The sequence below is a fragment of the Methylobacterium hispanicum genome, assembly GCF_022179285.1.
Taxonomy (GTDB): domain Bacteria; phylum Pseudomonadota; class Alphaproteobacteria; order Rhizobiales; family Beijerinckiaceae; genus Methylobacterium; species Methylobacterium hispanicum.
Window position 1 is genome coordinate 1 of the sequence record NZ_BPQO01000034.1, and the last position, 56,277, is coordinate 56,277.

The window sequence follows — 56,277 nt, forward strand, 5'->3', positions numbered from 1 at the left end:
GCCGGCCGCCTTGATGTCGCGACCGGCCGTCTTGCCTGCGTCGCCTGCCTCATGGCCGCCAACGCCCTCAACAATCCAGCCTGAGGTTTCGTCCTCAAACAGGCTCTGAGGCCGGCCCGAGGTCGGCCCAAGGCCGGCCCGAGGTCGGCCAAAGGCCGGCGCACTCACGCCGGTGGGCGTTCCCGCGCCCGCAGACGCCGCACGCGACCGAGCAGGGCGAAGATGCGGGGATCGCGCTTGATCCGGCGCTTCAGCCGGGTGAGCCCGGCCGCGGCGAGCGCGAAGGCCCGGCCCCGCGGGGTGACCGGCAGGACCGGCTGAGCGATCGCGATGGTCTCGTCGCAGGTGTTCTGCTTGTAGCGCGCCTCGCCGAGCCCGAGATCGAGGCTGCGCCGGCCCCGAGCCGCCTGGTCGCGCACGAGATGCTGCAGCAGCAGGTCGCCGGGGCTGGAGCGGGCGACCTCCGCCTCGGCGTCGAAGGCGGTGAGCATGCCGCTGAACCGGTGCGCGTCCACCGCGCCCGCGAAGGTCGCGAGCACGCGGCCGCGGCCAGTCGCCACGAGCGCGTGGATCTCGATCGCCGGGTCGGGCCCCGCGGCGGCGCGCTCGAGGAAGGCGCGGGTGGCGGGGTCGGCGTAGGGGTTGCGCAGCCCGAGTGCGGCGAGCCGCGCCGCCTTCTGCTCGTGGAAGGCCGCCAGGAACGCGACGCGCTCCCCCGGCGTCTCGGCCCGGACGTAGGCGAGGGGGCCGAGGCTCTCGGTCAGGCGCCTCTCCTTCGCGCGCAGCTTCTTGCGGGCCTCCGCGCTGAAGGCGCGCCGCAGGCTGGCCTCCGGATCGGGCCCGAGCCGCATGCCGTAGGCATCGCTCGGGGCCGGTGGCGCCCCGGCCGCCAGGGGGTTCGGCGTCCCATCCCAGAGACGGGGCTGGGGCCCGAGCAGGAACACGTCGATCCCCGCCTTCCGGCCCGCCCGCGCGAGCGCGCGCCGCAGCGCCGCGGGCGCGAGCGCCGCGGCCTCGGGATCGGCGAAGAGCGGCAGGTGGAAGTTCGCCTGCCCGCCGCCGACGACCCGCGCGACCCGCACGCCGAAGGACCGGCCCACGCTCAAGGGCAGGAGCAGGCGCGGGCGCCCGGCCGCATCCCGCAGGACGAGCACCCGGATACCGGTGGGATCGGGCAGGGCGGCGACGTAGGCCGAGACCCAGGCGAAGCGCTGATAGGGCGTGGCGAGGATGCCGCCGCGCGCCTCAAGGCCGCGCCACAGATCCTCGGCGGCCGCGAGCCCGGGCAGGATCTCGGCCCGCAAGCCTTGACCGGCCGCGTCGGCGAGGCGTCCGTCGTGGTTCGGGACCGGAACCGTCATGCGCTCCCCGCGTGCCCGGACCGCCGCGTCCGGGACGGCCTGCACGGGTCCGCGGCCCATGGCGAGTGAGCCGGGCCAGGACGTCGAACAAGAACACCGAGCAAGTGCAAGCAAGACCCCGTAGCACGCGGCTTGATGAAAGTGGACGATGCAGCGCGAGCGATCTCAATCACGCCGCCACTTTCCCCTTCCTTTACCGGCGCGCTGCTAGAAGCCGGCCTCGCGCCCGCTCCCGGGCTCCGGGCTCGGCCGCCATGCTCTCCTCCCGCAGCCGCCACCGCCTGTTCGAGGCCGGGTTCCGGGCGGTCGCCGTGAGCGGCGCGGATCGCTGGCTCGCCCCGCTCGCCCGCGGGCGCGGCCTGATCCTCACCTTCCACCACGTCCGGCCCGAGCCGCCCGGAGCCTTCGCGCCGAACCGGCTGCTGGCGATCACGCCGGACTTCCTCGACCTGACGCTCGGGACGCTGCGGGCGCGCGGCTTCGAGCTCTGCCCGCTCGACGCGGTGCCCGAGCGCCTCGCGCGCGAGACCGGGCCGCCCTTCTGCGCCCTGACCTTCGACGACGGCTACCGCGACAACGCGGTCCACGCCGCGCCGGTGCTGGCCCGGCACGGCGCGCCCTGGACGCTGTTCGTGGCGAGCGACTTCGCCGCGGGCGAGGGCCGGCTCTGGTGGGTCGAGCTGGAGCGCGCGGTGGCGCGCCTCGACCGGGTGCGGCTGGAGGCGGGCGGCCGCCTGATCGACCTGCCGGCGCGCGATCCCGCCGAGAAGAGCCGCGCCTTCGAGGCGGTCTACGGCGCGCTGCGGGCCGGGCCGGAGGGGGAGCTGCTCGACCGGATCGGAGACCTCTGCGGCGCGGCCGGGTTCGTGCCCGGCACGGTCGCGGCCGAGCTGTGCCTGGACTGGGACGCGCTGCGGGCGCTCGGCCGCGACCCGGCGGTGAGCTTCGGCGCGCACACGCGCAGCCACCCGATGCTCGCCAAGCACCCGCGCGAGACGGCGCTGCGCGAGATCGCCGAGAGCCGGGCGCGGATCGAGGCGGAGCTCGGCCGGCCGGTGCGGCACCTGTCCTACCCGGTGGGGGACCCGCGCTCGGCGGGCCCCAGGGAGTTCGCGCTGGCGCGGGAACTCGGCTTCGCGACCGCCGTGACGACCCGGCCGGGGCACCTCTTCGCGGAGCACACCGGGCACCTGCACGCCCTGCCGCGGGTCTCGGTCAACGGCTGCCACCAGTCGGCGGCGGCGCTCGGCGGCCTGCTCTCGGGCGTGCCGCTGCTGGCCTGGAACCGGGGGCGGCGGCTGAACGTCGGCTGATCCTCCGGATCAGCGGCGCCGGCCCGAGGTGAAGACCGCGCGCTGGCGCCCGTGCCGGCCCCGGTAGCGCCGGCCGCGCGCCGGCTCGGCCTGGGGCTCCTCCGCCTGCGGGATGGCGGCCTGCGGGGCGGTGGAATCGGCCGCCGCGAAGCCGCCCGCCACGTTGCGGGCGGCGGGGCCGAACATCGCGAGGCACTGGTTGTAGGCGAGATCGTTCTTCAGCCGCTCGCACTCGCCGACGGAGCGCGGGGTCCCCTGAGCGAGGGCAGGGCCGGCGGCGAGGACGACGAGGCCGGCGAGGACGGGCCGGCACGGGAACGATCGGGGCATCGGATATCGCGGCTGGAGGAGGGCAAGCGCGGCGCTTGCCCCGCCTTCTCATCCCCGAGTGCGGCGAAATCTGGGGCCCCGGAGCCTCGGGCGGCCGCTCAGGCGTCGGGCCGTTCCATCCAGCGGATCAGCGGCATCAGGGGAAAGATCCAGGCGATGCCGAGGATGCAGTAGACCACCGTCTGCAGCGCCGGGTGCAACTGGGAGATGCGGCTGTCGGCGAGCGCCATGGCGAGCGGGGCGTAGAGCATCACGAAGGCGATGAGCCCCACCGTCCCGATCAGGGTGCGGGTCCGACGGCGCAGGGCGCTCCTCATGGCGATCCTCCTGGTACTAAAGACACGCGGCCCGGCATGCCGCCACAGCGATGCCGCAGCGGCACCGACGCGCGTTGCCCCGGGCGCCGGCATTGCCTAACCGGGGGCGGACGTAACCGAAAAGCAGACCTGACGCGATGCGGCTCTCCACCCTCGGCCGGCCCGAAGCCCCGTCCGGCCCGACGCGCGGCTCGAACGCGGTGCGCACCTGGCTCTACATCGTGGCGGCCCTCGTGGTCGCGATGGTGGCGGTGGGCGGCGCGACCCGGCTCACCGGCTCCGGCCTCTCGATCACCGAGTGGCGCCCCGTGACCGGCGCGGTGCCGCCGCTGTCGGCCGCGGACTGGGCCAACGAGTTCGACAAGTACCGCGACACGCCCCAGTACCGGATCCTCAACCAGGGCATGGGGCTCGCCGACTTCAAGGTGCTCTACTTCTGGGAATGGGGGCACCGGCTGCTCGGGCGCTTCCTCGGCCTCGCCTTCTTCCTGCCGCTCCTCTGGTTCTGGTGGCGGGGCCTCGTCGGGCGCCGGCTCGGGCTCGGCCTGCTGGCTCTCGGCCTCCTCGGCGGGCTCCAGGGCACGGTCGGCTGGATCATGGTGGCCTCGGGCCTCAAGCCCGGCATGACCGCGGTGGCGCCGCTCAAGCTCGCCATCCACCTCACCCTCGCGAGCCTGATCCTGGCCGGCCTCGTCTGGCTGGCGGCGGGCGAGCGGCGGGACGCACGCCCCGCGGCGCCCGGGCGGCTGCGCGCCGCCGCGCTCGCCCTGCCGGCCCTGGTGCTGGCGCAGATCTTCCTCGGCGGCCTCGTGGCGGGATCGCACGCGGGCCTGCTCTACAACACCTGGCCGACCATGGACGGCGCGCTGGTCCCGCCGCACGCGGAGCTGTTCGCGGTGACACCCTGGATCGAGAACTTCGTCGACAACGCCACCCTGGTCCAGCTCAACCACCGCCTCGTGGCCTACCTGATCGTGCTGGCCGCGCTCGCCCACGCGGTCGATGCTTGGCTTTCGAGAGCCGCGGGCGGGGTGCGGGAACGCGCCGCGGGCGTCGCCGCCCTCGCGGTGGCGCAGATGGGTCTCGGCATCGTCACCCTGCTGCTCGCCGTGCCGCTCTGGGCGGGCCTCGCCCATCAGGTCCTGGCCATGGGCGTGCTGGTGATGGCGACCGTGCACGCCCGCCTGAGCCTGGGTTCGGAGGCCGCCGCCCCCGCGCGCGGCGAGACCGCCTTCGGCTTCGAGGGGCTGGCGGGCGGCGGCATCTGAGCCGGGACCGCGTCACGAAACGGTCTCGGAACTCGCCTAGAGCCGTTCCCGAACACCTTGCGATCGGGAACGGCTCCAACCTCTCGTCTTGACGCGCTCTCCTGCGCCGAACCGGCGTCCAGTTCGGCGCAAGAGCGCTCCAAGCGTTCCGGGGAGCGCGGAGCCGCCGCGGAGGCCACCAAGCAACCGCAAGGCTCCATGCGACCTTTTGCTGCGCAGCGAACCTGCTGCACAGCACAATCCTTCACCACGTCCGCAGATCGGCGTGGATATCCAGTGTTTACGCAGTCCGCGCACGGAACGACTTCGCCTCGAAAATCTTACACTGCACGCGTTGCAGGAGGGACAGATGTTCCTGGCCGAGGATGGGAGACCGCTTTCACTCACGTGGCACTACACCAAGCGGGAGATGCTCGCCGACGGGGTGGTGCACGGGCTCGGGGTCGTGCTCGGGCTCACCGGCGCGGTCGCGATCGTGGCGACCTCGCTCACCGCCCATCTCGGGTGGGGCGAGCGCGTGGCGGTGGTGGTCTACGCCACCGCCCTGGTGGGGATGCTCGGCGTCTCGGCGACCTACAACCTCTATCCGGTCAGCCCGCGCAAGTGGCTGCTGCGCCGCGCCGACCACGCGCTGATCTACCTGATGATCGCGGGCACCTACACGCCGCTGGTCACCCTCGTCGGCACAGGTCCGACCGCCTGGGCGCTGCTCGCGGTGATCTGGGTGGTGGCCTCGATCGGCATCGCGGTGAAGCTCTTCTTCCCCGGCCGCTACGACAGGCTCTCGATCGGGCTCTACCTCGTGCTCGGCTGGAGCGGCCTGCTGGCCTACGAGTCGGTGATCGCCGTGCTTCAACCGACGGCGCTCTGGCTGCTCGCCATCGGGGGCGCGCTCTACACGGTCGGCGTCGTCTTCCACGTCTGGCGCAGCCTGCCCTTCCAGAACGCGATCTGGCACGCCTTCGTGCTCGCCGCGACGGCGTGCCACTACGGCACCGTCTGGGCCAGCATGTCGGGCGTGGCGGCGCTGAGCTGAGGGCGGGCAGGGCCCGCTCCGTCCTGCGATAGGATCCTCGTGGGAGCGCGCCCGCGAGGCGCCTCCCCGTCCGCGGGGAGGCGCCTCGCGTGGGCCGTCCGCGCGCGGACGACCCCGCGGATACGGGGCCGGAGCCGTCGGCGCCGCGTCCTACCGGGCGGGTGTCCAGGCGTTGATCACCCGCATGCCGCTGACCTGCGCGGTGGCCTGCTCCGGCACCGCGGCCGGGCTGCGGGGGGTGCGCTTCATCCGGGCGAGCACCCGGCGGGCCTCGTCGGCCGGGAGGGCGCCCACCGGCGTGACCATCGCGGCGAGCTGACGGCGGGTCTGCTTGCCGACGAGGGGCGAGCTCTGGGCCGGCTCGAAATCGCGCATCGTGTGGCGCTTCTCGACCGAACCGGTGAAGACCTGAGGCCCGCTCTTCAGGATGACGATGTCGCCCGGCCGCAGGGTCTCGTCCCGCATCAGGGCGGCGGCGGGGCCGGCCGACATGTCGAGCGGCATCTGCCGGTCGGTGATCTTCACCTTCAGCGGCTCGGGCTTGTGCAGCGCCGTGTAGCGGGTGCGCGGGCGCGGGCGTTCCACCCGGCGGGCGCGGCGGCGGTAGCCGTCGTCGTAGCCGTGCCCGTAGGCGGGAACCTGAACCTGCGGTTGTGGGGCCTGCTGCTGCGGCGCCGCCTGCGGCCGCCCGAACAGGGCCTCGAACAGGCCGCCGTCCTGCGCGTGGGCGGCGGTGCCCGCCATCAATCCAAACGCGGTCAGCGCCAGGACGGCGCGGCGGGGGCTTGTCGCGGGCATCGGTTTCTCCGGAGCGCGGTGACGCGAGCGTCGTCCGTGCGCTCAACGAAAAGTTGACCGCGGCAGTTCCGGACGTTCAGCCTTCCTTAAGGGGTAGGCTCAGGCCGGGGCGGCCTGCTCGCCCTCGCCGATGCAGTCGAGGGCGCGCTCGACCGCGCCGACCGCGTCGAGCAGGTGCTGCACGGTGCGCTCGACCTCGAGCGGCGGGCGGCCCGTGCCGGCGGCGCGGGCGCAGACGTCCTCGAGCTGCTCCAGCAGGGTGAGGAGGTCGCCCGCGACCGCGACGACCTCGCAGCGGGCGAGTTTCGCGACGGGCTGGCGCTGGCGGAAGGGCAGGACGTTGCTCATCGGGATCGCTTGTCGCCGAGGCCCCGCGGATTCGCCAGGGGAGGGCGGCCATCCTCCACACGATTGCGGCCGGGCATGGCCGGGAAGCCGCGCGGGTGGTGAGTTTTTCGTGGCCGGATCGCCTCGCATCGTGTCGACCCGCACGCCGGGGCCGGGTCGGAGGCCGGCCCGAGGCTTGACGGCGGCTCCGGGCCGGCCCACGCCGACCGGGAGGGCCGCCCCCGGCCGTCCCCCGAAGCGAGACGACCCGATGCGCATCAGCCTGTCCCCGACCCGCCTGTCCCTCCTGCTCGCGGCCTGCCTCGCCCTCGGCGCCTGCACCAGCAGCGGCGACAGCGGCTTCTCACAGCAGTTCAGCGCCGACGCGTTCAGCCGCTCCAACGACACCAACGGCACCCAGACCCGCCGCGACGTGAACCGCAGCTACACCCAGCCCTCGCTGCCGACGATCGGCAACCGCGGGTACTGAGACCGGACCGGGGGCCCCGCTACGGCGGCGGCCCCCCGCGAGGATCGACCGGGACGCCGCCCTCAGCGCTTCCCCAGCGCGTCCGCGAAGGCCGCGATGCGGTTGCGGGCGTAGGTGGGCAGGCCCGCGCTGATCGAGTTGCCGGTGTTGAAGCTCGAATTGCCCATCAGCACCTGGGCCGGCAGCAGGTTCTTCAGCACCGGCACGCGGGCGTACTCCGCCTTGCGGTCGAGCACGTCGGCCTTGATCGCCAGCGCCATGTAGGTGGTGACCACGGTCCGCTGCGGGTCTCCCGGCACCGGCTGCAGCACCGCCAGGAACTTGCCGAAGCGCAGGATCTGGTTGACCCAGAAGATCGTCTGCTCGATCCCCCCGGTCACCGGCGTGTCGACCTTCGTCAGCGCCCCCAGCGTCGCGGCCTTCTCGGGCGGCAGCACCCGCAGCTCGCTCTGGAAGGAGACGAACTCGGCGATCTTCTTGGACGAGCCCTCCTCCAGCTTGTTGGCGAGCTTCACCCCGAGCGGCAGCTTGCCCTCCAGGTCGTAGCGCGACTCGATGCAGGTGGTGCCGGCCTCGCACCAGGGCCGGTCGGGCCGGCGCGCGAAGGCGGCGGCGGGGTCCTTGGTGGGCGTCACGTCGGCGGGATTGAGCGCCTTGTGGCGGATCGCCGGGTCCATGGCCTGGACAAAGGCGAGGTTGGCGAAGGCCTGCAGGTCGATCGCCTCGGGCGGCCGGGCCACCACGAAGCGCCCCTCCGCCACGTAGACCTTCAGGGTCTCGTGGCGCTGCTTCGTCACGCCGTTCACCGTCTGGGCGTAGTCCGGCTCCTTGTAGCCGGGGAAGGGCGCGAGCGCGGCGGCCTCGGCGGGCCTCTGCCGCTGCCAGTCGAGATAGGGGGTGAGCCCGCTCTCCGGGTTCTGCGGCTGGTCGCGCCGGTCGCTGAACAGGATCGTGCCGGGCTTGAGCATCGCCGGATCCTGCGCGGTGACGGCGGGGACCTCCCGGATCCGCTCGGAGGCGGGCGCGCCCGTGCCGGGGCCGGCCGCCGGCGTCTTCACCTGGGCCTGGGCTGGCGAGGGGGCGGGGAGGGCGGCGATCAGGGCGAGAGCCAGGGCTGCCGGAAGCTGTGTCCGCACGGGGCGTTGTCCTCGGAGGATGTCGGGGAGGATGTCGGGAAGGGGCGCGTCAGTAGCGCGGGTCGTCGCCGAACAGGTAGTCCGGGTCGCGGCGGCGCGGTCGCGCGTCGTAGTCGTCGTCGCCGAAGGGCGAGCGGCCGGTGCCCGGCCAGGGCCGGTAGCCGTCGAGGTCGCCCTGCGCGCGGCGGCTGCGGGCGGGACGGCGCTCGCCGAACGGGTCGAGCAGGTCGGGCTCGGGCCTCGGGCCGCGCTCGCCCGTCATGTTGCCGAAGAGGTCGCCGGCGACGTCCGCCCCGTCCTCGGCCCCGCCCGCGAGGTCGCCGTCCTCGGCGTCGGGGCGCCCGGCGTAGACGGTCTCGCGCGGCACGAGGCGGAACTGGGTGTCGGCGACCCGGCCGTCGCCGCTCCGGCGGAAGTGCTCGCCGCCGATGTCGGCGATCAGCGGCCGCGCCTCCGGCGAGGGGCCGGCGAGCGGGGTCTTGGGCACACCGTTCGTCCAGGCCGCCTCGAAGATCCGGCCCGCGATCGGCACCGCGAGATGGCCGCCGGTCTGGCCGCGCCCGAGCGTCCGGCGGGTGCCGTCGGCGTTGTCGTAGCCCACCCAGACCACCACCGAGATCTCGTTGGAGAGCCCCGCGAACCAGGCGTCGTTCTCGTTCTCCGAGGTGCCGGTCTTGCCCGCGATGGTGGCGCCGTTGCGGGCGAGCGCCGCGGCGGTGCCGTGCTGGACCACGCCCTGCAGCATGGTCTTGAGCTGGTAGAACGCCACCCGGTCGGCCGAGCCGATCCGCACCGGCTCGCGGGCCTGGTGGGTGTAGAGCGGCCGGCCGTCGCGCTCGACCGATTCGAGCGCGTAGGGGGCGGGCCGCGCGCCTTCGTTGGCCACCGCCGCGTAGAAGCCCGCCAGATCGAGCATCCGCACCGGCTGCGCGCCCAGCACGAAGGGGTAGTAGGGCTCGCACGCGGCGTAGATCTGCGCCTCCAGGGCGATGTCGCAGACCCGCTTGAGGCTGGCCGGCGCCTTCTCGGCGATCCCGCCCTGAAGGAGGCGCGCGGTCACGAGGTTCTTCGAGAATTCGAGCCCGCGCCGGAGCGTCGTCGGGCCGGAGCCGCCGCCGTCGTAGTTCTTCGGCGACCAGGAATCGCCGACGCCCCCGATCGGCGGCAGGGTCACGGCGCTGTCCATCACCAGGGTGTTGGGCTGCAGGCCGGCGTTCAGCGCCGCCAGATAGGTCAGCGGTTTCAGCGTCGAGCCCGGCTGGCGCACGGCCTGCGTCACCCGGTTGAGCTGGCTCAGCGGATAGGAGAAGCCGCCCGCCATCGCCAGGATGCGCCCGGTGCGGTTCTCCAGCACGAGCGCGGCGCCCTGCACGGTCGGACGCACCCGGATCTCGGCCCGCGGCGCGCCCTTGCCCTCGCGCAGCTTCACGCGGACGGCGTCGTAGGTCTGGAGGCGGTTGCGGGCGATGCCCGGATCGAGGCTCGCCACCCGGCCGTCGGGTAGCCCGACCCGCACGCCGTTGCGGCCGCTCTCCAAGACCACCGCGAGCGGCCAGCGCACGTCGTAGAGGACGGGCCGGGCGCTCTCCAGGGCGCGCTGCCAGGCGGGCTTGGGGCCGGCCGGCTTCGGGGCAGACTTCGCCGCGGCCTTCGCGGCCTTGCCCTTGCGGGCGGGCGGCGGCTCGGCGCCCGTGACGGTAGGCGCGGCCTGCGGCGCCGCCTCGGGGGCCGGCGCGGCGGCTTCCAGCCGGCGCACGGCGTCCGCGAGGTTGAGTTCGGGCCCGCTCCAGGTCTGGCGGCCGGTGGCGCGCTCGTAGTTCGCCAGCCCGTCCTGCAGGATGCCCTCGACGGCGCGCTGGAGCCCGGCATTGATGGTCGAGCGCACCGTGAAGGAGCCGGCGGTGAGCGAGTCGACGCCCGCGAAGGTGCGCGCCTCGCGGTTGAGGTAGTCCACCACGTAGAAGCCGCTGTCGCGCCGGGTCGTGTCGAGGGGCTTCAGGCCCAGATCGGCCTTCACCGCCTCGGCCATCTGGGCGTCCGTGATCGCGCCCTCCTCCTTGAGGCGCGAGAGCACGTAGGCGCGCCGCTCGCGGGCGCGGTCGGGGTACTTGTCGGGGCTGTAGAAGTTCGGGCCCTTCGGCATGCCGGCCAGCAGTGCCGCCTCCGGCAGGGTGAGCTGGCCGACGGACTTCCCGAAATAGGAGCGCGCCGCCATCTCGATGCCGTAGGCGCCCCGGCCCAGATAGATCCCGTTGAGGTAGAGCCCGAGGATCTGCGGCTTCGTGAGGATGCGCTCCAGGCGCGCGGCCACGATCATCTCGCGGATCTTGCGCTCGTAGGTGACGTCGTCGCCGACCGAGAGGTTCTTCACCACCTGCTGGGTGATGGTCGAGCCGCCCTGCGGGCGCCCCGGCGCCGCGAGGTTGCCGATGAAGGCCCGGATCACGCCGCGCTCGTCGATGCCGCGGTGGCTCTCGAAGCGCTTGTCCTCGGCGGCGACGAAGGCTTGTCGGACCAGGGTCGGCACGGTCTCGATCGGCACGGCCAGCCGCCGCCCGTTCGCCTCGAAGGTTTCGGCGAAGGGCTTTCCGGCGCCGTCGAGGATCTGGGTCATGCCGGGCAGCGCCTTGTCGCGCAGCGCCTCGGCGGTGGGCAGGTTCTCGGTCGCCTTGTTGTAGAACTCGATCACGGCCCGCGCGTCGAAGGGGGAGTTGGCCGGGTTCTCGCCCTTGCAGAACTGGCGGTAGCTCGTGTTGAGTTCGCCGATGTCGAGACCGTGCAGGATCTTCGGGGCCGAGGCGCCGGCCACCGCGCTCGGGTCCTCCATGGCGGTGGAGATCAAGTCGTCGAGATTGATGTCCTCGATGTCGAAGGCCTTGCGCATGTGCGCGCAGCCGTCGCGCAGGAGCTGCACGACCTTGGGTCCGTCGGTCGCGGCGTCGAACTGGGTGCGCACGGCGTCGGGCCGGGTCGTGACCTGGCTGAGGGTCAGCGCGGTCGCGAACAGCTTGATCAGGATGGTGTTCATACGGTCCGGGGTGCCGCGGCTCTCGTCTCGTGCCCGGCCGGAAGTGGCCTCGCGCCGGGGCCCCGATAGGGGCGCCACAACGCGGCTGTTTTAAGGTGACGGGCGATACGGCAACGCTTTTCCATGAGGGCGCGTTAGGACGCCGGCCCCACGCCCGCGGAGGCGCCCGTGATCACCGACCTCTGGTACAAGAACGCCGTCATCTACTGCCTGTCGGTCGGCACCTTCATGGACTCGAACGGCGACGGGATCGGCGACTTCGCCGGGCTGGAGCGCCGGCTCGACTACCTGCAGGGCTTGGGCGTCACCGCGGTCTGGCTGATGCCCTTCCAGCCCTCCCCGAAGCGCGACGGCGGCTACGACATCAGCGACTATTACGGCGTCGATCCGGCCTACGGCTCGCTCGGCGACTTCGTGGCCTTCACGCACGCGGCCAAGCAGCGGGGCCTGCGCGTGCTGATCGACCTCGTGGTCAACCACACCTCGGACCGGCATCCCTGGTTCCAGGCGGCCCGCAAGGACCCGGACTCGCCCTTCCGCGACTGGTACGTCTGGTCGAAGGAGAAGCCGGCCACGGCCTCCGAGGGCATGGTCTTCCCCGGCGTGCAGAAGACCACCTGGACCTGGGATGCCGAGGCCAAGGCCTACTACTTCCACCGCTTCTTCGCGTTCCAACCCGACCTCAACACCGCCAACCCCGCGGTGATGGCCGAGATCCTGAAGATCATGGGCTTCTGGATCCAGCTCGGTGTCTCGGGCTTCCGCATGGATGCCGTACCCTTCGTGATCGCCCAGAAGGGCGCCGACCTGAAGGGCGAGCCGCGCGAGCAGTTCGACATGCTGCGCGACTTCCGCGAGTTCCTGCAGTGGCGCAAGGGCGACGCGATCATCCTGGCCGAGGCCAACATCCTGCCCAAGCAGGACCTCGACTATTTCGGCGACGACGCCGACCGCATGCACATGATGTTCAACTTCCAGGTCAACCAGGCGACCTTCTACGCGCTGGCCGCCCACGACGCGCGCCCGCTCGCCAAGGCGATCGCCCGCACCAAGCCCCGTCCGCTCTCCTGCCAGTGGGGCACCTTCCTGCGGAACCACGACGAGCTCGACCTCGGGCGCCTCACCGACAAGCAGCGCGCGCTGGTCTTCGAGAAGTTCGGCCCCGAGAAGGGCATGCAGCTCTACGACCGCGGCATAAGGCGGCGCCTCGCGCCGATGCTCGACGGCGACCCGCGCCGGATTCGCCTCGCCTACTCGCTGATGTTCACGCTGCCGGGCACGCCGGTCCTGCGCTACGGCGACGAGATCGGCATGGGTGACGACCTCGCCTTGAAGGAGCGCGACTGCGCCCGCACGCCGATGCAGTGGACGAGCGAGGCGCAGGGCGGCTTCACGGTCTCGGATCGGCCGGTGATGCCGGTGATCGACCACGGGCCCTACGGCTACCGGCACGTCAACGTGGCCCAGCAGCGCCACGAGGCGGACTCGCTGCTGAGCTGGATGCAGAGCGTGATCCGCATGCGCAAGGAGGCGCCCGAGATCGGCTGGGGCGAGGTCACAGCCGTGGAGACCGGGCGCAACGCCGTGCTGGCGCTGCGCTACGACTGGCGCAACAACGCGGTGCTCTGCGTGCACAACCTCGATCCCGGCCCGATCGAGGTGGCGGTCGAGACCGGCGTGCCGGCACCCGAGGGCCACCTGCTGGTCGATCTCCTCACCGGCCAGCGCAGCGAGGCGGACGAGCGCGGCCGGCACTGCCTCTGCCTGGAGGGCTACGGCTACCACTGGTTCCGGGTCGGAGGCCTCGACGCGCCCTTGAGGCGGACACCGGCCTGAAGGGCGGGTGCCCTGGCGGCGGATCCGGGCTAGAGATGCGGCGACAGGTCGGACAGCCAACGGACGCCGCATGCCAACGCCCCGCGCCGGGATCATCCCGGTCACGCCCTTCCAGCAGAACTGCACCCTGATCTGGGACGACGCCACCAAGGTCGCCGCCGTGGTCGATCCCGGCGGCGACCTCGACCGGATCGAGGCGGCGATCGCCCAGCAGGGCGTGACCGTCGAGAAGATCCTGCTGACCCACGGCCATATCGACCATGCGGGCGGGGCGGCGGAGCTGAAGGAGCGCCTCGGCGTGCCGGTCGAGGGCCCGCATCGGGCCGACCAGTTCCTGCTCGACTCGCTCCCCGAGGCCGGCGCCAATTACGGCCTCGACGGGGCCCGGCCGATCACCCCCGACCGCTGGCTCGACGAGGGCGACGAAGTCACGGTCGGCGGCCTGACCTTCGACATCCTGCACGCGCCCGGCCACTCCCCCGGCAGCGTGGTCTTCGTCTCTCGCGACGCCCGCTTCGCGCTGGTCGGCGACGTGGTGTTCAAGGGCTCCGTCGGCCGCACCGACCTGCCGGGCGGCAACCACGGCCAGCTCATCGACGCGATCAAGCGGAAGGTGCTGCCCTTGGGCGACGACGTCGCCTTCATCCCGGGCCACGGCCCCACGGGGACGCTCGGCGAGGAGCGCGCCTCGAACCCGTTCCTGCAGGATTGACAGGCCTAACGCGACGTTAAGGCGGACCGGCCAGAAATCGGTTTCCGGGCGCAGCGTGCCGCGCCCGGAAACCGATGCAATTTCAAGGCTGAACCCCTATATCAGGCCGGTTAGACGAATCGCAGGCGAAGCCGCCCGACAGGGCCGGGCGGCGCATGACGACGACCCGCCTGCCCGAGGACATTCATGGCCGACACTCCGCAGACTGAACACGACGCCTACGGCGCGGAATCGATCCGGGTTCTCAAGGGGCTGGACGCCGTCCGCAAGCGTCCGGGCATGTATATCGGCGACACCGACGACGGCTCGGGCCTGCACCACATGGTCTACGAGGTCGTCGACAACGCGATCGACGAGGCGCTCGCCGGCCACGCCGACCTCGTCACCGTGACGCTCAACGCGGACGGATCCTGCACGGTGTCCGACAACGGCCGCGGCATCCCGGTCGACATCCACCGGGAGGAGGGCGTCTCCGCGGCCGAGGTCATCATGACCCAGCTGCACGCGGGCGGTAAGTTCGACCAGAACTCCTACAAGGTCTCGGGCGGCCTGCACGGCGTCGGCGTGTCGGTCGTCAACGCGCTCTCGGTCTGGCTGAAGCTCCGGATCTGGCGCAACGACCAGGAGCACGCGATGGAGTTCGGCCACGGCGAGGCGAAGGCCCCGCTGAAGGTGGTCGGCCCCGGCAACGGCCGGCGCGGCACGGAGGTGACCTTCCTGCCCTCGACCGAGACCTTCACGATGGTCGAGTTCGACTACGCAACGCTGGAGAAGCGCCTGCGCGAGCTGGCCTTCCTGAACTCGGGCGTGCGCATCGTGCTCACCGACGCGCGCCACGCCGAGAAGAAGCGCGAGGAACTCTACTACGACGGCGGCATCGAGGCCTTCGTGCGCTACCTCGACCGATCGAGGAAACCCATCGAGGGGATGAGCAAGCCCGTCGTGGTGCGCTCCGAGCGCGACGGCATCCGGGTCGAGGTGGCGTTCTGGTGGAACGACTCCTTCAACGAGACCGTGCTGCCCTTCACCAACAACATCCCGCAGCGCGACGGCGGCACCCACATGGCGGGCTTCCGCGCGGCGCTGACCCGGCAGATCACCGGCTACGCGGAATCCTCGGGCGTCGCCAAGCGCGAGAAGGTCTCGCTCACCGGCGAGGATTGCCGCGAGGGGCTGACCGCGGTCATCTCGGTGCAGGTGCCGGACCCGAAATTCTCCTCCCAGACGAAGGACAAGCTCGTCTCCTCCGAGGTGCGCCCGGCCGTCGAGAACGTGCTGAACGAGGGCCTCTCGACCTGGCTGGAGGAGAACCCCTCCCAGGCCAAGGCCCTGATGGGCAAGGTGGTGCTGGCGGCCTCCGCCCGCGAGGCCGCCCGCAAGGCGCGCGAGACCGTGACCCGAAAAGGGGCACTCGACATCGCCTCGCTGCCAGGCAAGCTCGCCGACTGCCAGGAACGCGACCCCACCAAGTGCGAGATCCTGCTGGTGGAGGGTGATTCCGCCGGCGGCTCGGCCAAGCAGGGCCGGGATAGGGCGTTCCAAGCGGTTCTGCCGCTGCGCGGAAAAATCCTGAACGTCGAGCGGGTGCGCGCCGACCGGATGCTGTCGTCGGCCGAGATCGGCACGCTGATCACGGCGCTCGGGGCCGGCATCGGGCGGTCCTCGACCGACCGCGAGGGCTTCAACCCGGACAAGCTGCGCTACCACCGCATCATCATCATGACGGACGCGGACGTCGACGGCTCGCACATCCGCACGCTGCTGCTGACGTTCTTCTTCCGCCAGATGCCGGAGCTGATCGAGCGCGGGCACCTCTACATCGCCCAGCCGCCGCTCTACAAAGCCGAGCGCGGCCGCAAGGCGCTCTACCTCAAGGACGAGCGGGCGCTCGAAGACTACCTGATCGACCAGGGCACGGAAGGCGCGGTGCTGCGTCTCGCCTCGGGGGCCGAGTTCGCCGGGCCGCAGTTGAAGACCCTGGTCGAGGAGGCGCGCGGCTTCCGCGGAATCCTGCAGGGCCTGCACACCCGCTACGACCGCGCAGTGGTGGAGCAGGCGGTGCTGGCGGGCGCCTTCGCGGGGGACGTGGCCGAGAACCCCGGCGAGGCCGAGGTCTTGGCCGACATGACGGCCAAGCGCCTCGACGCCATCGCGGACGAGATCGAGCAGGGCTGGCAGGGCGAGGCGCACGAGGGCGGATACCGGCTCAGCCGCACGCTGCGCGGCGTGCGCCAGGTCGCGACCTTGGATGCCGGCCTGATCACCAGCCAGGAGGCGCGCCGTCTCGCCGAGCGGGCCGACGCCTTCCGGGAGATCTACGGCGAGCCCGCGACGCTCGCCCGCAAGACCGACGAGACCGTGCTGCACGGGCCCGTCGGGCTGTTCGAGGCGGTGATGGCCTTCGGCCGCAAGGGCCTCTCGCTGCAGCGCTACAAGGGGCTTGGCGAGATGACCGCCCAGCAGCTCTGGGAGACGACGCTCGACCGCGACGTGCGCTCGCTGCTGCAGGTCAAGGTGAAGGACACGACCGACGCCGACGACCTCTTCGTGAAGCTGATGGGCGACGTGGTGGAGCCCAGGCGCGAGTTCATCCAGGAGAACGCGCTGAGCGTGGCCAACCTCGACGTGTGAGGTGGGCGCTTGTAATTTCTCAGTAAAGTTTGACCCTATGGAAGGGTAACTTGACCGGATTTACTGAGAAGTTCGACCCTCGCGGCTCTGGGGGAAAGTGATTAGGCTGCCTTTCAAAGCGAATAGGCTGACCTATGAAAGCGATTAAGTGTTCTTCCCGGGCATCCTGGTGCGTTCAACAGGCAGCTGGCGTTCGAGACCGAGGGCGAAAAGAGCGCGCGCCATCCGTGGCGCTCGTTATAGCACGGGACAGGCGCAAGTGCCTACTTCCGACGTGAAAGCCAACGCCAGCTTGAGATCTCACCTGGTTCGGGAGATCCACGGACAGTCGGCTGTCTTTGCTTAAAGGTAATCTGGTGCTTACGCGTAGGGAAAATAGCAAAGCTTGGTGAATAACGGCGCGGCCGCGGCATCCCCCCGGATGCACCGCGCCCCGCCAACTACGCCCACCGGGAGGCACGTCGGCCGGAAATCGGCCTCTCGGCTTCACCCGTCGCCGAGCATTTCTCAACGAGCCAGGCTCGCTCTTGAACGGCGGGTCGCGCCCGTCCGTCGGATCGTTGATGATCCCGAAGTCCTCGCCAGGTTCATAGAACACTCGACCGCAATCGAGGTCAGGTGCGAATGGCCCGCCTTCGGTCAGGAAGTACGCATCACCGTCGTGTCTGACGTAGAGGGGGACTCATCCCTCCGCTCCGTCACCATAAATACGCCCCTGCGGTTCCCGTGGCCGTTTCAGGCGTAGAAGCTGCTCGTGTCCACCTTCAGTCGCAGGATGACCGGTCCCGCGGGGGAGAGGCTGCCCTCGAACCGGCCTGGAAAGGTCTCCGATACCGTAAGGCCGTCCGCGACGCTCCCGTAATTCAGGGTGCAATGGACGTTGATCGGTCCCTCGAAGCTGCCGCCACGCACCTTGATCTCGTCGGCGAAGACCTCGACGGAGTCGACGTGCGTGTTCGACGACAGGGCGTCCAGGTCAGCCCAGGCTTCGGTCCCGCTCAGGTCGATCTCCCGCACGGCCGTCGCGACGGCCTGGAGGACAGCCGCATCCGTGTTCGCTGCGTCAGGGCCCGGCATGCAACCTCCTCAGAATACGGCGGCGCCAATGCCGAGACGCTGCCGATACTGCCAGCTCAGCGAGAGGCACACGCCCTCAAGGCTAGCCCAGATATGGGCCGCATCGATGCCGAGGCTGAAGAGCTTGCGCTGGAAGCGCGACCGGACTGCTCGCGGTATGACGAAGCTGTTTTCAGCCAGTCCGCTCGGCATCCACGGTTCGCTGGGCCTGGGATGGACGGAGAACAACCCGCGCTGGCTCGCAATCCTCGGGGCCGTCGTGGTCGGAAGCAGGAAGCCCACGCGGTCGATCTCGAACGGGCCCGGCCCCTCCTCCGGATTGATGACGAGCGTGTCGTCGACCGGGTAGGCGTAGATCACGGCATCGGCGTCCAGGGGGTCGCTGGAGACCGCGAAGAAGCACGCGACGAGCGGGTTGGTCGTCCAGTCCAGGAGGCGCGTCGGCAGCCCGAAATGCTGCCCCAGGGCCAACCAGTCCCAATCGGTCGCCCCGGGCAGCGAGACGTGCAAGCGTGCCTCGCGCTTGAAGGCGCGGAACAGGTGCTCCTCGAACAGCGGGTCGTGGTTCGGCGTGCGGCCCGCGCTCGGCATACATAGGAATTCGCGGGACGCGCAGCCCCGAAAGACCCAGCGCGAGTGCATGCGCCGGTCCAGGAAGTCCTGGAAGGATTGCCAGGTCTCCTGCGCCGACTTGAGACGCTCCACGGTGTCCGCGGCCGAAGCCGAGCCACGCGGCTGGACCGGTTCCGCCGAGACGCCACGGATCGGTTTGGGAGGGGGTCGGGTCGGAGGTCTCATCGACGATGTCCGGTCGGGTCAGCGCATTCCGGCCAGGTGTGCGCGGTACAGGGCGGTCGTGAAGTCACGGGCGATCTCGCACGACATGCCCGCGTGCACCGCGAGGTCCGTCGCAGCCACCGCTTCCGCCAGGACGACCACCGGAACCCCGACGGCCCGGGCGTGCCCAATGACGGCGCTCGTTCCCGGGTCGCCGCCATCCGCAAGCGCGAGGACAGCCGTGCAGGCCCTCAGCCCGGCGAGCGCGGGACCGGCGCTCGCGGCAAGCCGCTCGCCGTACTCATGGAACGGCGAGAACACCTCGCTCCCGAGATCAAGAAGCCACCACCGTGCCTGGTCGAGGAGCCAGCGTTGAGGCAGCGTCGCCGCCGGTCCCGAAAGAAAGACCCGCCCCCCATGCGCCGTGTCCGGCTGCGGCACGAGAGCGCCCAAGGCATGCGGCGCCGGGAGAGGCAGGCGATGACCGTCGTTGAAATGGGCGACGCTGCGCGATGCCAGGTCGGCGGCCTCGACGGGGTCGAGCCGGCGCTCGCCCCAGTAGTGCGCGAAGGCGGCGCAGAACACGTCGCCGGAGCCGATCTTGAACCACGTGTCCGATATGTAGGCCGGAACCAGCCGCGGCTTCGTGTCACCGACATAGACGCTGGCGCCGCCGATGGCGTGGCGGGCGACGACGACCGAGGCGCCCTCATCGGCCATGATGCGTGTCGCCACATCCATCGCCGCCTGCGACGGATCCGCCGCAGCGAGCATGTAGTCCCTCACCACGTATGCCAGCTCGCCCGCCCGCGACCCCGACGCCGAGAAGGCCGCCTCGGGACTGTCCGACTGCGGGTCGTGGACGGCCCGGCCGGCCACGACCGTGGACGGCCCCTCCAGCATCCCGAAGCTCAGCACGACCTCCCCGGAGACCGTGATGCGGGGCAGACCGGCCGACGCCTTGGGCACGGGCTCCTTGCTCAGGGGATGGTAGTACTCGAAGACGAGTTCCTTCTCGATCTCGACCACTTCGGCACGGACGCCGAACGACGCCATGGTCGCGCGTACGTCCGCCGCCCAACCCGAGTAGGCGTAGGTGTGCAGCACGGAGCCGGGCGAGAGCCCGCTCACGGCCACGGCGGCCCGGCCACCGGAACCGTAAATCCGGTCCCATTCCGGGTAAGCGCAGACCTCCCGGTAACTGCCGCCCACGATGATCATGGGTCGGTCCTCGACACCGTCACCACGCACCGCGTCGACGAGACCTCCTCGACATGGGCGACGAAGGGCACCTCCCGCGCGAGGCAGTCGAGAAGCCGCGTCAGACCCGGGAACGCGGCGAGGGCGCCCACCACGGCGCCCTCGCCGTTCCGGCAGATCGCGCCGACCGCGGCCCCCTCGTGGACAAGCTCGATCCGCAGGTCGTCGCCCGCGCGTACCCGGTCCGCCGCCTCACGACGCACCCCTATCAAGTCGACGGTGAGGTGGAGGTCGCAACCGTCGCCGGACTGCTGCAATCGCCGCGGAGCCCGCCCTCGCCGGCCCGGGGGTCCTCCCGACATGACTCAACCTCCCGTCGCCGCGGACGCCTGGACCGCGGTGCCGGCGCGGGCCCGGCCGCCATCGATGCGCGCCAGCGTTTCCTGGTGCTTCTCGCAGCCACGGCACCGACCGCAGGCGTATTCCATGACATGGCAGGAGAAGGTGGCGCCCAGGAGTGAACGGGGGATCCCCGACCGCCTGACAAGCTCCAGGGCCGAAAGGTGGCGCGCGGGGGCCATGACCCGGACGCCTCCCTCCTGCAGGTGCATCAGCCGGTCGACGGTCCGCAGGAAGGGAGCGCGACCGTCGGCATGGACATCCGTCCTGATCGCCCCGAGCAGGATCTCGGTCAGTCCCTCGGCCACGAACCGCATGCCGGCGAGCGTCACCAGCATCTGGTTGCGGTAAGGCCACCACTCGGGCGCGCGCGCCAGATCCGACGCCGCGCGCCCCGCGAGCGGGCCAAGGCCAAGGGCCGACAGGTCGACCCGCGCGACCTCGTGGCGAAGTCCGAGCTCGCGCGCGACCGAGGCCGCCGCGGCGATCTCGCCCTTGGCCGGCCTCTGTCCGTAATCGACCGTGAGGCAGACGTCCGGCCTCTGCCAGGCGGCGATGGCCGCCGAGTCGAGGCCGCCCGAGAGCAGGAGCGCCCTCATTCCATGGCGGCCCAGGCCGCCTGGTAGAGCGCGGATGTCAAGTCGCGAGCGACCCGGCAGCCGGTGCCGACGAGCATCGTCAGGTTCGGGTCGTCGAGGCGCTCGGCAAGGACGACGACGGGCTTGCCCCGGGCGCGCGCGTACCCGACCTCGAACAGGGTGCCCGGATCGGCGCCGTCGAGCAGCGCGAGCAGCGCGGCGCAGCGGTCCAGGCCTTCGAGATCGGCGGCCGCGGTTTCCTGGGCCGGACGGCCCGTACCGACCTCGTGCAGGGGAGAGAACACCGGCGCGCCCAGTGCCTGGAGCCGTTCGAGCGCCTCCTCGACGAGCCAACGTTGCGCGAGGTCGAAGAAGGGTCCTGCCAGGTAGATCAGGCCGGGACGTCGGCCAGCGGGGAGGGCGGGCTGGGACGCGAGTTCGGCGGCGGGGGGCAGGGGCAGCGCGTGGTAGTCGACGAAGTGTGCGACGCTGCGCGAGGCCAGGTCCGCGGCGTCGACGGCGCCCAGCCCGCGCTCGCCCCAATGGTGCGCGAAGGCCGCGCTGAACACGTCGCCGGACCCGATCTTGAACACGCGCTCGGAGCGGTAGGCCGGGATGTCGGCCGGCACGCCTCCGGCCCGGAACACTCGCGCGCCCTCGCACCCGCGCTTGACCACGACGACCTCGGCGTCGTGCGCGGCGAGCAGCGCGGCGCCCACGTCGTCGCCCGCCGCGCCGGTCGCGGCCTCCGCCTCGCCCTGGTTCAGCACGACGGCGAGGCGCTCGGCCCGGGATCCGTTGGCGCGGAAGGGGCTCGCCGCATGGCCGGTCTGCGGATCGTGGACGGCGCGCCGCGCCGAAACGACGGCGTCGCCTTCCACGAAGCCGAACCGCAGCACCACGTCGCCGGACACGGTGAGGGCAGGTTGCGCAGCGGGCACGGCCGGTTCGAGCAGCGCGGGCGAGAGGGGATGGAAGTAGGAGAACGAGATCCTCTCGTCGATCGGTTGGACGGTCGCGCCCACGCCGAACGCGTGCATCGAGCTTCGGACGTCCGAGACCCACCCCCGGTGGGCATAGGTATGGAGTTCGGTCCCGGGCGACAGCCGGCCGACCGATGCGGCGGCCCGCCCTCCGGAGCCGAAGAGGCGCCTCCAGCGCGGGACGGCACAGACTTCCAGGTAGCAGCCGCCGGCGACGATCAACGCGCCACCCGCTCGACCAGGACGCGACAGCGGGTGCGGTCGACCTCGATGACCCGGGCCTCGTACCGATGCCCGGCCCGCAGGCAGCCGAGGAGTTGGTCCAAGCCCTCCATGCCCGCGAGCGAGCCGACGATGTCGGCCGCGGGCCGCGTGCGGCACACGGCCGTCTCGAAGGGATCCTCCCGGTGCAGGGTCACGTCCAGGACGTCCCGCTCGCGGACCGTCGCCACCGCAGGGGTCCGCACGCCCGTCAGGTCGGTGTCGTAGCGCAGGTTGCAAGGGTCCGCGCCCCCGCCGAGCCCTTCGCCGCCGCCCTGGCCCTCCTGCCCCCGGGGCGACACCGGTGACGGCGTACCTGGCCCCAGACGCGGGCCCCTGCGTGTGCTGGACTTGCTACCGCCTGACATCGCGATCCCTGGACGCAAACCTAGACGATAGTGGCCTCTTTCGCCGGCCGCCGTCAAACGGGACCCCGGCCGATATTCCTCATCGCCCGCCACATCACCGCGTCGAGCAGGGACGGCCTGGCGCCGAGCGCCCCGCAGAACTCCAGGAAGCGCCGCTCCAGCGCCTCGTAGTCGCGCGGTACCCGCATCGAGCGGTCGAAGAGGCCGATCAGGAGACCGGCCCGGATGATGTGAATATCCAGGATCGCGACTTCGTCGCTGCCCAGCCAGTTGCGGGTGATCCAGGATGCGGTCTTCGGCCCGATGCCCGGGATCCGCATGAGGTGGCGGCGGAACGCCAGGGCGTCGTCGGTCGGGGGCGGCTCATCCTCGATCATCCCCAACGCGACCGCGAGCCGTCGGGCCCGCTGGTGCGGGAAGCGGTAGCGGACCGGGCGGCCGCCGAGCAGGACCGGCTGCAGCAGCAGAGCTTCGATATCCGCCTCGGCCGGGCGGCGTCCCGGCACGAACACGCCGGCCTCCACCAACCGGTCGTGAACGGCATGGTTGACCTCAGCCGTGATGCCGTAGCCGCCGAGCAGGCAGAACCCGACCTCCTCCTGCAGGGAGCCGTCGCGGTTGACGAACCCGTCGGACTGCTCGCTGGCGCGGCTGACCATGTCCGCCCAGAACGCGGCACTCGGCACCCACTCGGGCCGACCCCAGCGGACCCCGGGCACGACCTCGGCATCCGGATCGGGCAGCGTACGCCGTGCAGCCTTCGGGCGGCCTTCCGCTTCGAGCAGCATAGTCGCGATTCCCCTTGACGCCGTCCCCGGATATTCATTTTCATTCAAACCATGAGAGGACGCAAGGCAGGATCCGGCGACGGAGAGCGCGCCGCCATCGCGGCGGCGCTGGAACGAGCCCGCCGAGAGGACGGCCTGAGCCAGGACGCGCTCGCCCGCACGCTGGGCTCCAGCCAAGCCAACATTTCAAAACTCTTGCGCGGTCGACATACCCCCCGCCCGGAGCTGGAGGCAGCGATACGATCCTACCTCGGCGGCCGGCACAAGGGCGCCGCCCTCCCGTCGGAGGCATGGACGCGGCGCCTCCTCGCGGCCTGCGAACGCTCGCAGGCCTTCCGCGACGTCGTCGACGCGGCGCTGCTGCTTGTGAATGAAAATGAATATCCCGACCGAACATGACGGCGACCCGGGGGCCTCCGGCGTTCACGACCGACGACGCTCCCGGGTCGTCCGTCGCGGTCGACGGCCGGGTGCGGGCCGCAGCGCCCGGTCCGCATTCCGGCGGTGAGCACCGACGTGTCAGCCGCCTGAGCGGCTCCGACCACGCGGCAGGATGCACCTGAGCCGCCTCGGGAAAGCGGCACCGGCCCGGCTGCTGAACCGGCTCGGGAGCAGGGGGGGGGGACGCCGCCGTGCCGCCGGCGCAGGCCCCGTTTCGGCGTCGGTCCCTGGCCCGCACCGGCCGATCACGTCCGCACGGACGGCCGCCTGCCGGGCTCGACCGCCGTCCTGCCGGCGACGGAAGAGCGCCGGCCACGAAGATGTGCGGGCATGTTCATCCCCGTCTCGCTTCCGCCAGGTTCCCGCGTTCGACGTCCGCCGCCAGCGCCCTCCGGCTCCGGCCGTGGCGTGCGGGCCGGCCACGCGCGCTGCCTACGCGACGTGCCTCATGCGGCAGCCGCACGCCATCTCCGCGACGGAAGGCGGCAAAGGGACCGGATCTCTTTCGAGGCATGGAGGACGACGCATCCGCGCGCCGCCGGAAGGGCGAAACCCGCCTTCGCGAGATCCCACCCTTGACCTTCCAACGATGGGAAGCCCCATTTCCGGCGGCGTCCGGTTCATGACACCTGAGGAGTTGGCCGATGGAGGCTCAGTCCAGGCCGAGGAAGGCCGCGGGAACGACAATCAGCCTGCCTGTCGAGGGGATGAGCTGCGCGTCCTGCGTCGGCCGTGTCGAGCGGGCCCTAGGCAAGGTCGAGGGCGTCGAGGCCGTCAGCGTCAACCTGGCTACGGAACGCGCAGATATCCGGGCCAGTGGTTCGCTCGATCCTGAGCGATTGGCGCAGGCCGTCGAGGCCGCCGGCTATTCCGTGCCTGCACAAGCCGTCGAGCTCTCCATCGAGGGCATGACCTGCGCATCGTGCGTCGGACGCGTCGAGCGCGCGCTCAAGGCGGTGCCGGGTGTCGCCGAGGCGACGGTGAACCTCGCGACCGAGCGGGCGAGCGTGCGCGGCACGGCCAACCTGCACGCACTCGCCGCCGCCATCTCCGCCGCGGGCTACACCGCGCGTCCGGTCGGCGGGTCCCCCTCCGTCGACGATGAGGCCGCGCGGCGCAGGGAGACCGAGCGTTCGGGCCTCGGGCGCGATCTCTCCATCGCCGCCGTGCTGACGCTGCCCATCTTCGTCCTGGAGATGGGTTCGCACCTCATCCCCGGCATGCACGCGATGGTCGCGCGGACCATCGGCATGCAGCAAAGCTGGTACGTCCAGTTTGCGCTGACGACCTTGGTCCTCGCCGTGCCCGGCATCCGCTTCTACGTGAAGGGCATCCCCGCGCTGGTTCGCCTCGCGCCGGACATGAACTCGCTCGTGGCGGTGGGCACGCTCGCGGCCTACGCCTACTCAGCCGTCGCGACCTTCGCGCCATCCTTGCTGCCCGCGGGGACGGTCAACGTCTACTACGAGGCGGCGGCCGTCATCGTCACCTTGATCCTGCTCGGCCGCTTCCTGGAGGCCCGGGCCAAGGGACGCACCTCCGAGGCGATCACGAGACTGGCCGGCTTGCAGGCGAAGGTCGCCCGGGTCCGGCGCGGCGGCACCTCGGTCGAGATCCCGGTGTCAGACGTCGTGGCCGGCGACATCGTCGAGGTGCGCCCCGGCGAGCGCATCCCCGTGGACGCCGCCGTGACCGACGGGGAGAGCTACGTCGACGAATCGATGATCACCGGCGAGCCGGTCCCGGTGGCGAAGACCCGAGGCAGCACGCTGGTGGGCGGGACCGTCAACAGGCAGGGTGCGCTCACCTGTCGCGCGACGGCGGTCGGCGAGGCGACCGTGCTGTCGCAGATCATCCGCATGGTCGAGGAGGCTCAAGGCTCGAAGCTGCCGATCCAGGCCTTGGTCGACAAGGTGACCATGTGGTTCGTGCCAGCCGTGATGGCGGCGGCGGCGCTGACTTTCGCCGCTTGGATCGTGCTCGGGCCGTCGCCGGCGCTGACCTTCGCGCTCGTCAATGCGGTGGCCGTTCTCATCGTCGCCTGCCCCTGCGCCATGGGCCTCGCCACACCCACCTCGATCATGGTCGGCACCGGTCGGGCCGCCGAGCTGGGCATCCTCTTCCGCAAGGGTGAGGCGCTCCAACTCCTGAGGGATGCCAAGGTCGTCGCGGTCGACAAGACCGGCACGCTGACCGAGGGTCGTCCCGCCCTGACGGATCTGCAGGTGACCGCAGGCTTCGACCGTGCGTACGTACTGGGGCGGATCGCGGCCGTCGAGGACAGGTCCGAGCACCCGATCGCACGGGCCATCGTAGCGGCGGCGCAGGCCGAGGCCATTCCGCTACCCGAGGTCCAGGCCTTCGAAGCCGTCGCCGGATTCGGCGCCAGGGCCGAGGTCGACGGCGAGCGGGTGGAGATCGGCGCCGACCGCTACATGCGTGAGCTCGGGCTGGACGTCGGGGCCTTCGCCGCGGCCGCGGCGCGGATGGGCGACGAGGGCAAATCCCCGCTCTACGCCGCCATCGGCGGGCGCTTGGCCGCGGTCATCGCGGTCGCCGACCCCATGAAGGACACGACCCCAGCCGCGGTCGCCGCGCTGCGCGCCCTCGGGCTCAAGGTCGCGATGATCACGGGCGACAACCGCCGCACGGCGGAGGCCGTCGCGCGGCGGCTCGGCATCGACGAGGTGGTCGCCGAGGTGCCGCCCGCCGGCAAGGTCGAGGCGGTGCGCAGGCTGAAGGCGGAGCACTGCAAGCTGGCCTTCATCGGCGATGGCATCAACGACGCGCCCGCACTCGCGGAAGCGGATGTCGGCTTGGCAGTCGGCACCGGCACCGACGTCGCCATCGAGGCCGCCGACGTGGTGCTGATGTCGGGCAGCCTGGGCGGGGTCGCGACCGGCATCGCGCTGTCGCGCGCGACCATCGCCAACATCCGGCAGAACCTGTTCTGGGCATTCGCCTACAATACGGCCCTGGTCCCGGTGGCAGCGGGGGCGCTATACCCCGCCTGGGGCGTCCTGATGTCGCCGGTCCTCGCCGCGGGCGCGATGGCCCTGTCGAGCGTCTTCGTCCTCGGCAACGCGCTGCGGCTGCGCGGCTTCCGTCCGGAGGAGGCGATACCGCGCGCCGGCCTCCGCCAGGTCGGCGCGCCGGCGATGGGAGGAACTCCATGAACATCGGTCAGGCAGCCAGGGCCTCCGGCGTCTCGGCCAAGATGATCCGCTACTACGAGCAGACCGGCCTGATCCCGCCGGCCGGCCGCAGGGATTCCGGCTACCGGGACTACTCGTCCGAGGACGTGCACATGCTGCGCTTCGTCCGGCGGGCCCGGGACCTTGGCTTCTCCATGGCCGCGATCAACGAGCTCCTCGACCTGTGGCGCGACCGGTCAAGGCGGAGCGCCGACGTCAAGCGGGTCGCGACGGCGCACATGATCGAGCTTCGCGAGAGGATCGCCCACCTGAACCAGATGGTCACCACGCTCCAGACATTGGTTGATTGCTGTTCGGGTGACCACCGGCCGGATTGCCCGATCCTGGCCGACCTGGAGGAGCCCGCCGAGGAACACCCCCGGAAGCGTCCGTCAGGCGCCCTGCAGCGTCCCAACCCACGGCCTTGATCGAGCTGGACCCGGGAGCGTGCCGCCGGGCCCGCGCCCCTTCCCCTCGTCGCGGCGCCGCACCCCGTCGACCGGCCATCTCCAAGGGCATTCCGGTCCGGGAAACGCGCCCGCGCCCCGATGGGGCGTGGTCGGCGCGCGCCCTGGCCACACGGCCATGCTCGCACGCGGTCACCATGCGTTGCCGCCCGCCGCGCGCTGCCGTGGGTTGATTGACGCCCGACCTCGGCCCGGTGGCCAGGGGTGGTGGCGTCCGCCTCGGCGCAAGGTCGGTTCCGTGGACAGGGCCCGGCAACTCGTGAGGCGCCCCGGCCTCGAAGCCGGGATCGCGCGGGCCGGACCAGGACGGTCCGGGGCATTTCGACCGCCTCGGCGCCGGCGGCGCACGATGGGCACGGTCGGGGCGCCTAAACCGGTTCGTCCGGTCCCGCCCGTCCCGGCCGGGTTCCTCTTCACCCGCGACGGTGGCGAGGGCCGCAGGGCCCCATTATCACGGTCGTGCTTGCTCGCTCCGGGCAAGGCCGGTCGGCGCGCCCGCGTGCCGCGCCGGCGGCCGTGGCCCCGTGCCGGAGGATAGCGGGCGCAGGTCTGCCAGGATGCTGGACAGGCGTGATGCGAGGTTCCCGTCGAGGCAACCCGCATGCCCCTTGGCCATCCTGCGGAGATACCTCTCCAGGCCAGGCCCGACGGCCTGCTGATGTTCGAGGAGGATCCGTAACGCGCGGACCACGACCCCGCGCGGGTTCGGGTTCTCTTCCAGGTTGGTGTCGACGACCGCGTCGCGCAGCCAGGCCGTGAAACGCGGCCCGTGGTGAACCTGGCGGGAGCCGCACAGGTAAAGCACGGCGTCGCAGTCGAAGAAGGTGGTGTGCACCAGGTCGGCCAGATGGGCGGCCTGCACGTGGCCGGACCGGACCGCCCAAGTGGAGGGTAGGGCCCACACGTCGTACGTGTGGCGGCGCCCGGCGATGCGGTAGCCGCCGAAGCGGTTCCGAACGGCCGCGCCGTCCCGCATCAGCTCCGCCAAGCGCGCCGGCGGCGCGTGCACGACCAGGTCCACGTCCGACGCGAAGGCCGCAGCCCCGCCCCGGGCGAGGTCCCGGGCCATGCCGCCGAAGATCGCAACCTCGCCCACCTGCCCGAGATGGCCGATCAGATCCGCGATCTCGGGGCCCCCGCGAGCCTCGTCCGCGAGGAAGGCCTGCATTCGCCGGCACAGCTCCGCGCCGTCGCGGACGGGGGAGCCAAGGTCAGCCATGGTGCCGCCTCAGGTCGTCGCGCAGGGACACCGCGAACGTGTCGGTCATACCCGAGATCATGTCGGTGACGAGCTGCAGTTCGCGGTAGCGCAACGGCATCGCGTTCCCGGGCGCCTCGGCGACGCGCCGGTAGTTCTCCGAGATCCGGGAATACACGTAGGCCGGCAACGCCTCGCGGTCGGAGCGCAGGTCGTCCGGATCCTTGCGCCCGACGATGGCCTTCCAGAACATGTCCATGAGCTCGTGGACGGTCCGGTGCCCGTCGAGCTCGACTTCGAGGACGCTGCGGTGGCGGTAGACGTGAAACTTGGCGAAGCGCTTCAACGAGGTCCACAGCACGACCGCCTCGGAGGCCGCCATCAGCTCCCTGTCGAACGCGCCGGCCATGATGGCATCCCGGTTCGCCACGAACGCCCCGACCGCGGCCCGCACCATCTTCCCGATGGCGTCGACGCGGAACATCTGCATCGAGATGTCGTCGAGTTCACCGGGCGACAATCCCGCGTCCCGGAACTCGGCGTGGCTGCGCTCGGCCCGCTCGCAGACGTCGAGCGTCAACTCGTCGTCGCAAGCGTCGTGACGCAGCCAAGCCATCAGCACGTTGAAGTTGATCAGCTTCTTCTTGGCCGCGTCCTCGACGTCCACCACCGAGTACGCGATGTCGTCGCAAGCCTCCATCACAAAGGTCAGGGGATGGCGGACGCCCTGCCGCAAGCCGGTCTCGGCCCAGACCTCGGCGGCGATCTCGGCCTCCGATTGGAAGAAGTTGAACTTCTTTCTTGCCTGGGAGGTCTTGTCGACCGCGTCCGACGGCACGGGGTACTTCATCAGGGCCGCCAGGAAGGCATAGGTCATGTTCAGGCCGAAGTCGTCGTTCAGGATCTGCAATCGCGTCAGCAGCCTGAACGCCTGTGCGTTGCCCTCGAATTTCAGGAAATCACGGCGCATCGGCTCGCTCAGGTCCGGCGCGTCGAAGATGTCGAACGAGGTCGGTTCATCCTTTCGCCGGGCGGAGTGGCGCTTCACCCAGGTCTGGATCGCGGTCTCACCCTGATGTCCGAATGGCGGATTGCCGAGGTCGTGGGCGAGCCCGATGGCCTCAAGGAGGGCGGGCACGTTGCGCAGGGGCTCGACCTCCGCGGGGAACCCCAGCGCCCCGCCGTGCACGAAGGCGAGGGTGGTCCCCATGCTCCGCGCCATGTTCGCCACCTCGTGGCTGTGGGTCAGCCGGGTGCGGACGCTGTCGTTGCGTTCCAAGGGGAAGACTTGGGTCTTGTCCTGGAGGCGCCGCACCGGCGTCGAGAACAGGATACGGTCGTGGTCACGCTCGTGCTCGGTCCGGTCCTCGCCCAGCCGCGCCGTGTAGGCTCTGCCTGCGGCCTTACCCTTGCGCCGCTGGGAGTTGAGGAGGCGTCCCCAGTCGAGTTGATCTGCCATCCCTCGATCCCGTTGCGGCGAGGACGCCCGGTCCACCGCCCACCCACAACACCGTGCACCCCGGTCTACGTTCCGGCCCGCCGACGCGTCACGCCGGGATTCCGCTGTTGTCCACGGATTCCGTTCGGAACGGTGCCACTCGCGCCGGCAAGACACTAGGGCAGGCGCACCAGGATTGGAACATAGGGCGAACGAGATCGGCGGGGACCGGCCGCTCCGGAGGGCTCGGCCTAGCCCCGCCTACACCGAACTCGGAGGAGCGGCGCATGCCAGCGCCCTGCGCGACCGGCGTGTCCTGCTCGGAGCCCGCACCCTGAGCGGAAGCGGCGCGCGGCGACGCGTCGTCTGCATCGCCAGCCGTGCCCGCCGGCAGCCACACCCGGCGCGCGAACACACAGATGGCCCGCCCCGACGGCACTGGCGGGCCGGGCGAGGGGGCACGAGCGGGCCCGGCGCGCCGCCGCGGCCCTCACGCCGGTTCCGGGCGCTCCTGTGGCTCGCGATCCGGGCCTTCCGCACCCGGCGCCGTCACGGCTACGGCGACCGCAGCACCGACGATGGCGCCTCCCAGGGCCGCCGCGGCCAATGCCGCAGGTGCCGGCGGCCGACCCTTGAGCGCCTCGGCCAGGACGGCCTCCGCTTCGGCCTCGCTCTCACGCACAGCGAGCATCAGCTTGGGACCGAACTTGAGGACCGATCCGGCGCCCTCGTGGTGGATGGCGGGGCTCGGCGGCTCCACCTCGCGGACCCGTTCCGCGCTGACCATCATCTCGATGGCGCCCTCGGGAGGGGTCAGCCGAGCCATGGCAGCCCCGGCTGCGGCGAACTTCGCGGCCAGGGAAGCCACCGTTTCCACGGAGTAGATCCGGTCACCCGTGATGCGGAGCATCACCGCATCCTTGAACTCGTGGTCAAAAGCCTGACGCATCCACAGGAGCTCGTCCGGAGCGATATACTCGACGTCGCCACCCGGCATCCTGACGATCACCATGTCGGCTCCCCCTGTCATCTAAGCTCGACAACAACATGAGTTCGAGCTTGGTGTCCATAAGGCGCTGCGTGCTTTCACCGGCTGCCGGACCGTCGGTCGCGGGAACCTTGGCCGTTTCCAATGCCCGCGCGGCCGGGCGACATCCCGAGGCCTCGCCACCGGCAACGCGAGCGGCCGTGGAGCATGCCCGCGGCCGTTCCATCCGCGTCCGATCCCGGCACGCGCCCGGCCATGGTAGGTGCGGCCCGAGGAACATGGCGCCGCCGTGCCGCCTCGCGTCGCTTCAAGAGGACAGGGGGAACCGGAGAGTGCCCGCTCGATCCCTCCTACGATACTGTGCGGCCCGAGGCTTCCGTCGCCACGTGCCGAGCCGGCAGGGCGGCTGCCGACCGGTGCCGGCGCGCCCCGAAGGCGCCCCGGTTCATCATCGAACCCGGACCGGCGACGTCGGCCCGGGGCTTGCGCCGCTCGCGCTATGTGGGGCCGGCGCCCGCGACATCGGCCGGCCCTCCCTTCAACCCGCGCCCGGCAGAACGCCGTTCAGGGCAAGGGGCCTGTTCCTGGATCGGGCGCGGCCGACCGCGTCATGAAGAACCGCTCCTTTCCCTCCGCCCACGCGAAGCCGACGCGCGCCAGTTCGGAGACCGGTGGTCCACCGTCGTCGGCGGCGAACCGCAGGGTCACGCCCTCGGCGTCGGCGGCCCGGACGAGCCAGTCCGCGAAATCCGCCGGAAGCTGGCCACCGGCGCGGCAAGCGATCACGAGCTGGTCCTCCGCGTAGGCATCGAGCACGAAGCCGTCGCCGCCGTCCCGTTCCAGGATGCGGCGCATCAGGCGGAAGGAGGAGGTGTCGAGTTCCGGCGGCACATGGGCGTCTAGACACGCGTCCACCTCGGCCCAGGCGGGCCGGTCGGCCCGGTGGCCGGGCCCGACGAGATCCTCTGCCCTGTGCTGCATCGAGCCGAGCTGAAGGTCGAAGCAGGTGGCGACCGCAAACCGGATCCCGTGTCGCGCCAGGATAGCCCGAGCCCGCCCGGACAGGTCGCCGCTGCGTTCGACGGCGACCTCCATGACCTCCAGCCCGGGATGGCGCCGCAGCACGGTTTCCAGCGCCTCCCCCAAGCCGCCCCAGATATCGCCCTGCAGCCCTTCGAGCAGGCGACGACGCCAGGGCGGCCCCTCCAAGCCCCGCTTCCTCGGTCCCCCGACCGGGGGCGACCGCAGAACCGGCGCGGCCCGGGCGAACGACGCGCTTCGGACCGCTCCTAGCTCCGCCTCGAAGATGGCGTCCGCGAGGCGCACCACGAGGGGCGCGAGCGCCTTCCGCGCCGCCTTGCGGAACTCATGCGCGACCGACCGCACCTGACGGGCAAGCGTGTCGTCGCGTGCCCCCGAATCGTACCCGACCGCTCGCGAGCGGCCCGCCCCCTGGGCGAAGGTCCGGGCTTCGAGGGCCTCGACCGCGCGCATCAGGATCGGGAGCGCCTCAAGGAAGCGGACGGCACCGTCGAGGTGATCCCGCGCCGTGGTGTGCTCCGGGACCTCGCCCGCGATCTGTCCGACAGCCGCGAGGAGGCCGGAGACGTCCCGCGGGTCCCGCAGTTGCGGCAAGGCGGAGAAGGCGGCGCGATGGAGTGGGTTGCGCGACCTGGCGAGCGGCATGACGACCCCGTCGAGCCACGTCTGCCTGAGGTGCTTGCGCAAGCCGACGTCCAGGCCGTGCAGCTTGGACCGCAGGATGCCTCCCGCTTGGCTGGCAGTGAGAAGGTTGTCCAGCAACACGTTCAGGATCATGCTCGATTCGGGCGCGCAAACCGCGAAGACGGCCCGCATCGCCCGACGGATTTCCTCCTCCGAGACGGGCGGGATGCCGGCGGTAGAAGCGTCGGACGCGTTGAAGGCACACGGAACTTGGCCGGAAGTGGGCATGCGGGCACCGGAGAGTTGGGACGGAGCCGCCCCGCCGCGGATCAGGCACCCTCGCGGGGCCCGCCGGGACCGCCGCTCGCGAGTGGCGCGGGCCCGAATCGGCAGAGTGCTGCTCCGCCCGGGAGCACGCGTTGATCGTCCGGGCGGTCGTGAAAGGGACAAGCTGCGACCCGCCCCCGATCCTCGGCCGCAAGCGGGGACATCCGTGTGCCAAGCAAGGCCTGGCCCGCGCGGTCACAGGATTGCGTGGCTCTCAGGCCGAGCGCTGGTCTCGCCTAACTCCGGGGAGGGCGGTGACGCGGACGGGGAGTTGAGCGGGGTCTGGACCTTCCGCGTGTTTCACAACCGCTCGGAACCCCTGACCGGGATCGGGGATCTGCTCGCGGGGAAGGGCGCGCTCACGGTCGAGCATGCTGCGGCACCTGGCGCGTTGCCAGCTTGTCGCTCGGCACCTGCGGGGCCCTGATCGAGTCCCTCGTCCTTAACGCCATGCACATGCGGTGGAGCTTGGTACCGCGCGATCCCGCGAGCGGAGAGCCCACCTTCCTCGGGCGTCTCGACCACGAGACCGGCGGCGAGTGGCTGCTTCCCCCTTCGACTTCCCGGGCGAGTTCTGCTCCTCCCATGTCCAATTCGGTGCCCTGGCGGCTTCCCGACCGAGTCGACCAGCGCATCGGCGGCTGGCTCGGCGCCCACGAGGCCCTCCAATCCGAGGAGGTGGCGGCCGCGGAGGTCGGGGGGCATGGTTCGCCGATGGCGCCGGGTCAGGAACCGTGGCCCGGGCCGCCGGGTGCCCGAGGCGGGCACGTGCGTCTCGACGAGGAGGGGTGCGCCGGGCGCTCCGCACCATCCGACCGGCCGGAGGGCGAGGGTGAGCCCGGCGGGGCCGCGGTCGTGCCGGGTTCGATCGGTGCATCGCTGCCGCGGCGCGGGGGCGGCGACGCTCGTGCCCACCATCGCGCGACCCTGGCCCCCCGCCTTGACGCCTTCTCAAGGCGCTTGCCGGTTGCGCCCGGCGAGCGGCTTGGCTTCCGACGGACCCCGCCACTCGGCGAGGGAATGCCGCGGCCCGGTGTCCGCTGGGGCCGCGAAGCAGGGACATCGGCCCCTGGATTGGGCGCGCCTCGCCCTCCGGGTCGGACGTCAGGGCCCGGCGGGCGACGGCGGGCCCATGGCCCTGCCAGGCCTAGCGGCGGCTTGCCGCCATCCGGCCGACCATGTTCCGGCCGGCCTTGCCCCGCAACGCCCAGGCATGAGCCCGCGACGCTGCCGGCGGGCCGGCGGGCGGGACGGTCCGCATCGGATCCACGTCACGGCTGCGCGGGGACGCGTAGCACGCGGAGATCCAGGCATGCACCGCGCCGACGAGCGCCGCCATGGTCACGGCGCTTCGCCCTTGACCGTCCCGACAGGCCCCGGACCGGCCCAACAGGGCGTTGAGGTGCGCGTGTCCCGGAAGTGCACGTGCGGGCCGGTGCAGGACCTGGATCCCCATCCGCCACGCGGCCTCGTGGAAGCCCGTGTCATGGTACCCGACGGCGTGGTCCACCACGATGACTTCCGGCACGCCCAGGCACGGCCAGGCCGCACCGAGCCCGCCCGCCGTGCCCGAGCCGTCACCGAACAGCCTGAGGACATCGACCGGTCTGCGCCGCTCCGCGTCGAGGGCGGCGGCGACGACTAGGCCCGTGCCCTCGTCGCGGCCCAGCGTCATGTGGACGACGTCGAGGCCGAGGTCCGCGACGCGAACGGCGAGGGCTGCCTGGCTGATGCCTACGCACGCCAGCGCACGCGGGGAGGGGACGTTGACGGGCCTGTACCGGTCGTGCGCGTCCGGCGGCACCTGGCGGCACGATGCTGCCCGGGCGGGATCATCGAGGGCGGGAGGGGAGGCGTTCGTTTCCTGGTCACGGGTCTTCATCACGGAACTCCGGCATGACGGCCGCGGGGCGGCCCGTCGCTGGACAGGGGACTCCCCCGGCCTGGGCCGGGGGAGGGGAGCGAACCGCGGTGCGGACGCTCAGCGGTCGGCATCGTCCCCGTCGGAGGGGCCCCGCCCGTCGATGTCGGCGGCCCGGCGGCCCAGGGCGCGCGCGATGTCGCCGTCCCACCGGTCGAAGTCGGGGTCGAGGAAGGCAGCGGAGACGGGGTCGTCGTCGGTGAGGCCACCGAAATCCAGGTCGTCCATGGGTCTTGTCCTCTCGCAGGCGAAGGGACCGGGCCCGCGCCCCTCGGGGGCGGGTCCTCGGCGATGGTCGCCAACGGGATCCAGGACGAACGCAACGAGACGCTTGCGCAGGCGCGCATGTGCGGCTAGTGTACGCCCGTCGATCCGAGCGGCCTGGCAGCCTCTCGGAGAAACCCGTTGGCCTTGGCTGGCCAATCCCGAGCCTTTGGGCGCGGGATGCCTGACACTCGCGGCAGCTGCGACACTGAGAGGCGAGTTCAGGGTAAAGCGCGCGGCCCATGGGCCGCGCGTTTCTTTTTGCTCGTCCGAGACTTGAGGTCCCGGGTCAGCCCGACCCAAGGGCGGGCCACGAGCCCGTGCCCGCCCGACCGGCCGGTCAGCCGCCGGAGCATGCGGGCGAGAGGTCAACGCCCGCTTGAGGTGACTGGCCGCCATGCACGCCTCCATCATCCAAGTCGAATAGTACCATGTTCCGGCAAGTTTTTACACCTGCGGTGTAGCTTGCCTGGACTGACTTTTCCCGGTTGGTTAAGGTTCAGGCACCCGCCCGCCCCGACTTCTCCGGCCGCCGTCATCTGGTGCCTACTTACGCCGGAGGCAGCGCGTACCACCGGCGAGCAAGCTCATCGTGGCGGACCAGGCCCAGGCGCTTCAAACGCGTCTTCGCCTTCTCGGAAGCGTCCTTGCTCATCTTGGCGTCTCGGACGGCATCGTTCAGCTCGGTCCCGGACAGGCCGGCCTCTCCAGCCCGCTCCAGCGCCTCCACGATCACCGTGGCCGCACGACCTAGGACCACGGAAGGCGCCCCCGTCCGCACGGGCTTCGCCGGAGTAGGGGGCGAGGTCGGCGTCACGGGCGAGGGCATCGGGACAGGCTCCGTCCCCGCCTTTGCCAACAGCTCCTCCATGCGCTCCTTCTGAAGGTAGAGGACCGCCAGACGCGACGCGGTCGAGCGCAGGAACCTGTTCTGCTCCTCGACGACCTTATCGATCTCCTCCTCGATGCGCCTGACGGCGGAGCGAAGGTCGTTGAACATGGTGTGCTCCCCTGGCCTGAAGCCGCGCAGCCCTGGGCGAAGCTGCAGGCCAGGGCATCCATGGCCATGGCCATAGCTACGGCACCCGGCGTCGGACGGCAAGCATTTCGGACCATGGCCCGCTAGCGAATGGCGGTAAGGTTAAACAAGCCTTTCACCGGATGCGTATCGCCCTCTAGAGCCATCTCGGCCGCGCCTCGGCGCGCCACCCGGATGGACACCGGGCCGGACGCGGTCGCCCGTTCCGACGCGACGCCGCTGGAGCCCAGGGCCAGGTGCCGGTGCGGAGCCTCCCCCGCGGCAGCGCTCGCTCGCGGTCATTGCGCCGAACACGGCCATGGCGCCGTCGGGAACCGGCGCCGATGCAGCTCGGCCCTGGTGTAAACCGGCCATGGCCAGGCCCCCGCTGGACCATGCGTGGGTCAGCCGGCCGAGGCCGCGCGGCTCAGACAGCGGCCCCCGCAAGTCGCGTGTCGCGACCGTTTCAAGGGAAGGCCGGCCAGGGGGCGCGGCATGCCGCGCGAGCCCACCGCCCCGGCCCACAAGACGCCGGCGCCCTGTCCATGGCCAGTCTAGCGAGGCGGCCGGGCCAGAATGCCTGCCCAGAACCCCCCGTAGGTATGCCTTAACGGTTGACGCCGATACGTTCGCTTGAACGGCGGCGCAGCGAGCCGCCCGCCCCTCCCGATGAAGGCCGGTCGAACGGCCGGGCACTGGACGAGCGCATGATCCCGCCTGCCGATCACGAGGCCGAACGCCTGACGGCCCTGCGCAGCCTCGGCATCCTCGGTTCGCCGCCCGATCCCGATCTCGACGCCATCTGCCGCCTCGCCGCCGAGATGCTCGGCACGCCGACCGTGGCCGTCTCCCTCGTCGACGCGGAACGGCAGTGGTTCGTGGCGGGCGTCGGGACCTTCGCGGTCAGCACAGCCCGGAATGCCGCCTTCTGCAACCACGCCATCCGGTCAGACGACATCCTCGTGGTCGAGGATGCCGGCCTGGACCCGCGCTTCGCGGGCAACCCGCTCGTCACCGGCGCGCCCGGCATCCGGTTCTACGCCGGCGCGCCCCTCAGCCTGAAGCACGGCCTGCGGCTCGGCACCCTCTGCCTCATCGACACGCAGCCGCGGGCGCTGGATGATGCGCGGAGGCGCCGGCTCCGCGACTTCGCCGCCCTCGCCGTCTCGCACCTTCGCCTGCAGGAGACGAAGGTCGCCCTGCAGGCGCGCGAGAACGAACTGCACCGGGCAAACCGCGACCTCGGCCTGGCGGAGCGTTGGGCCAAGATCGGCCACTGGCGCATCGCGTTCCCCAGCGAGCGCATCACGTGGTCGGACGGGATGTACCCCATCTTCGGCCGTCCACCCGGGGCCGGGGCGCCGACGAAGCAAGCGGTGCTCGACACGTTCCATCCGGAGGACCGAGAAGATGTGCGCGTCCGCCTTGAGCGGACCGCCATGGGAGGTGAGGCCTACGAGCATCGTCCGCGCTTCGTTCGTACGGACGGCGAGATCCGCGTCGTGCTGGCCCACGCGGTCGCCGAGCGGGACGCCGCGGGCGAGGTCGTCGGGCTGTTCGGCGCCTGCATGGACGTGACCGACCTCGTCCGGGTCGAGGACGACCTGCGCGCGACCTCGGCGCTGCTCCGCGCAACCTTGGAGCACATGGACCAGGGCCTCCTTATGGTGGACGCCGCACGGCGTGTCCGCGTGCACAACCGGCGCGCGCTTGAGCTTCTCGACCTGCCGGGGGAGCTCCTGCGCGGCGAGCCGAGTTTCGAGGCGGTGCGGCGCCATCAGGTCGCCCGCGGCGAGACGGCGGACCCGGCCGAGGCGCTGCCTCCTTCGGGACGGGAGCAGGCGAGGGAGGCCGACAGCCGGATCCACGAGCGGGAGCGCCCGGAGGGGACCGTCCTTGAGGTCCGTACGGTGCCGCTCGAAGGCGGCGGGATGGTGCGCACCTACACGGACATCACCGCGCGTAAGCGGGCCGAGGCCCAGATCGCCCACATGGCGCACCACGACGCGCTGACCGGCCTCGCGAACCGGACCCGCTTCCGCGAGTGCCTCGACCGACGGCTCGCAGAGGTCGGCCACCACGACGCGACGTGCGCCGTGCTCTGCCTGGATCTCGACCGCTTCAAGGCGGTGAACGACACGCTCGGCCACCCGGCCGGCGACGCGCTGCTACGGTCCGTCGCTGCCCGGATGCGCGACCGCCTACGGGAGGGGGACGTCCTGGCGCGGCTCGGCGGGGACGAGTTCGCCGTGCTGACCGCTCCCGTCGCCAACCCGGGGCAGGGCGCCGCCGTGGCCGCGCGCCTGGTCGAGGCCCTTCAGGCGCCGTTCCGCATCGAGGGACACGAGATCACGGTCGGGGCCAGCATCGGGATCGCGCTCGCGCCAGAGCACGGCCGGGACGGCGACACGCTGTTCAAGAACGCCGACCTCGCGCTTTACGCGGCCAAGGACTCGGGCCGCGACGGGTACCGGTTCTATCACCCTGCGATGGGTCAGGCCGCGAGCGGCCGGCAGCGGCTGGAGCTCGACCTGCGCGGGGCGCTCGCGCGGGACCAGTTCGAGCTGCACTACCAGCCCGTGGTCGACGCGCGCTCGCTGGCGATCACCGGGTTCGAGGCGCTGATCCGCTGGACGCACCCGACCCGAGGCCGCGTCCCGCCGGACGCCTTCATACCGGTGGCCGAGGAAACGGGGCTCATCGTGCCGGTCGGCGAGTGGGTGCTCCGCAACGCCTGCGAGGAGGCGGCGCGATGGCCGGGAGACATGCGCCTGGCCGTCAACGTCTCGGCCGTCCAGCTGATGCGGCCCGGCCTGGTCGAGGGCGTCGTCGCGACGCTGGCCGCCACCGGCCTGCACGCCGGTCGCCTGGAGTTGGAGATCACCGAGACCGCGCTCCTGCGGGACAACCCCGCGGTCCTGGCCTGCCTGCACGAGTTGCGAGGCCTCGGCGTGCGCTTCGCGCTCGACGACTTCGGCACAGGATACTCTTCGCTGAGTTACCTGCGGAGGTTCCCGCTCGACCGGATCAAGATCGACCGCTCCTTCGTCGAGGCGGTGGACGATCCGGGCACGGCAGCCATCGTCGGGGCCATCGCCGGCCTAGGGGCCTCCCTCGGCGCTGCGGTCACGGCCGAGGGCGTCGAGACGGAGCGGCAGCTCCACGCGGTGCGGCTGTCCGGCTGCGGCGAGGCGCAGGGCTACCTGTTCGGCAAACCCCTGCCCGCGGCCGAGGCCGCCGCCTTCCTGCGCCGGAAGGCCGGGACGAAGGCCGCATTGCCCGGGCAGCCCTGGGACCGCTGCGGGCGGGGCAGGTCACGATGCGGACCGCCCTGGCCTGCGCGCCGCGGATGATCCGGCGGACGCCGCGCAGCTAGCTTGGCGGTAGGCGACACGGCCGCTTAAGATTCGTTGCGGTACGCTCGATTCGGCGAACGTCCGTCACGTTCGTCGCCGCCGTCGCAGGGTCGGATACCCGGCCGGCGCTTCGCGGTTACCAAGACAGCGGAGGCGGTCGGAGGCGCCCATGGAGGCTCGGCCGACCACGGCGCTCGACGAGACCTCGCCGGCGGACCTGTTCGCGGCCTCACCGGTCGCGGCCGGCCGCCCCCCCAGCACGTTCCGGCCAGGCTGAGCCGGCGGGCGTTCTCGGGAGCGGGTTCGTCGGACCCTGGATGCCTCTCGAAGTTTTAACGGCAGCCGGTCCACCCCTCGGCCCAGCCGCGACGCCTCCCGGCCAGCTACGACGCACTGCAGAGGTGCATGCGTAGATCCCTCACCGTGGTGACGGCGAACGCAAGACGCCGACCCGCTCGTCCGGTCGCGCGCGCCCGCACTCGTCCCGGACCCGCTTCTCGACCGCTCGGGCGCCGGGGCCACGTGTTCGACCTCTTGCCGCGCACGCGCGCCTCGCCGGCCTCCTGTGCCGCACGCGCGGACAAGGAGCCCCTCGAAGAACGCCGCGCATCCGTGGCACCCGGCGGCACCAGCACATGGACGCACCGCGACCGTGCAGCCGCCGCCCCGTCGCGCGTCGGCGCGGATTGCCCCAAATCCGACGACCGCCTTCGCCGGCGTAAGCCGGTCAACGCAGCGTTCCCAGGGTTTCGCGCGGGCCTTGGCCGCTCGCGTAGGGCTCCGTCGAGGCCGCGGAGGTTAGGATCTGCCTGCCGACGACGCCGCACGCCCCCGCGACGGCGATGGCCAACAGGATGCGCAGGAACGTCCTCCGCGCGGCCGCCAGGACGCCCGGCCGCACACGGCGCCTTCGCCCGGCGTTCCTGGATGTCCAGGCATGGCGTTCCGGGCCCATTCGAACTCTCCGATCTCGCGGTAAACCAGCCGAGGGCCGCGGGAGGCTGCGCGTCCGGCCTTTCAGCGGGGCGGGTCGAACGAGTACGGGAAGCTTAGCGAATGCTGCAGGCCGGCCGTGACGCGGAAGTCCTGCCGGCGGTCGCCGCCGAAGCCGACCCCGACACCCCCGGTCAAGACTGTCTGGGGCGTGACGATGTAGCGGGCGCCGATCTCAGCCAGGTTCACCGCGCGCCCCCTTTCGCGGTCGGTCTCGCGGAAGATGTCGGCGACCAGCACTACGTTGTTCGACACCGGCTGGCTGTAGCCCACCCCGACACGGTAGCGGTCGCGCCGCTCCGCCTCGCGCCCTGTGGTTGGGTCGTAGTTGTGGAACCATGACGCGTTGAAGTGAATCCGGCGCGGCACGTAGGAGTAGGGCGAAAGCCCCTCCGGGTCCGGCGTGCCGATGCTCTTGGTCGCCAGGAACTTGAGCTCGGTCTCGGTCCCGCCCGCCATGCGGCCGTAGGGGGTGTTGACGCCGAGCGCGACCGCCAGGGCCGGCAGGACGAGGTCTTCCTGGTTGAAGTTGTAGAAGCCTTGGGCCCGGAACGCTCCCTGGTCGGTGTCGCTCGCCGTGCCAACCCTGTAAGGCGCCTCGACAGATAACTGGAAGTTCTTGAAGGCCCCCCACTCCACGCGGGGCACGGCCATCAGGCTGCTGAGGCCACGCGGGTCGTTCCGGGTGCGGTTGTACTGGAAGTAGGACTGTACTTCGAGGCCGTTCTCCTTGATCGGGTAGGCGTCCTCGACGGTGATGGGCAGCCCCTCCTCCAGGTTGGTGTGATCCGCGGCGAGCGCCGGGCCGGCGGAGGCGACGAGGGCGGCCGCGAGGGCGGCGCGAACGATCTTCGGCATGGCGCGGGGCTCCTCAGCGCACGGCGACGCGGGCCGGGCCGAAGCTCGGCTCGACGCCCATGTCGATGGGGGCCACGTCCGGGATGCGGGCGGCCTTGGCCTTCCAGGCGGAGACCATGTGCTCGACCATCATGGCCGGGGTCTCCCCGGGCTCGGTCGAGCCCGGCATCATCCGCATGCCGGGGGCGACCTGCATCAAGGCGTCGTGGAGCGAGCCGGGAACCTCGCCGGGCTCGATTCCGAGCCGGCCGTTCATCATCATCTGCCGCATGACGGCGGCCTTCCGGTCCTTGGAGAGGCCGCCCGGATACATCATCGGCAGCATCTCCATGAGCATGTCCATCATGATCATGCCCATCGCGCCCTGGGGCGAGCGCACCCAAGCCGGGTAGGTGCGCGGATCGTAGCCCGGATGCGGCTCGCGGAACTTGCGCGCGTAAACCTCGTCGCCGGGCTGGTAGCCCATGGCCTCGATGACGCGGTACATCTCCGCCCGCTTCTCCTCGACCGACCAGCCCTTGTAGGCCAGGATCGAGTAGGCGATGCCGTGCAGCATGTGCAGGTTGTCGAAGATGTTTGCGCTCTCCGGGCTCATTCGAGAGTAGCGCGGCATGATCTCGCGCGAGAGCACCATTCGCTGCGGGCGGTCGTTAAGGATCTCGCGGTACATGGTCTCCTCGACGGCCTTGATCGCGACCTCCTGATCATGGTTACCCGAGATCATCTGGGCTTCGTAGACGGCCGGATGCCACCAGTGGGCGACGTAGAACAGGCTCTGGTCGAGCGGGTAGAAGTTCCGGAAGTGGTTCAGGTAGGGCTTCATCATGATGCCCGCGCGCCGCATCGTGAGTTCGAGCGGCGCCACGCTGCGGGGCACGCCCGGCGTCTGCATCTCAAGGTAGTAGCGGACCGTGCGGTCCGTCCAAACCTTCTTCTCGGCCCAAGGGATCTCACGGAACGACATCACGTCGTAGGTCTGCTCGTGATGCATGTGCGTCCAGTCGATCGTCCGGAACAGCGTGTGCATCGCCCGGTCGACGTAGCTTGAGTAGTACGGCATCTCCGGCTCGGTCGCCGGCGGATCGCGCAGCCACTCCTGGGCCTCCTTGTCGAAGCGGGCGTCGACGGCGGCGTGGTCCTCGAAGCGCGTCAACTGCAGCAAGTCGTGCTGCTTCGAGTGGAAGAAGTGCATCCCGGCGCCGATGCGGTACGCGCGGTTGTGCCGGTAGAAGAAGGCGAGGTTGTAAGGCCCCTTGAGGAAGCTCACCCCGTTGCGCTGTTCGAGCGCGAGGGCCCGGCCGACGCCCCGCGGCAGGGATGCCGCCGCGCCGAAGACCCCGGCGGCGCCGGTGAGAAGGGCTCGTCGCGACATACCGGCCATCGGCACCTCCGTTATACCCCTCATGGGTAAACGCGCCGACAATCGTTCGTCAAAGCCAGTCGCGAGTTAATCCGCGGCTCCCGGCCGGATCCGGCTGGATGTTGCCAAAGTGCGACAATCCGGGCGGCGGGGCAGGCTGCCCCGCCGCCATCGTCACGCCCCATGCCGGGCAACCTCCGCGATGGCCAGCCGGCAGAATGCAGCGCCGGACGGCAGCTACGGCGGCGCCATGGCGCGCCTCTTGCCCGGACTTCCAGGCGCGGGACCTTGAGCGGGCCTGGCGGGAATGCCGGAGGTGTCAGACGATGCGAGCGATGAGACCGCCGACCTCGTCGGCCAGGCGCTGCCGCTCGGTATCCGAGAGGTTCCCGGCCAGCGAGGATTGCACCAGCGCGTGCATGTGGTCGCGCACCATGTCCGACTGCACGCGCCTGAGCGCAGCGACCACCGCGTCGATCTGGTGCGCGACGTCGATGCAGTAGCGCCCGTTCTCGATCATTTGCTGCACGCCGCGCACCTGCCCCTCGATTCGACGGAGCCGCGGGATCTGCTGCCTATGGTCGACCGGGACGCCTCCATGGTCCTCTTCGGAACCTGCCATGCTGCCGTGTACCTCTGATGGTCGGGCGACCGCTGGCCCCGGGACCCGGAACAATACCCCGGTTGGGTATGTTGACATTCGCGACGCCCCGGCCTCGTCGGCCTCGGGGCTTCCCTTGATAGTAAGGCTTAGCATCCTCCCGAACAATGCGAGCGACGACATGCATCAGATGAGCCACGATATGCAGGCCTGCATCGACGAGTGCCTGCGCTGCTACCAGACCTGCCTCGGCATGGCCTCGAACCACTGCCTGCCCGCCGGCGGCAAGCACGTCGAGCCCGGGCACCTGCGCCTGATGCTTGCCTGCGCCGAGATCTGCCGGACTTCGGCGCACTTCATGCTGCTCGGCACGGAGCACCACAAGCATACCTGCGCCGAGTGCGCCGACGTCTGCGAGGACTGCGCCCGCAGCTGCGAGCAGGTCGGCGACATGCAGGCTTGCGTCGAGCAGTGCCGCCGCTGTGCCGAGAGCTGCCGCAAGATGGCCGCCTGAGCCCGAGGGGCTCTCCCACCACAGCATCGTCGCGAGACGGAGAACATCGATGCGTCAGCTGTCCCTCGCGCTCGCCGGCCTGCTCGCCGCGGCGCTTCCCGGCGCCGCCTCCGCGCAGGTGCCCGCCAGGCCCGGCGTGCCGGGATCCGCCGAGCCCGTGGTCACGCGCACGCCGGGCACGACCGGCAACGACCGGAACGTGGTGGTCGCCCCCGGTCCGACCGGGGCATCCACCCTCCAGACCGACTCGGCAGCGGCTGGCAACGCCGGCCAGCCGGCGCGCGCCGTCCCGCAGGGCAGCGGCGGCGGCAGTCGCTGAACGGGGCATTCCGCCCCCTGCCGGGCCTGCCTCGTCAGGATCGCCGCCGCGCAACGGGGTTCCCGAAGCGGGGCAGGCCCGCGGGGAGCGGTCGTCCGGGGCGACGCGCGACCGGGGCGGGCACGCCAATCCGGCCAGTGCGGTGCGCCTCGGTACCCGCGCCGGATCCGTGCTCGATGGTGGCGCAACCCGAGGAAGGGTCGACGCCTCGCACCGCCCGCTTGAGCGGCCGCCGCGCTCGCCGGCTGACTGAGGTCGGCGCATCGGCTGCGAACGCTCCGGGCGGCCCTTGACCTTCCAACGATGGGAAGCCCCATTTGGGCGGGGTCCTCAAGAAGGAGACCCTGAATGTGTTGCTGCACGAACAACTCCGTCGCCACGCCGTTCCCGGCACGCCGGCCCCAACCCGACACGGTGGTTCTTCGGGTCGAGGACATGACGTGCGGCCACTGCGTGCGAGCGGTGACGGCCGCCATCGTGCGAGACCTGCCCGGCACGCGAGTGACCGTCGACCTAGGAAGCAAGACACTCACCGTCGGCGGGACGGAAGACGCGGCCGCCGTGGCACGGGCGGTTGCGTCCGCCGGCTATACCCCTTCACCGGCGGCATGACGCCGCGGTCCCGGTGCGAAGGCCGGACAGTGGGATGCGATGTCGTTCCGCACCGGGACCGTTACCCTGCGACGGCCCATCAGCCTTCCAGCCAGGCGGTCGCCAAGCCCGGCTCGCCACGGGTGGTGGGTCATCTTAAATTCGTTCCCCCTCGTCGCCGGAAGCCAGCGTCCTGCCGCGATCAGGTTTGACCGTGAAGACGCCCGCGCCCATCCGGGAAGAATGGGGAACACTCAGCCGCTGCGGAAGGCGAAGGGGACGCACCGTGTCCGGCACCGTCTTCGCCGACCAGTTCTGGTCGGCGGGCTCGGCCACGCCGCCCAACTCTGCCGTCTGCCCTGCAATGCCGCCATCGAGGCGCGCGTCCCCTTCGCCCACGCCTTTGCCCACTGCCTCTCCGTGAGGTTAGGCGGATGGAAAGGGCCCTACCCCGGCGCCTGAGACGTCGCCCAGGTTCCTGCACGTACCAACTGCCGTCGGCCCGAGCCGGAGCTGACCCGGCCGTGCGAGCGCCTCCCGGTCCTGCGCTCCTTCCCGTACTCCATGCTCAACAATGCCGTCGCCGAGGGCTGCCGCGCCAGGGTCCAGTGCGTGCGGGACCGCGTCATGACCAGGGAGGCGGGCAGGCCGCTGCCGAAGCTGCGCTTCCGCGGCACCGACGACTGGTCGGTCACGACAGACAACTTCTGGCTGCTCCGCGTCGGCACCGATCATGCCCATCGGCCAGCCAAGGCCGAACACGCGTGCACGGTGACCACGGAGCGCAACCGGGCGCGCAGGGCCCGCAGGATGGCTGCCCGCGAGACCTCGTGGGCTGACGAACGCGAGCGGGCGACGGTGCTCAGGCTGGCGGAGCGCGGTGCCAACCGCTTGCTCACCCGCGCCCGGCAAAACGCGGCCCTGCTCATGCGCGACGTGCCTGTGCTGGTCGCCACCGACCCCACGCGCATGGTGCCGCCGCTGCTGCGGCTGGACGGCCCGGCCGAGCGCCGCGCCCGCCGCGAGGCGGGACTGCCGGTGCCCGCCCTGCGCGGGATGCGCCGCGAGGAGCGCCGAGCGAGGGCCATTCGGCGCAACACCTGCGCGCCACCCGTTTAGCCCTGCTCATCGACCTGCTAGCGGCGGCAGCGGATAGGATTGGCGCGATCCTCGTCATGCCCGGCCGCCGGGACACGACGGCGGGCTGCTCGGCCTGCACGAGGGTGGAGCGAAAGCCGCGGGGCGAGCGTTGGCACTGCTGCACGTGTGGTCCTGTCCTGCGGCGAGACCAGGCCTCCTCCGTCGAGACGCCCGGGTCAATTCAAACCGACTCGCCACTTCGCCACGCGCGAGTTGGCTGCGGGCGGTGCCGGGCTCCCCGGGCGAGCCGCGCGCCTGCGCACGTGCCTCGCCGGGACCTCCCGGGACCTCACAACGATGGCGATACCGCGGGACCGGAGATCGTCGCCCTGATGACGATCAAGGCTTCCTGGCAGCGCCTGCGCACGGCGACCCGGCACCGGGGCCGTGGCCGGTGCACGCGCAAGGCCCGCAGCCCGGTCCGGCTGACCGGCCGCCGTGGTCCGAACGACGGCCAGGCCGTTGCGCCGTTGCGACACCGCCGCCGCGATCTCGGCGGCGCCGGAACGACTCGGAGTTGACCTAGTGGCGTCGGATACCGGGCCGGGGCATGCTCCGCGGCGGAAGCCTGGCTCGGGTCTAGGAGGGGGGACGGACGTGGACGAAGCCTGGGTCGGCAAGCTCCTCCGGCACTGGCGCGAGGATGCCGGCGCTTCCTACAGGACGTGGTTCCTGTGGGAGGAGCGTATCAAGAACTTCCGCTCGATCCGGCGCGGCATCCAGGCCGTCGTCGAGGAGATCCGGACCGGCGCCTTCGGCAATGCGTACCGAGGCTCCTCGCTGGAGACGGTTGTCCACTCCATCGCGGAGCAACGCCAGGTCTTCAAGGGCGCCGACCACGCCTTCCTCTGGAAGCCGAAGCTGCGCATCCCGGATATCTACGAGAACCGCGACAACCAGCTCGCCTTCGGCCGGTTCCTCGACACGTGCCTGTGTTGCAACGCCGAGGCGCATGTCCTGTCGGCGGTCCAGGCACTCGACCGGGCGCGCATCAAGGGCCTGGGCCCCGCGGCCGCGAACCTGCTCTACTTCCTGCACCCGACCTGGATGCCACCGTTCAACACCGCCATCGTGAAGGGGTACAACGCCCTCGCCGGCGCCAACGTGAAGCTCGGCAGGTGGGACGAATACCTCGCCATGCGCCGGGGCATCCTCGCCCTCAACGACGCCCACCGGTCGCTTCTCTCGAACGACCTCGGCGCGGCCGCCGGCTTCCTGTTCGACGTCGGCTCCGGCCGTTACCCGCTGCCGGAACGCGACACGGCGGGGGCGCTGGAGCGCTGGCGCGAGGACCTCGGCCGCGTCCGGGCGGAGGCCGCCGGCGCCTCGAAGGCCGTCGAGGCCGCCCGGGACGCCGACCACACACACACCGAGATCCAGGGCTGGCTGCGGGATCTCGGCCTCGCGCTCGGCTTCGGCGTCTGGATAGCCGCGAACGACGCGAGCCGGTCCTACGCCGGCGGCCGGCTATCGGACGGATGCCTGGAGCGCCTGCCTGCACGGCTGACCGCGAACGGCTCGGCCGAAACGGTCCGCCTGATCGACGTGATCTGGCTCGACGGGGCGAGCGGCGACGTCGCGGCGGCCTTCGAGGTCGAGCACACGACGAGCATCTACTCCGGCATCGTGCGCATGCTCGACCTCGCGCTGGGCATCGAGGGTGGAACCGGCCGCAACTTCTTCCTCGTGGCCCCGGACAGTCGCGAGGGCGACGTCAGGGCGCAATTCGCCCGTCCGGCCTTCTCCCGGGTGGGCGAGCTGGACTTGCGCTACCTTCCCTACAGCGAGCTCCGCGACCACCGCGCGAGCATCGCGCGCTTCGGCAGCGGCCTGAAGGGCGTGCTGGCCATCGCGCGTCCCGTGACCGCGCGCCTCCGGCCGTAGGCGGGGTCCCGAGGCCGCGCCGCTCCTCTCGCTGAGCGAGGCCTGCGAACGTCGCCGGCCGAGCGCCGACGACAAGTTCGCCCGCCGTCGCGGACCCGCAGGACGCGGCACGATCCACATCGGAAGCGTCCCGGACCGGCGCAACAAACCCTCCCACGGTATCCGATGCGACGCAGTCGTCCCGGCCCGAGCCTCGAAGGTTCCGTCGCCGACCCTGCGCACCCGGTCGCGTCAAACGGCCCCAGATGGAGGAAAAGCGGGAAACAATGCGGCAAATGCCGGAGTTCTAGCGAGGTGTACCCTGCAGGGGTATGTCCGGTTAGTACCACACGCCGGCGGGTTGCACGCAAGCTCCCTCGAACAGCGCAAGGACCCGGCAGATGACGCACAATCGGCAGCATCAGAGCTCCCACGACGAACCTGCCAGCCAGCTGAGCTTCGGCGACCACAGGCTGTACATCGGCGGGTCCGGCCTCGACGCCTATCCCGGGACGGGCGCGATGGACACCGCCTTCGGCCGGGGCGCCGCCGACTACCTGGCGGGCCGCGGCGAGAACGACGACCTGCTCGGGGGCAACGGTCGCGACGTCCTGGTCGGCGATGGTGGCATGGACCACCTCGATGGCGGCAGGGGCGCCGACGTGCTCATCGGCGGCGACGCGGCCGACGGACTCCGCGGTGAGGACGGGCGCGACTACCTCGACGAAGGGGTCGGCCACGGCGACCTTGAGGGCGGCGCCGGCGATGACATCCTGATAGGCGGGCCCGGCGGCGACGCCTTCGTCATCAGCCCCGACAGCGGCGACGACGTGATCCAGGACTTCCAGGGCGGCCCCGGCATGTTCGACCACCTGGCCGTCCGCGGCCTGAACGCCGAGGACCTTCGCTTCGAGGACACCGACGCCGGCGTGCGGATCAGCTGGGATGTGGGCGAGGGGGGGTCGGTCCTCCTGGCCAGGTTCGAGAAGTCGCAGCTCGCCCAGGACGACTTCATGTTCACCGACGATCGCCAGGTCATCCGTCCGACCGGCGCCGACGCCGAGACCGTCACGGCCGACAAGTTCATCAAGGACGAGGGCGGCAACCTCTCCGCCCCCGACGCGGGCAGCGCGACGACCGCCGAGGATGCCTTCCGCTTCGACGAGTTCAACGTGAAGGTCGGCACGGCGGGCCGGGACGCCTTCGAGGGTACGGCCGACCGCGACTTCTACTATGGCCAGGATGGCGCCGACCATCTTTCCGGCGGCGCGGGGGACGATGACCTGTCCGGCGACGCCGGACGCGACGTCCTCGACGGCGGAGAGGGGCAGGACCACCTCATGGGGGGCCGCGGCGCCGATCAGCTCTACGGTGGGGACCAGGCCGACAACCTGATGGGCGAGAACGGCAACGACGTGCTCTACGCCGGGGCCGGCCACGACATGCTCGACGGCGGCCGGGGCGACGACGTGCTGAACGGGGGCGACGGCGCCGACGCCTTCATCGTCGGTCCGGACACCGGCAACGACATCGTTTCCGGCGGCTTCGACGCCGGTCCGGGCGCGTTCGACCATATCGCCTTCCGCGACATCACGCCGGACGAGGTCACGGTCGCCGACGTCTCGGGCGGGGTGCGCGTCAGCTGGACGACGACGGAGGGCGACGGCTCGATCCTGCTCCAGGGGCTGAAGACGAGCGATCTCGCGCAGGACGACTTCATGTGGAATGCCGACGACGGGACGAGAGGCTCCTTCATCGACGACCCGGCCATCACGGGCGAGGGCTCCAGGCTGATCTTCCAGGAGACCGCGACGGCGTCCGCCAGCCCGGAGCACGACTACATGCTCGCCTGAGCGGGTGCGGCCCCGCGCTCATGCGTGGGGCCGCGCGGCCGGGTGCTTCGCGCTGCCCGGCCCGCACCTGGAAGGCCGCCCGGCCATCCCGCGCCAGCCCCCTCGCATGAGGCAGAACGACATGCAGCCAACCGCGCTCGCGAACAACGCCGTGGCGGCCAACGATGACGAACCGTCTTCCACGACGGCCGAGGTGCGTCCCGGCATCGGGGGCGCGCTCCTCGGCGTCGGCTTGCTGAGCGCCCTGGTGAACCTGCTCTATCTCACCGGCTCGCTGTTCATGCTGGAGGTGTACGACCGGGTGCTGCCGAGCCGCAGCGTGCCCACGCTGCTCGGGCTCGCCGCCATCGTTCTCGTCCTCTACGGCTTCCAGGGCCTATTCGACGTGCTGCGCAACCGCCTCCTCGTCCGGATCGGCGCGTCCGTGGACCGGGCGTTCGGGCGCCGCACCTACGACGCCGTGGTGCAGGCCCCGCTCGTCGCCTCGCGTCACGGCGACGGACTGCAGCCGCTGCGCGACCTCGACCAGGTTCGCACCTTCCTGTCGAGCCCGGGGCCGGCCGCCCTGTTCGACCTGCCCTGGATCCCCCTCTACCTGCTGCTCTGCTTCGCCTTCCACCCCTGGATCGGCGCGGCGGTGCTGGGGGGTGCGCTGCTTCTCGTCTCCATCACCCTCGTCACGGACCTCCTGACCCGCCGTCCGTCGCGGGCAGCGGCCGCAGCGGCCGGACAGCGCTACACCCTGGCAGAGGCCGGCCGGCGCAATGCCGAGGTTCTGCGGGCAATGGGTATGGCCCCGCGCACGGGCGACATCTGGGCCGAGGCGAGCGAGCGCAACCTCGTGGCCCAGCGGCGCATATCGGACGTCGCCGGCGGGTTCGGGGCCCTGGCCAAGGTGCTGCGCCTTACCCTGCAATCCCTGGTGCTCGGCGTCGGCGCCTACCTCGTGATCGCGGGCGAGGCGACGGGCGGCATCATGATCGCGAGCTCGATCCTGGTCGCCCGGGCCCTGGCCCCGGTGGAGCTGGCGGTGGCGCACTGGAAATCGCTCGTGGCGGCCCGACAGGGCTGGGGGCGCCTCAAGGCCTTCCTCGCCTCGTTCCCGAGCGAGCGGTTGAGCGTCGCCCTGCCGCCCCCCTGCGAGAGCGTCCGGGTCGAGGCCGTGACGGTCACGGCCCCCGGGCTCGAACATGCCCTCGTCGAAGACGCCACCTTCTCGCTGCGGGCCGGCGAGGGGCTCGGCGTCATCGGTGCCAGCGGCTCCGGCAAGTCCTCGCTCATCCGTGCCCTGGTCGGGATCTGGGCGCCGCTCCGCGGCTGCGTCCGGCTCGACGGCGCCACCCTCGACCAGTGGCCGCCGGAGGTGCTGGGCCGGCACATCGGCTACCTGCCGCAGGACGTCGAACTCTTCGCCGGCACGGTGGCGCAGAACATCGCGCGCTTCGACCCGGACGCGCCCTCCGAGGCCATCGTCGCCGCCGCACGCGCCGCCGGCGTCCACGACCTCGTGTGCTCCTTGCCGAGGGGCTACGACACGCCCATCGGCGAAGGCGGGGCCGCCCTGTCGGGAGGGCAGCGCCAGCGCATCGCGCTGGCGCGCGCCCTCTACGGCGAGCCGTTCGTCGTCGTCCTCGACGAGCCGAACTCCAACCTCGACGCGGAGGGCGAGGACGCCCTGAACCGCGCGATTCGGGACGTGCGCGCCCGCGGCGGCACCGTGATCATCGTAGCCCACCGCCCGAGCGCCCTCGCGGCGGTCAATCGCGTGCTGTTCATGGCGGACGGCCGGGTCCGCGCCTTCGGGCCCAAGGATGAGGTCCTGTCCGCCCTGAAGCGCCCGGCCGCGGCCGCGAGCGCCCGGCTGCCTCGGGTCGAGGGCAAGGAGCGCCCGCCATCCGAGAGACCGGTGCCGCTGCGCGTGGTCGCCGACGCCGAAGGGGCCCTGTCAGAAGGAGCGCGGGCATGAGCGCGCAGCGCCCTTGGGACATCCGCCGCTCCGTCCGGCGCCACCTCGTCCTGAGCCTGGCGGCCGCCGCCCTGCTCACCGTCGGCCTCGGGGGGTGGGCGGCCACCACCGAGCTCGCCGGCGCTGTCGTGGCACCGGGGACGCTCGTCGTCGATTCCTTCGTCAAGAAGGTGCAGCACCCCACCGGAGGCGTGGTGGGCGAGTTGCGGGTCCGGGACGGCGACCTCGTGCGCGCCGGCCAGGTCGTCATGCGGCTGGACGAGACCGTGACCCGCGCCAACCTCGCCGTCGTCGACAAGAGCCTGGCCGAGCTGACCGCGCGCCAGGGCCGCCTGGAGGCGGAACGCGACGGCGCCCCCCGGGTCTCGTTCGCGGCCGTCCTCCGGGGCCGCGCCCAAGGCGACCCGGAGGCGGGGAGGGTGATGGCAGGCGAGACCCGGCTGTTCGAGCTGCGCCGGGACGCCCGCGCGGGCCAGAAGGCGCAGCTGAAGGAGAGGACCGGCCAGCTCCGGGAGGAGATCCAGGGCCTGACGGGCCAGATCGCCGGCAAGCGGCGCGAGACCGAGTTGATCAACCGCGAGCTCGAAGGCGTGCGCGACCTCTGGCGCAAGAACCTGGTCCCCATCCAGCGCGTGACCGCCCTGGAGCGCGACGCCGCCCGCCTGGAGGGCGAGCACGGGCAGCTCGTCGCCTCCGTCGCGCAGGCGAAGGGAAAGATCTCCGAAACCGAGCTCCAGGTGATCCAGGTCGACCAGGACCTGCGCAGCGAGGTGGCGAAGGAGTTGAGCGAGGTGCAGGGCAAGATCGCCGAGCTCGTCGAGAAGCGGGTCGCGGCCGAGGACCAGCTCAAGCGCATCGACATCCGGGCCCCGCAGGACGGCATGGTCCATCAACTCGCCGTCCACACCATCGGCGGGGTGGTCAGCCCGGGCGAACCCATCATGCTGATCGTCCCGAGGGCGGACACGCTCGTGATCGAGGCGAAGGTCGCCCCGAAGGACATCGACCAGGTCCGGCTCGGACAAAAGGCCGTGCTGCGCCTGACCGCGTTCAACCAGCGGACCACCCCGGAGATCGAGGGCACGGTCAGCCTCGTCGCCGCCGACCAGATCACGGACGAGAAGACGGGCACGAGCTTCTTCAAGGTCCACGTCAAGCCGGAACCGGACCACGTCGCGCGGCTCAAGGGGATCAAGCTCGTGCCGGGCATGCCGGCCGAGGTTTTCATCCAGACGGGCGAGCGGACGGTGCTCTCCTACCTGACGAAGCCCCTCAACGATCAGGTCCGGCGGGCGTTCAAGGAAGATTGAGGAAGGCCGGGGCGTATCCCGCCGTCGCGACATCGGTTCCAGGCGCAGGGGCGGTGCGGTCCCGTGGCCCGGGCCTGGCGAGCGAAGCCCGTCGAGGGAGGGGAGGAGCAAGGATGGAACCGCTGCCGGGGTCGACCGTGAGCGACTACGCGTTCGTGGCGCTGGTGCTGCTGATGACCGCCGGCCTCGCGCTGCTGGCCGCGGCGGCATTCGCGCGGGTCCCGAGGCGGACGAGCCGTGCACCCCAGGCCTGGGCGCAGTTCCGCTTCGGTTACGCCGTATACGCGCTGATCTTCCTCGCCTTCGATATGGAGATGATCTTCATGTATCCCTGGGCGGTCGTCTTCGCCGATATCGGCGTGACCGCGTTCCTGGACATGCTGGTGTTCATCGCGCTCCTCTCGGCGGGCATCGCCTACGCCTGGGGCATGGGCGGCCTGCGATGGGAGTAGTGGCGAGCGCCGCGGCGGTGCTGGCTGCGCTCCTCGGAGGCGCCGCCCTGACCCTTGCGGTCGAGCGCCTCTTCTCGCGGCGGGGCCTGGAGGCCGGGCCGGCGCGCGACGTCGACCTCAGGCGCGGCCTGGACCTGCCCAACGCCGACCGCTGGCTGCTGCCGGCCGGGCCGGCGGTGGCGCTTGGCGGGGTCGCGCTTGCCATGGTGGTCATCCCGTTCGGGCCGGGTCTGATCGGCCGGGATCTCGGCGTCGGCCTCTTCTACGTCATCGTCGTCGTCGACTTCGTCGTACTTGGCCTGGCGCTCGCCGGCTGGGGCGCGAACACGCCCGACGCCGTGGAGGCCTGCTACCGCATCGTGGCCCAACTCGTCGCCTACGTGGTGCCGCTCGGCCTGGCCTATGTCGGCGTGGTCATGATGGCACGCTCCTTGTCGACGGTCGCCGTCGTCGAGGCGCAGCGAGACCTGTGGTTCGTCGTCCTGCAGCCCACGGGCTTCCTCCTCTACCTCGTCACGGGGCTGATGCAGTCCTACCGCGCCCCGTTCCTGGAGCCGTTCGCCGGATCCATCGGCGGCGGCGTGCTCGGCGCGGCCGGGGGCTGGTCCGGCCTCCTGTGGCGGGTCGCCCTCGCCGGCGTGCTCCTCGTCGTCGCGGCGGTCGGGGCGGTGCTCTACCTCGGGGGGCCGTCCGGGCCGTGGCTGCCGGGCTGGGCCTGGATGCTGGCCAAGACCTACGCCCTGATGGCGCTGATGCTGGGGCTCGGACGCTGCGTCCGGCCGTTCTCGACGGCCGGGATGCTGGCGCTGTCCTGGAAGGTCCTGATCCCGGCGGGTCTCGTCAACGTGCTCCTCGTCGGCGGCCTGATCCTTCTCGGCGTGGGACCACGGGCATGACCGCCGCCTTCGAGCTCACCGCCTTTTTGGTCTGCGCCTTCGTCGCGGTCGCGGGCGCGCTCGGCATGACCACGACCATGAGCATGTTCCGCTCGGGCATCTTCCTGATGGCCTCCTTCATCGGGGTCGCCGGCCTGTTCATCCTGCTGTCCGCCGACCTGATCGGGCTGCTCCAGGTCATGATGTACATCGGCGGCTTCCTCGTCATGATCCTGTTCATGGTGCTGGTCATGCACGACCCGGGCGGGGCGATGATGGCTGGCATGGACATGGCCCCGCTGGAGCGCTGGTTCAGCAAGGGGCTCGTCCCGCGCCAGCCCGCGGAGGTCGGGCAGGACGGCCACCGGCAGGGCGAAGCCGGCGACCAAGCCGCCGCCACCGGACACCACGAGGGCCACTCCGGCGGCCACCGGCCCCGGCACGGCGGCGCGGCGAGCGGCGACCACGCCCACGCGCACGACGGGGCGGCGAAAGCCATGCCGCACGAGGCCCAGGGCGGGCACGGCGAGCGCGCGGCCCACCAACACGGACAGGCTTCCCACGGGCACGACCACGCGCACGGGGGCGGTCATGGCGGCATGGACATGGGTGGCATGGACATGTCGATGGTGACGCCCGTGCGCCCCGTCGCGGCCTGGCTCGCCCTCTGCGTCGGGGCCGTGCTCGTCGGGATGCTGGTCTTGCGGCCGGCCTGGCCGGCGATGCCCGAGGCGGTGCCGGACGCGGACTCGGCACGCCGGGTCGGGCATCTCCTCATGGAGAAGTACATGGTCGCCTTCGAGGGCGCCGGCTTCCTGATCCTGATCGGCATCTTCGGCGCCGTGCTGCTCGCCCGGCCCTCGGCCTACCCGGACGACGCCTCGCGCGCCGCCAAGGTCGCTGTCGACGCCAAGCCCGAGCCGATCCGGAACGACCGCCTCGCGCCGCTCGCGACCCCGGATCGGGTGGCGGAGCGCCCGGACGAGCAAGAGGCCCACCACCGGAACGGGGGACATATCGGATGACGGTACCGCTGACCGCCTACCTCGTCGTCGGCGCGCTTCTGTTCGCCATCGGCCTCTACACCGTGGTCGCCCAGCGCTCGGCGGTCATGATCCTGATGGGCGTCGAAGTGCTCCTCAACGCCATCGGCCTGAACGTCGTCGCGTTCTGGCGGTTCACCGCGCCGGGCGACTATTCCGCGCAGATCCTCGCCATCCTGGTCGTCACGGTGGGCGCCGTCGAGATGGCCATCGGGCTCGCCCTCGTCCTGCTGCTGTACCGGCAGCGCCGGACGTCCGAGGTCGACGCCTACGCCGACCTGAAGCGATGACCGTCCTGCTCGCCATCCCGCTCCTGCCGCTCCTCGCGGCCACGGCCGCCCTCGGCATCGGTCGCCGCCTGCCCTGGGGCGGCGGGGGGCTCGTCGTGGGCGCCGTCGCCCTGTCGCTCGCCAGCCTCGCGTCGTTGCCGTCCGATGCCGCCCTGTCGGCGACCTGGTTCGAGAGCGGCGGCTATCGGCTGACCGTCGGGCTCGCGGCGACGCCGCTCACGTGGTTCGTCGCGGCGGTGGTCGCGGGCGTCGCGTTCTGCGTCGGCCTCTACAGCCTCGGGTACATGGCCGGAAGGGACGACCGGCCCCGCTTCTTCGCCGAGCTCGGCCTGTTCGTCGGCGCCATGCTGGCGCTCGTGCTGTCGAACTCCCTCGCGCTCCTGTTCGCGGCCTGGGAACTGGTCGGGCTCGCCTCGTTCCTCCTGATCGGCTTCGACCATGCGGAGCCTGGCGCCGCCGAGGCCGCCGCCAAGGCGTTCCTGATGACCCGGATCGGCGACGTGGGCCTCCTGCTGGGCTGGCTCCTGGCGCTCGCCGCCGTAGGGACCACGGACGTCGACGTCCTCGTCGGTGCCGTCGAGGGGGGCCGGATCGCCCCCGGCACGGTCACCGCCACGGCGCTCCTCATGCTGGCCGGCGCGGTCGGCAAGAGCGCCCAGCTACCGCTTTCCGGCTGGCTCCCCGACGCGATGGTCGGGCCAACCCCGGTCTCGGCCCTGCTGCACTCCGCCACGATGGTGGCCGCCGGCGTGTTCCTCGTGCTGCGCCTGTACCCGGTTTTCGCGGCGTCGCCCGTCGCGCTCGACACCCTCTTCTGGATCGGGGCCGCGACGGCGCTCGCCGCCGGCCTCATCGCGACCGCCGAGGCGGACCTGAAGCGGGTGCTCGCCTGGTCCACCTGCTCGCAGCTCGGCGAAATGATGGTGGCCCTCGGCCTGGGCGGCCCGCGCGCGGCCGC

General features: G+C 71.4%; 50 protein-coding genes (1 of these 50 only partly in view). 24 read left to right on the forward strand and 26 right to left on the reverse strand.

Annotated features, from left to right (window positions below):
- Window positions 1-164 precede the first annotated feature (164 nt).
- The gene (locus MFF56_RS27250) at window positions 165-1,361 is read right to left on the reverse strand and encodes a GNAT family N-acetyltransferase (RefSeq protein WP_066918047.1); all 1,197 of its coding nucleotides are present in this window, start codon (window positions 1,359-1,361) and stop codon (window positions 165-167) included.
- 254 nt (window positions 1,362-1,615) lie between these two features.
- Here MFF56_RS27250 and MFF56_RS27255 point away from each other — a divergent pair, with 254 nt between their 5' ends.
- Window positions 1,616-2,674 carry a polysaccharide deacetylase family protein gene (locus MFF56_RS27255; protein WP_238231813.1) on the forward strand — a complete coding sequence of 353 codons (1,059 nt, stop codon included), beginning with the start codon at window positions 1,616-1,618 and terminating at the stop codon, window positions 2,672-2,674.
- Window positions 2,675-2,683: 9 nt separating this feature from the next.
- Here MFF56_RS27255 and MFF56_RS27260 read toward each other — a convergent pair whose 3' ends face one another.
- Entirely contained in the window at window positions 2,684-3,004 is a 321-nt protein-coding gene (locus MFF56_RS27260; RefSeq protein WP_066923556.1) for a hypothetical protein, read from the reverse strand.
- Between the two features lie 98 nt (window positions 3,005-3,102).
- Window positions 3,103-3,309 carry a DUF2842 domain-containing protein gene (locus MFF56_RS27265; RefSeq protein ID WP_066923559.1) on the reverse strand — a complete coding sequence of 69 codons (207 nt, stop codon included), beginning with the start codon at window positions 3,307-3,309 and terminating at the stop codon, window positions 3,103-3,105.
- 149 nt (window positions 3,310-3,458) lie between these two features.
- On the opposite strand from MFF56_RS27265, the gene MFF56_RS27270 reads away from it, so the two are divergent.
- Window positions 3,459-4,589 (forward strand): COX15/CtaA family protein, encoded by a 1,131-nt coding sequence (locus MFF56_RS27270; protein WP_066923553.1) that lies wholly within the window; start codon window positions 3,459-3,461, stop codon window positions 4,587-4,589.
- A gap of 349 nt (window positions 4,590-4,938) precedes the next feature.
- Window positions 4,939-5,625, forward strand: coding sequence for a PAQR family membrane homeostasis protein TrhA (gene trhA / locus MFF56_RS27275; protein ID WP_066923550.1), 687 nt, complete (start codon window positions 4,939-4,941; stop codon window positions 5,623-5,625).
- A 150-nt stretch (window positions 5,626-5,775) separates the two neighbouring features.
- Here the strand turns inward: trhA and MFF56_RS27280 are convergent, their stop codons facing one another.
- Together MFF56_RS27280 and MFF56_RS27285 are read right to left on the reverse strand one after the other, a co-directional pair.
- Entirely contained in the window at window positions 5,776-6,423 is a 648-nt protein-coding gene (locus MFF56_RS27280) for a hypothetical protein (protein WP_066923547.1), read from the reverse strand.
- 99 nt (window positions 6,424-6,522) lie between these two features.
- The gene (locus MFF56_RS27285; protein WP_238231815.1) at window positions 6,523-6,771 is read right to left on the reverse strand and encodes a hypothetical protein; all 249 of its coding nucleotides are present in this window, start codon (window positions 6,769-6,771) and stop codon (window positions 6,523-6,525) included.
- 250 nt (window positions 6,772-7,021) lie between these two features.
- Here MFF56_RS27285 and MFF56_RS27290 point away from each other — a divergent pair, with 250 nt between their 5' ends.
- The gene (locus tag MFF56_RS27290; protein WP_238231818.1) at window positions 7,022-7,240 is read left to right on the forward strand and encodes a hypothetical protein; all 219 of its coding nucleotides are present in this window, start codon (window positions 7,022-7,024) and stop codon (window positions 7,238-7,240) included.
- Between the two features lie 62 nt (window positions 7,241-7,302).
- On the opposite strand, the gene MFF56_RS27295 is transcribed toward MFF56_RS27290, so the two are convergent.
- On the reverse strand, window positions 7,303-8,376 hold the full coding sequence (locus tag MFF56_RS27295) for a hypothetical protein (protein WP_238231820.1): 1,074 nt from the start codon (window positions 8,374-8,376) through the stop codon (window positions 7,303-7,305).
- A 49-nt stretch (window positions 8,377-8,425) separates the two neighbouring features.
- On the reverse strand, window positions 8,426-11,404 hold the full coding sequence (locus tag MFF56_RS27300; RefSeq protein ID WP_238231821.1) for a penicillin-binding protein 1A: 2,979 nt from the start codon (window positions 11,402-11,404) through the stop codon (window positions 8,426-8,428).
- 168 nt (window positions 11,405-11,572) lie between these two features.
- Here MFF56_RS27300 and MFF56_RS27305 point away from each other — a divergent pair, with 168 nt between their 5' ends.
- From MFF56_RS27305 to gyrB, 3 genes are all read left to right on the forward strand, one after another.
- On the forward strand, window positions 11,573-13,240 hold the full coding sequence (locus MFF56_RS27305; protein ID WP_066924829.1) for an alpha-amylase family protein: 1,668 nt from the start codon (window positions 11,573-11,575) through the stop codon (window positions 13,238-13,240).
- A 70-nt stretch (window positions 13,241-13,310) separates the two neighbouring features.
- Window positions 13,311-13,952 (forward strand): MBL fold metallo-hydrolase, encoded by a 642-nt coding sequence (locus tag MFF56_RS27310; protein ID WP_066924827.1) that lies wholly within the window; start codon window positions 13,311-13,313, stop codon window positions 13,950-13,952.
- A 186-nt stretch (window positions 13,953-14,138) separates the two neighbouring features.
- On the forward strand, window positions 14,139-16,583 hold the full coding sequence (gene gyrB / locus MFF56_RS27315) for a DNA topoisomerase (ATP-hydrolyzing) subunit B (protein WP_066924825.1): 2,445 nt from the start codon (window positions 14,139-14,141) through the stop codon (window positions 16,581-16,583).
- A 735-nt stretch (window positions 16,584-17,318) separates the two neighbouring features.
- On the opposite strand, the gene MFF56_RS27320 is transcribed toward gyrB, so the two are convergent.
- From MFF56_RS27320 to MFF56_RS27355, 8 genes are all read right to left on the reverse strand, one after another.
- Window positions 17,319-17,660: a pPIWI-associating nuclease domain-containing protein gene (locus MFF56_RS27320; RefSeq protein WP_066924823.1), complete on the reverse strand. Its 342-nt coding sequence runs from the start codon at window positions 17,658-17,660 to the stop codon at window positions 17,319-17,321.
- Window positions 17,661-17,669: 9 nt separating this feature from the next.
- Complete coding sequence (locus MFF56_RS27325; RefSeq protein ID WP_238231823.1) at window positions 17,670-18,365, reverse strand: FRG domain-containing protein; 696 nt, start codon at window positions 18,363-18,365, stop codon at window positions 17,670-17,672.
- A gap of 111 nt (window positions 18,366-18,476) precedes the next feature.
- Window positions 18,477-19,658, reverse strand: a complete 1,182-nt coding sequence (locus MFF56_RS27330) for a hypothetical protein (protein ID WP_066924821.1) — start codon at window positions 19,656-19,658, stop codon at window positions 18,477-18,479.
- Entirely contained in the window at window positions 19,655-19,999 is a 345-nt protein-coding gene (locus MFF56_RS27335) for a hypothetical protein (RefSeq protein ID WP_063111002.1), read from the reverse strand. Before MFF56_RS27335 ends, MFF56_RS27330 begins: the two co-directional genes overlap by 4 nt.
- Window positions 20,000-20,002: 3 nt before the next feature.
- Complete coding sequence (locus MFF56_RS27340) at window positions 20,003-20,635, reverse strand: 7-cyano-7-deazaguanine synthase (RefSeq protein WP_066924819.1); 633 nt, start codon at window positions 20,633-20,635, stop codon at window positions 20,003-20,005.
- Entirely contained in the window at window positions 20,632-21,654 is a 1,023-nt protein-coding gene (locus tag MFF56_RS27345) for a PfkB family carbohydrate kinase (protein WP_238231825.1), read from the reverse strand. The genes MFF56_RS27340 and MFF56_RS27345 overlap by 4 nt, the downstream gene beginning before the upstream one ends.
- A gap of 161 nt (window positions 21,655-21,815) precedes the next feature.
- The gene (locus tag MFF56_RS27350) at window positions 21,816-22,160 is read right to left on the reverse strand and encodes a hypothetical protein (protein ID WP_238179518.1); all 345 of its coding nucleotides are present in this window, start codon (window positions 22,158-22,160) and stop codon (window positions 21,816-21,818) included.
- Between the two features lie 119 nt (window positions 22,161-22,279).
- Entirely contained in the window at window positions 22,280-23,014 is a 735-nt protein-coding gene (locus MFF56_RS27355) for an 8-oxoguanine DNA glycosylase (protein ID WP_066920526.1), read from the reverse strand.
- A gap of 51 nt (window positions 23,015-23,065) precedes the next feature.
- Here MFF56_RS27355 and MFF56_RS27360 point away from each other — a divergent pair, with 51 nt between their 5' ends.
- The 3 genes from MFF56_RS27360 to cueR all read left to right on the forward strand — a co-directional run bounded on the left by MFF56_RS27360 (window position 23,066) and on the right by cueR (window position 27,077).
- Complete coding sequence (locus tag MFF56_RS27360) at window positions 23,066-23,413, forward strand: helix-turn-helix domain-containing protein (RefSeq protein ID WP_082772950.1); 348 nt, start codon at window positions 23,066-23,068, stop codon at window positions 23,411-23,413.
- 686 nt (window positions 23,414-24,099) lie between these two features.
- Complete coding sequence (locus MFF56_RS27365) at window positions 24,100-26,631, forward strand: heavy metal translocating P-type ATPase (protein WP_066920528.1); 2,532 nt, start codon at window positions 24,100-24,102, stop codon at window positions 26,629-26,631.
- Window positions 26,628-27,077 carry a Cu(I)-responsive transcriptional regulator gene (cueR, locus tag MFF56_RS27370; RefSeq protein WP_066920529.1) on the forward strand — a complete coding sequence of 150 codons (450 nt, stop codon included), beginning with the start codon at window positions 26,628-26,630 and terminating at the stop codon, window positions 27,075-27,077. Before MFF56_RS27365 ends, cueR begins: the two co-directional genes overlap by 4 nt.
- 490 nt (window positions 27,078-27,567) lie before the next feature.
- Here cueR and MFF56_RS27375 read toward each other — a convergent pair whose 3' ends face one another.
- From MFF56_RS27375 to MFF56_RS27405, 7 genes are all read right to left on the reverse strand, one after another.
- Complete coding sequence (locus MFF56_RS27375) at window positions 27,568-28,284, reverse strand: nucleotidyltransferase family protein (RefSeq protein ID WP_197430506.1); 717 nt, start codon at window positions 28,282-28,284, stop codon at window positions 27,568-27,570.
- A gap of 43 nt (window positions 28,285-28,327) precedes the next feature.
- Entirely contained in the window at window positions 28,328-29,773 is a 1,446-nt protein-coding gene (gene dgt, locus MFF56_RS27380) for a dGTP triphosphohydrolase (RefSeq protein WP_238231827.1), read from the reverse strand.
- A 469-nt stretch (window positions 29,774-30,242) separates the two neighbouring features.
- Window positions 30,243-30,764: a hypothetical protein gene (locus MFF56_RS27385; protein ID WP_066920367.1), complete on the reverse strand. Its 522-nt coding sequence runs from the start codon at window positions 30,762-30,764 to the stop codon at window positions 30,243-30,245.
- A 540-nt stretch (window positions 30,765-31,304) separates the two neighbouring features.
- Window positions 31,305-32,597, reverse strand: coding sequence for a hypothetical protein (locus MFF56_RS27390; protein WP_066920369.1), 1,293 nt, complete (start codon window positions 32,595-32,597; stop codon window positions 31,305-31,307).
- A gap of 1,282 nt (window positions 32,598-33,879) precedes the next feature.
- Window positions 33,880-34,614, reverse strand: coding sequence for a hypothetical protein (locus MFF56_RS27395; RefSeq protein WP_156453581.1), 735 nt, complete (start codon window positions 34,612-34,614; stop codon window positions 33,880-33,882).
- A 99-nt stretch (window positions 34,615-34,713) separates the two neighbouring features.
- Window positions 34,714-34,881, reverse strand: a complete 168-nt coding sequence (locus MFF56_RS27400; RefSeq protein WP_156453582.1) for a hypothetical protein — start codon at window positions 34,879-34,881, stop codon at window positions 34,714-34,716.
- A 586-nt stretch (window positions 34,882-35,467) separates the two neighbouring features.
- Complete coding sequence (locus MFF56_RS27405; protein WP_066920372.1) at window positions 35,468-35,917, reverse strand: hypothetical protein; 450 nt, start codon at window positions 35,915-35,917, stop codon at window positions 35,468-35,470.
- Window positions 35,918-36,642: 725 nt separating this feature from the next.
- Between MFF56_RS27405 and MFF56_RS27410 the strand changes: the two genes are divergently transcribed.
- Window positions 36,643-39,288, forward strand: a complete 2,646-nt coding sequence (locus tag MFF56_RS27410; RefSeq protein WP_066920374.1) for a sensor domain-containing phosphodiesterase — start codon at window positions 36,643-36,645, stop codon at window positions 39,286-39,288.
- 1,020 nt (window positions 39,289-40,308) lie between these two features.
- Here the strand turns inward: MFF56_RS27410 and MFF56_RS27415 are convergent.
- From MFF56_RS27415 to MFF56_RS27425, 3 genes are all read right to left on the reverse strand, one after another.
- Complete coding sequence (locus tag MFF56_RS27415; protein ID WP_066920378.1) at window positions 40,309-41,142, reverse strand: hypothetical protein; 834 nt, start codon at window positions 41,140-41,142, stop codon at window positions 40,309-40,311.
- A 13-nt stretch (window positions 41,143-41,155) separates the two neighbouring features.
- Window positions 41,156-42,514, reverse strand: a complete 1,359-nt coding sequence (locus MFF56_RS27420) for a hypothetical protein (RefSeq protein WP_238231830.1) — start codon at window positions 42,512-42,514, stop codon at window positions 41,156-41,158.
- A gap of 307 nt (window positions 42,515-42,821) precedes the next feature.
- Window positions 42,822-43,124 (reverse strand): metal-sensitive transcriptional regulator, encoded by a 303-nt coding sequence (locus tag MFF56_RS27425; RefSeq protein WP_066920382.1) that lies wholly within the window; start codon window positions 43,122-43,124, stop codon window positions 42,822-42,824.
- A 160-nt stretch (window positions 43,125-43,284) separates the two neighbouring features.
- Here MFF56_RS27425 and MFF56_RS27430 point away from each other — a divergent pair, with 160 nt between their 5' ends.
- From MFF56_RS27430 to MFF56_RS27440, 3 genes are all read left to right on the forward strand, one after another.
- Entirely contained in the window at window positions 43,285-43,617 is a 333-nt protein-coding gene (locus MFF56_RS27430) for a four-helix bundle copper-binding protein (protein ID WP_144766838.1), read from the forward strand.
- A gap of 49 nt (window positions 43,618-43,666) precedes the next feature.
- Complete coding sequence (locus tag MFF56_RS27435) at window positions 43,667-43,936, forward strand: hypothetical protein (RefSeq protein WP_066927216.1); 270 nt, start codon at window positions 43,667-43,669, stop codon at window positions 43,934-43,936.
- Between the two features lie 348 nt (window positions 43,937-44,284).
- Window positions 44,285-44,548 (forward strand): heavy-metal-associated domain-containing protein, encoded by a 264-nt coding sequence (locus MFF56_RS27440; RefSeq protein ID WP_082773351.1) that lies wholly within the window; start codon window positions 44,285-44,287, stop codon window positions 44,546-44,548.
- A 135-nt stretch (window positions 44,549-44,683) separates the two neighbouring features.
- On the opposite strand, the gene MFF56_RS27445 is transcribed toward MFF56_RS27440, so the two are convergent.
- Entirely contained in the window at window positions 44,684-44,938 is a 255-nt protein-coding gene (locus MFF56_RS27445; RefSeq protein ID WP_156454009.1) for a hypothetical protein, read from the reverse strand.
- A 216-nt stretch (window positions 44,939-45,154) separates the two neighbouring features.
- Here MFF56_RS27445 and MFF56_RS27450 point away from each other — a divergent pair, with 216 nt between their 5' ends.
- From MFF56_RS27450 to MFF56_RS27495, 10 genes are all read left to right on the forward strand, one after another.
- A complete protein-coding gene (locus tag MFF56_RS27450; RefSeq protein WP_156454008.1) occupies window positions 45,155-45,646 on the forward strand; it encodes a hypothetical protein in 492 nt (163 codons plus the stop codon).
- A 618-nt stretch (window positions 45,647-46,264) separates the two neighbouring features.
- On the forward strand, window positions 46,265-47,551 hold the full coding sequence (locus MFF56_RS27455; protein ID WP_066927213.1) for a type II restriction enzyme NmeDI-related protein: 1,287 nt from the start codon (window positions 46,265-46,267) through the stop codon (window positions 47,549-47,551).
- A gap of 380 nt (window positions 47,552-47,931) precedes the next feature.
- Window positions 47,932-49,383, forward strand: a complete 1,452-nt coding sequence (locus MFF56_RS27460; RefSeq protein WP_238231832.1) for a calcium-binding protein — start codon at window positions 47,932-47,934, stop codon at window positions 49,381-49,383.
- A gap of 121 nt (window positions 49,384-49,504) precedes the next feature.
- Entirely contained in the window at window positions 49,505-51,349 is a 1,845-nt protein-coding gene (locus MFF56_RS27465) for a type I secretion system permease/ATPase (protein ID WP_066919349.1), read from the forward strand.
- On the forward strand, window positions 51,346-52,659 hold the full coding sequence (locus MFF56_RS27470; RefSeq protein WP_012454426.1) for an HlyD family type I secretion periplasmic adaptor subunit: 1,314 nt from the start codon (window positions 51,346-51,348) through the stop codon (window positions 52,657-52,659). The genes MFF56_RS27465 and MFF56_RS27470 overlap by 4 nt, the downstream gene beginning before the upstream one ends.
- Window positions 52,660-52,772: 113 nt before the next feature.
- Entirely contained in the window at window positions 52,773-53,111 is a 339-nt protein-coding gene (locus MFF56_RS27475) for an NADH-quinone oxidoreductase subunit A (protein WP_012454427.1), read from the forward strand.
- 17 nt (window positions 53,112-53,128) lie between these two features.
- A complete protein-coding gene (locus MFF56_RS27480; protein ID WP_238231834.1) occupies window positions 53,129-54,007 on the forward strand; it encodes a complex I subunit 1 family protein in 879 nt (292 codons plus the stop codon).
- Entirely contained in the window at window positions 54,004-55,011 is a 1,008-nt protein-coding gene (locus MFF56_RS27485; RefSeq protein WP_066919343.1) for an NADH-quinone oxidoreductase subunit J family protein, read from the forward strand. The genes MFF56_RS27480 and MFF56_RS27485 overlap by 4 nt, the downstream gene beginning before the upstream one ends.
- Window positions 55,008-55,319: an NADH-quinone oxidoreductase subunit NuoK gene (gene nuoK, locus MFF56_RS27490; protein ID WP_012454430.1), complete on the forward strand. Its 312-nt coding sequence runs from the start codon at window positions 55,008-55,010 to the stop codon at window positions 55,317-55,319. Before MFF56_RS27485 ends, nuoK begins: the two co-directional genes overlap by 4 nt.
- On the forward strand, window positions 55,316-56,277 hold the 5' portion of the coding sequence (locus MFF56_RS27495; protein ID WP_238231836.1) for an NADH-quinone oxidoreductase subunit 5 family protein. 886 nt of this gene lie beyond the right edge of the window; the window shows 962 of its 1,848 coding nt (coding positions 1-962); its start codon is at window positions 55,316-55,318; its stop codon lies beyond the right edge, outside the window. The genes nuoK and MFF56_RS27495 overlap by 4 nt, the downstream gene beginning before the upstream one ends.

Excerpts from the sequence above, each read along its gene's own strand:
- MFF56_RS27250 (WP_066918047.1), bottom strand. The coding sequence starts at position 1,361 with ATGACGGTTCCGGTCCCGAACCACGACGGACGCCTCGCCGACGCGGCC.
- MFF56_RS27255 (WP_238231813.1), top strand. The coding sequence starts at position 1,616 with ATGCTCTCCTCCCGCAGCCGCCACCGCCTGTTCGAGGCCGGGTTCCGG.
- MFF56_RS27260 (WP_066923556.1), bottom strand. The coding sequence starts at position 3,004 with ATGCCCCGATCGTTCCCGTGCCGGCCCGTCCTCGCCGGCCTCGTCGTC.
- MFF56_RS27270 (WP_066923553.1), top strand. The coding sequence starts at position 3,459 with ATGCGGCTCTCCACCCTCGGCCGGCCCGAAGCCCCGTCCGGCCCGACG.
- trhA (WP_066923550.1), top strand. The coding sequence starts at position 4,939 with ATGTTCCTGGCCGAGGATGGGAGACCGCTTTCACTCACGTGGCACTAC.
- MFF56_RS27280 (WP_066923547.1), bottom strand. The coding sequence starts at position 6,423 with ATGCCCGCGACAAGCCCCCGCCGCGCCGTCCTGGCGCTGACCGCGTTT.
- MFF56_RS27285 (WP_238231815.1), bottom strand. The coding sequence starts at position 6,771 with ATGAGCAACGTCCTGCCCTTCCGCCAGCGCCAGCCCGTCGCGAAACTC.
- MFF56_RS27290 (WP_238231818.1), top strand. The coding sequence starts at position 7,022 with ATGCGCATCAGCCTGTCCCCGACCCGCCTGTCCCTCCTGCTCGCGGCC.
- MFF56_RS27300 (WP_238231821.1), bottom strand. The coding sequence starts at position 11,404 with ATGAACACCATCCTGATCAAGCTGTTCGCGACCGCGCTGACCCTCAGC.
- MFF56_RS27310 (WP_066924827.1), top strand. The coding sequence starts at position 13,311 with ATGCCAACGCCCCGCGCCGGGATCATCCCGGTCACGCCCTTCCAGCAG.
- gyrB (WP_066924825.1), top strand. The coding sequence starts at position 14,139 with ATGGCCGACACTCCGCAGACTGAACACGACGCCTACGGCGCGGAATCG.
- MFF56_RS27320 (WP_066924823.1), bottom strand. The coding sequence starts at position 17,660 with ATGCCGGGCCCTGACGCAGCGAACACGGATGCGGCTGTCCTCCAGGCC.
- MFF56_RS27330 (WP_066924821.1), bottom strand. The coding sequence starts at position 19,658 with ATGATCATCGTGGGCGGCAGTTACCGGGAGGTCTGCGCTTACCCGGAA.
- MFF56_RS27335 (WP_063111002.1), bottom strand. The coding sequence starts at position 19,999 with ATGTCGGGAGGACCCCCGGGCCGGCGAGGGCGGGCTCCGCGGCGATTG.
- MFF56_RS27340 (WP_066924819.1), bottom strand. The coding sequence starts at position 20,635 with ATGAGGGCGCTCCTGCTCTCGGGCGGCCTCGACTCGGCGGCCATCGCC.
- MFF56_RS27345 (WP_238231825.1), bottom strand. The coding sequence starts at position 21,654 with ATGCACGCGTTCGGCGTGGGCGCGACCGTCCAACCGATCGACGAGAGG.
- MFF56_RS27355 (WP_066920526.1), bottom strand. The coding sequence starts at position 23,014 with ATGCTGCTCGAAGCGGAAGGCCGCCCGAAGGCTGCACGGCGTACGCTG.
- MFF56_RS27360 (WP_082772950.1), top strand. The coding sequence starts at position 23,066 with ATGAGAGGACGCAAGGCAGGATCCGGCGACGGAGAGCGCGCCGCCATC.
- MFF56_RS27365 (WP_066920528.1), top strand. The coding sequence starts at position 24,100 with ATGGAGGCTCAGTCCAGGCCGAGGAAGGCCGCGGGAACGACAATCAGC.
- cueR (WP_066920529.1), top strand. The coding sequence starts at position 26,628 with ATGAACATCGGTCAGGCAGCCAGGGCCTCCGGCGTCTCGGCCAAGATG.
- MFF56_RS27375 (WP_197430506.1), bottom strand. The coding sequence starts at position 28,284 with ATGCAGGCCTTCCTCGCGGACGAGGCTCGCGGGGGCCCCGAGATCGCG.
- dgt (WP_238231827.1), bottom strand. The coding sequence starts at position 29,773 with ATGGCAGATCAACTCGACTGGGGACGCCTCCTCAACTCCCAGCGGCGC.
- MFF56_RS27385 (WP_066920367.1), bottom strand. The coding sequence starts at position 30,764 with ATGGTGATCGTCAGGATGCCGGGTGGCGACGTCGAGTATATCGCTCCG.
- MFF56_RS27390 (WP_066920369.1), bottom strand. The coding sequence starts at position 32,597 with ATGCGGGCCGTCTTCGCGGTTTGCGCGCCCGAATCGAGCATGATCCTG.
- MFF56_RS27395 (WP_156453581.1), bottom strand. The coding sequence starts at position 34,614 with ATGAAGACCCGTGACCAGGAAACGAACGCCTCCCCTCCCGCCCTCGAT.
- MFF56_RS27400 (WP_156453582.1), bottom strand. The coding sequence starts at position 34,881 with ATGGACGACCTGGATTTCGGTGGCCTCACCGACGACGACCCCGTCTCC.
- MFF56_RS27405 (WP_066920372.1), bottom strand. The coding sequence starts at position 35,917 with ATGTTCAACGACCTTCGCTCCGCCGTCAGGCGCATCGAGGAGGAGATC.
- MFF56_RS27410 (WP_066920374.1), top strand. The coding sequence starts at position 36,643 with ATGATCCCGCCTGCCGATCACGAGGCCGAACGCCTGACGGCCCTGCGC.
- MFF56_RS27415 (WP_066920378.1), bottom strand. The coding sequence starts at position 41,142 with ATGCCGAAGATCGTTCGCGCCGCCCTCGCGGCCGCCCTCGTCGCCTCC.
- MFF56_RS27420 (WP_238231830.1), bottom strand. The coding sequence starts at position 42,514 with ATGTCGCGACGAGCCCTTCTCACCGGCGCCGCCGGGGTCTTCGGCGCG.
- MFF56_RS27425 (WP_066920382.1), bottom strand. The coding sequence starts at position 43,124 with ATGGCAGGTTCCGAAGAGGACCATGGAGGCGTCCCGGTCGACCATAGG.
- MFF56_RS27430 (WP_144766838.1), top strand. The coding sequence starts at position 43,285 with ATGCATCAGATGAGCCACGATATGCAGGCCTGCATCGACGAGTGCCTG.
- MFF56_RS27435 (WP_066927216.1), top strand. The coding sequence starts at position 43,667 with ATGCGTCAGCTGTCCCTCGCGCTCGCCGGCCTGCTCGCCGCGGCGCTT.
- MFF56_RS27440 (WP_082773351.1), top strand. The coding sequence starts at position 44,285 with ATGTGTTGCTGCACGAACAACTCCGTCGCCACGCCGTTCCCGGCACGC.
- MFF56_RS27450 (WP_156454008.1), top strand. The coding sequence starts at position 45,155 with ATGACCAGGGAGGCGGGCAGGCCGCTGCCGAAGCTGCGCTTCCGCGGC.
- MFF56_RS27460 (WP_238231832.1), top strand. The coding sequence starts at position 47,932 with ATGACGCACAATCGGCAGCATCAGAGCTCCCACGACGAACCTGCCAGC.
- MFF56_RS27465 (WP_066919349.1), top strand. The coding sequence starts at position 49,505 with ATGCAGCCAACCGCGCTCGCGAACAACGCCGTGGCGGCCAACGATGAC.
- MFF56_RS27470 (WP_012454426.1), top strand. The coding sequence starts at position 51,346 with ATGAGCGCGCAGCGCCCTTGGGACATCCGCCGCTCCGTCCGGCGCCAC.
- MFF56_RS27475 (WP_012454427.1), top strand. The coding sequence starts at position 52,773 with ATGGAACCGCTGCCGGGGTCGACCGTGAGCGACTACGCGTTCGTGGCG.
- MFF56_RS27485 (WP_066919343.1), top strand. The coding sequence starts at position 54,004 with ATGACCGCCGCCTTCGAGCTCACCGCCTTTTTGGTCTGCGCCTTCGTC.
- nuoK (WP_012454430.1), top strand. The coding sequence starts at position 55,008 with ATGACGGTACCGCTGACCGCCTACCTCGTCGTCGGCGCGCTTCTGTTC.